This is a genomic window from Mangrovibacter phragmitis, from assembly GCF_001655675.1.
Lineage (GTDB): Bacteria > Pseudomonadota > Gammaproteobacteria > Enterobacterales > Enterobacteriaceae > Mangrovibacter > Mangrovibacter phragmitis.
Genome location: NZ_LYRP01000006.1, coordinates 1 through 57,671, shown reverse-complemented (window position 1 = coordinate 57,671; position 57,671 = coordinate 1). Strand labels below are relative to the sequence as shown.

At 48.2% G+C, this 57,671-nt stretch carries 45 protein-coding genes and 1 pseudogene (1 of these 46 running past the window's edge); 18 read left to right on the top strand and 28 right to left on the bottom strand.

Going from position 1 to position 57,671, the window contains the following annotated elements; all coding sequences use genetic code 11:
• The 3 genes in view from A9B99_RS08545 to A9B99_RS08535 are tightly spaced (at most 46 nt apart) and all read left to right on the top strand, a layout consistent with a single transcriptional unit that may run on beyond the window.
• Positions 1-913, top strand: partial view of a DUF6708 domain-containing protein gene (locus tag A9B99_RS08545; protein ID WP_064596622.1) — the 3' portion only. The gene continues 125 nt to the left of window position 1, outside the view; the window shows 913 of its 1,038 coding nt (coding positions 126-1,038); its start codon lies off the left edge, out of view; the stop codon is at positions 911-913.
• A 46-nt stretch (positions 914-959) separates the two neighbouring features.
• Positions 960-1,997 (top strand): DUF6708 domain-containing protein, encoded by a 1,038-nt coding sequence (locus A9B99_RS08540; protein ID WP_064596620.1) that lies wholly within the window; start codon positions 960-962, stop codon positions 1,995-1,997.
• Between the two features lie 46 nt (positions 1,998-2,043).
• Positions 2,044-3,084 carry a DUF6708 domain-containing protein gene (locus tag A9B99_RS08535; protein ID WP_064596618.1) on the top strand — a complete coding sequence of 347 codons (1,041 nt, stop codon included), beginning with the start codon at positions 2,044-2,046 and terminating at the stop codon, positions 3,082-3,084.
• Between the two features lie 14 nt (positions 3,085-3,098).
• On the opposite strand, the gene A9B99_RS08530 is transcribed toward A9B99_RS08535, so the two are convergent.
• Positions 3,099-4,016, bottom strand: coding sequence for a LysR family transcriptional regulator (locus A9B99_RS08530; protein WP_082917847.1), 918 nt, complete (start codon positions 4,014-4,016; stop codon positions 3,099-3,101).
• A 101-nt stretch (positions 4,017-4,117) separates the two neighbouring features.
• On the opposite strand from A9B99_RS08530, the gene A9B99_RS08525 reads away from it, so the two are divergent.
• Positions 4,118-4,594: a GNAT family N-acetyltransferase gene (locus A9B99_RS08525; RefSeq protein WP_064596614.1), complete on the top strand. Its 477-nt coding sequence runs from the start codon at positions 4,118-4,120 to the stop codon at positions 4,592-4,594.
• Positions 4,595-4,704: 110 nt separating this feature from the next.
• Here the strand turns inward: A9B99_RS08525 and A9B99_RS08520 are convergent, their stop codons facing one another.
• A complete protein-coding gene (locus tag A9B99_RS08520) occupies positions 4,705-5,862 on the bottom strand; it encodes a GGDEF domain-containing protein (RefSeq protein WP_064596612.1) in 1,158 nt (385 codons plus the stop codon).
• A gap of 979 nt (positions 5,863-6,841) precedes the next feature.
• Here A9B99_RS08520 and A9B99_RS08515 point away from each other — a divergent pair.
• Both A9B99_RS08515 and yghU read left to right on the top strand, forming a co-directional pair.
• Complete coding sequence (locus A9B99_RS08515; RefSeq protein WP_064596611.1) at positions 6,842-7,618, top strand: EAL domain-containing protein; 777 nt, start codon at positions 6,842-6,844, stop codon at positions 7,616-7,618.
• A 313-nt stretch (positions 7,619-7,931) separates the two neighbouring features.
• Complete coding sequence (gene yghU, locus A9B99_RS08510) at positions 7,932-8,783, top strand: glutathione-dependent disulfide-bond oxidoreductase (protein ID WP_064596609.1); 852 nt, start codon at positions 7,932-7,934, stop codon at positions 8,781-8,783.
• A 135-nt stretch (positions 8,784-8,918) separates the two neighbouring features.
• Here yghU and A9B99_RS08505 read toward each other — a convergent pair whose 3' ends face one another.
• The 9 genes from A9B99_RS08505 to A9B99_RS08465 all read right to left on the bottom strand — a co-directional run bounded on the left by A9B99_RS08505 (position 8,919) and on the right by A9B99_RS08465 (position 17,160).
• A complete protein-coding gene (locus A9B99_RS08505; protein WP_064596607.1) occupies positions 8,919-9,431 on the bottom strand; it encodes a DUF4823 domain-containing protein in 513 nt (170 codons plus the stop codon).
• Positions 9,432-9,722: 291 nt separating this feature from the next.
• The gene (citG, locus tag A9B99_RS08500) at positions 9,723-10,577 is read right to left on the bottom strand and encodes a triphosphoribosyl-dephospho-CoA synthase CitG (protein WP_064596604.1); all 855 of its coding nucleotides are present in this window, start codon (positions 10,575-10,577) and stop codon (positions 9,723-9,725) included.
• Positions 10,555-11,088 carry a citrate lyase holo-[acyl-carrier protein] synthase gene (citX, locus tag A9B99_RS08495; protein WP_369938095.1) on the bottom strand — a complete coding sequence of 178 codons (534 nt, stop codon included), beginning with the start codon at positions 11,086-11,088 and terminating at the stop codon, positions 10,555-10,557. The genes citG and citX overlap by 23 nt, the downstream gene beginning before the upstream one ends.
• A 2-nt stretch (positions 11,089-11,090) precedes the next feature.
• On the bottom strand, positions 11,091-12,620 hold the full coding sequence (citF, locus tag A9B99_RS08490) for a citrate lyase subunit alpha (protein ID WP_064596599.1): 1,530 nt from the start codon (positions 12,618-12,620) through the stop codon (positions 11,091-11,093).
• A gap of 23 nt (positions 12,621-12,643) precedes the next feature.
• Positions 12,644-13,519 carry a citrate (pro-3S)-lyase subunit beta gene (gene citE, locus A9B99_RS08485; RefSeq protein ID WP_064596597.1) on the bottom strand — a complete coding sequence of 292 codons (876 nt, stop codon included), beginning with the start codon at positions 13,517-13,519 and terminating at the stop codon, positions 12,644-12,646.
• Positions 13,516-13,809 (bottom strand): citrate lyase acyl carrier protein, encoded by a 294-nt coding sequence (gene citD / locus A9B99_RS08480; protein ID WP_064596595.1) that lies wholly within the window; start codon positions 13,807-13,809, stop codon positions 13,516-13,518. Before citD ends, citE begins: the two co-directional genes overlap by 4 nt.
• Before the next feature lie 25 nt (positions 13,810-13,834).
• On the bottom strand, positions 13,835-14,878 hold the full coding sequence (gene citC, locus A9B99_RS08475; RefSeq protein ID WP_064596593.1) for a [citrate (pro-3S)-lyase] ligase: 1,044 nt from the start codon (positions 14,876-14,878) through the stop codon (positions 13,835-13,837).
• 17 nt (positions 14,879-14,895) lie between these two features.
• Positions 14,896-15,780 carry a fumarylacetoacetate hydrolase family protein gene (locus tag A9B99_RS08470; protein ID WP_064596591.1) on the bottom strand — a complete coding sequence of 295 codons (885 nt, stop codon included), beginning with the start codon at positions 15,778-15,780 and terminating at the stop codon, positions 14,896-14,898.
• Positions 15,781-15,798: 18 nt separating this feature from the next.
• Complete coding sequence (locus A9B99_RS08465; RefSeq protein WP_064596589.1) at positions 15,799-17,160, bottom strand: 2-hydroxycarboxylate transporter family protein; 1,362 nt, start codon at positions 17,158-17,160, stop codon at positions 15,799-15,801.
• A 323-nt stretch (positions 17,161-17,483) separates the two neighbouring features.
• On the opposite strand from A9B99_RS08465, the gene A9B99_RS08460 reads away from it, so the two are divergent.
• Positions 17,484-19,121, top strand: coding sequence for an ATP-binding protein (locus A9B99_RS08460; protein WP_064596587.1), 1,638 nt, complete (start codon positions 17,484-17,486; stop codon positions 19,119-19,121).
• On the top strand, positions 19,102-19,803 hold the full coding sequence (locus A9B99_RS08455; protein ID WP_064596582.1) for a response regulator: 702 nt from the start codon (positions 19,102-19,104) through the stop codon (positions 19,801-19,803). The genes A9B99_RS08460 and A9B99_RS08455 overlap by 20 nt, the downstream gene beginning before the upstream one ends.
• A gap of 64 nt (positions 19,804-19,867) precedes the next feature.
• Here the strand turns inward: A9B99_RS08455 and A9B99_RS08450 are convergent, their stop codons facing one another.
• From A9B99_RS08450 to yieH, 4 genes are all read right to left on the bottom strand, one after another.
• Positions 19,868-21,463, bottom strand: a complete 1,596-nt coding sequence (locus tag A9B99_RS08450) for an ABC transporter substrate-binding protein (RefSeq protein WP_064596580.1) — start codon at positions 21,461-21,463, stop codon at positions 19,868-19,870.
• 159 nt (positions 21,464-21,622) lie between these two features.
• Positions 21,623-22,198: a hypothetical protein gene (locus A9B99_RS08445; protein ID WP_064596579.1), complete on the bottom strand. Its 576-nt coding sequence runs from the start codon at positions 22,196-22,198 to the stop codon at positions 21,623-21,625.
• A 96-nt stretch (positions 22,199-22,294) separates the two neighbouring features.
• Entirely contained in the window at positions 22,295-22,423 is a 129-nt protein-coding gene (locus A9B99_RS24370; RefSeq protein WP_269448062.1) for a hypothetical protein, read from the bottom strand.
• Between the two features lie 482 nt (positions 22,424-22,905).
• On the bottom strand, positions 22,906-23,571 hold the full coding sequence (gene yieH / locus A9B99_RS08435; RefSeq protein ID WP_064596577.1) for a 6-phosphogluconate phosphatase: 666 nt from the start codon (positions 23,569-23,571) through the stop codon (positions 22,906-22,908).
• 165 nt (positions 23,572-23,736) lie between these two features.
• Between yieH and A9B99_RS08430 the strand changes: the two genes are divergently transcribed.
• Entirely contained in the window at positions 23,737-25,074 is a 1,338-nt protein-coding gene (locus A9B99_RS08430) for an NCS2 family permease (protein WP_064596575.1), read from the top strand.
• 136 nt (positions 25,075-25,210) lie between these two features.
• On the opposite strand, the gene A9B99_RS08425 is transcribed toward A9B99_RS08430, so the two are convergent.
• Both A9B99_RS08425 and A9B99_RS23580 read right to left on the bottom strand, forming a co-directional pair.
• The gene (locus tag A9B99_RS08425; RefSeq protein WP_064596573.1) at positions 25,211-25,942 is read right to left on the bottom strand and encodes a 4'-phosphopantetheinyl transferase family protein; all 732 of its coding nucleotides are present in this window, start codon (positions 25,940-25,942) and stop codon (positions 25,211-25,213) included.
• Positions 25,943-26,140: 198 nt separating this feature from the next.
• On the bottom strand, positions 26,141-26,374 hold the full coding sequence (locus A9B99_RS23580) for an Rdx family protein (RefSeq protein ID WP_082917846.1): 234 nt from the start codon (positions 26,372-26,374) through the stop codon (positions 26,141-26,143).
• Positions 26,375-26,539: 165 nt separating this feature from the next.
• On the opposite strand from A9B99_RS23580, the gene A9B99_RS08415 reads away from it, so the two are divergent.
• Positions 26,540-27,568, top strand: a complete 1,029-nt coding sequence (locus A9B99_RS08415; RefSeq protein WP_064596569.1) for a hemin-degrading factor — start codon at positions 26,540-26,542, stop codon at positions 27,566-27,568.
• A 160-nt stretch (positions 27,569-27,728) separates the two neighbouring features.
• Here A9B99_RS08415 and A9B99_RS08410 read toward each other — a convergent pair whose 3' ends face one another.
• The 4 genes from A9B99_RS08410 to A9B99_RS08390 all read right to left on the bottom strand — a co-directional run bounded on the left by A9B99_RS08410 (position 27,729) and on the right by A9B99_RS08390 (position 35,005).
• Positions 27,729-28,574, bottom strand: a complete 846-nt coding sequence (locus A9B99_RS08410; protein ID WP_064596567.1) for a hypothetical protein — start codon at positions 28,572-28,574, stop codon at positions 27,729-27,731.
• A 570-nt stretch (positions 28,575-29,144) separates the two neighbouring features.
• Positions 29,145-31,229, bottom strand: coding sequence for a TonB-dependent receptor (locus A9B99_RS08400; RefSeq protein WP_231889169.1), 2,085 nt, complete (start codon positions 31,227-31,229; stop codon positions 29,145-29,147).
• A gap of 546 nt (positions 31,230-31,775) precedes the next feature.
• The gene (locus A9B99_RS08395) at positions 31,776-32,660 is read right to left on the bottom strand and encodes a diguanylate cyclase regulator RdcB family protein (RefSeq protein WP_064596563.1); all 885 of its coding nucleotides are present in this window, start codon (positions 32,658-32,660) and stop codon (positions 31,776-31,778) included.
• 2 nt (positions 32,661-32,662) lie between these two features.
• Positions 32,663-35,005 carry a dynamin family protein gene (locus tag A9B99_RS08390; protein WP_064596561.1) on the bottom strand — a complete coding sequence of 781 codons (2,343 nt, stop codon included), beginning with the start codon at positions 35,003-35,005 and terminating at the stop codon, positions 32,663-32,665.
• Between the two features lie 797 nt (positions 35,006-35,802).
• Between A9B99_RS08390 and A9B99_RS08385 the strand changes: the two genes are divergently transcribed.
• The 4 genes from A9B99_RS08385 to fdhF all read left to right on the top strand — a co-directional run bounded on the left by A9B99_RS08385 (position 35,803) and on the right by fdhF (position 40,947).
• Positions 35,803-36,138, top strand: coding sequence for a zinc ribbon domain-containing protein YjdM (locus A9B99_RS08385; protein ID WP_064596559.1), 336 nt, complete (start codon positions 35,803-35,805; stop codon positions 36,136-36,138).
• Between the two features lie 373 nt (positions 36,139-36,511).
• Positions 36,512-38,056, top strand: a complete 1,545-nt coding sequence (locus A9B99_RS08380; protein WP_064596557.1) for a methyl-accepting chemotaxis protein — start codon at positions 36,512-36,514, stop codon at positions 38,054-38,056.
• A 122-nt stretch (positions 38,057-38,178) separates the two neighbouring features.
• Positions 38,179-38,610, top strand: a complete 432-nt coding sequence (gene phnO / locus A9B99_RS08375) for an aminoalkylphosphonate N-acetyltransferase (protein WP_064596555.1) — start codon at positions 38,179-38,181, stop codon at positions 38,608-38,610.
• A 189-nt stretch (positions 38,611-38,799) separates the two neighbouring features.
• Positions 38,800-40,947, top strand: coding sequence for a formate dehydrogenase subunit alpha (fdhF, locus tag A9B99_RS08365; RefSeq protein ID WP_082917845.1), 2,148 nt, complete (start codon positions 38,800-38,802; stop codon positions 40,945-40,947).
• Between the two features lie 302 nt (positions 40,948-41,249).
• Here fdhF and A9B99_RS08360 read toward each other — a convergent pair whose 3' ends face one another.
• Genes A9B99_RS08360 through A9B99_RS08340 form a run of 5 tightly spaced genes read right to left on the bottom strand, consistent with a single transcriptional unit; the run spans position 41,250 to position 48,451 of the window.
• Positions 41,250-42,878, bottom strand: coding sequence for a type I restriction-modification system subunit M (locus A9B99_RS08360; RefSeq protein WP_064596548.1), 1,629 nt, complete (start codon positions 42,876-42,878; stop codon positions 41,250-41,252).
• A gap of 24 nt (positions 42,879-42,902) precedes the next feature.
• Positions 42,903-43,988, bottom strand: coding sequence for an AAA family ATPase (locus A9B99_RS08355; protein WP_064596545.1), 1,086 nt, complete (start codon positions 43,986-43,988; stop codon positions 42,903-42,905).
• Positions 43,988-45,229 carry a restriction endonuclease subunit S gene (locus tag A9B99_RS08350; protein WP_064596543.1) on the bottom strand — a complete coding sequence of 414 codons (1,242 nt, stop codon included), beginning with the start codon at positions 45,227-45,229 and terminating at the stop codon, positions 43,988-43,990. Before A9B99_RS08350 ends, A9B99_RS08355 begins: the two co-directional genes overlap by 1 nt.
• Positions 45,222-48,188 (bottom strand): type I restriction endonuclease subunit R, encoded by a 2,967-nt coding sequence (locus A9B99_RS08345; RefSeq protein WP_064596541.1) that lies wholly within the window; start codon positions 48,186-48,188, stop codon positions 45,222-45,224. The genes A9B99_RS08350 and A9B99_RS08345 overlap by 8 nt, the downstream gene beginning before the upstream one ends.
• Before the next feature lie 59 nt (positions 48,189-48,247).
• Complete coding sequence (locus A9B99_RS08340; RefSeq protein WP_064596539.1) at positions 48,248-48,451, bottom strand: helix-turn-helix domain-containing protein; 204 nt, start codon at positions 48,449-48,451, stop codon at positions 48,248-48,250.
• A gap of 515 nt (positions 48,452-48,966) precedes the next feature.
• On the opposite strand from A9B99_RS08340, the gene acs reads away from it, so the two are divergent.
• From acs to actP, 3 genes are all read left to right on the top strand, one after another.
• Positions 48,967-50,925 carry an acetate--CoA ligase gene (gene acs, locus A9B99_RS08335; protein ID WP_064596538.1) on the top strand — a complete coding sequence of 653 codons (1,959 nt, stop codon included), beginning with the start codon at positions 48,967-48,969 and terminating at the stop codon, positions 50,923-50,925.
• A 131-nt stretch (positions 50,926-51,056) separates the two neighbouring features.
• Positions 51,057-51,371 carry a DUF485 domain-containing protein gene (locus A9B99_RS08330; RefSeq protein WP_064596536.1) on the top strand — a complete coding sequence of 105 codons (315 nt, stop codon included), beginning with the start codon at positions 51,057-51,059 and terminating at the stop codon, positions 51,369-51,371.
• Positions 51,365-53,020 (top strand): cation/acetate symporter ActP, encoded by a 1,656-nt coding sequence (gene actP / locus A9B99_RS08325; RefSeq protein WP_197499266.1) that lies wholly within the window; start codon positions 51,365-51,367, stop codon positions 53,018-53,020. Before A9B99_RS08330 ends, actP begins: the two co-directional genes overlap by 7 nt.
• 110 nt (positions 53,021-53,130) lie before the next feature.
• Here the strand turns inward: actP and A9B99_RS24490 are convergent.
• A pseudogene (locus A9B99_RS24490) lies at positions 53,131-53,241 on the bottom strand (CidA/LrgA family protein); the annotation flags it as partial.
• A 164-nt stretch (positions 53,242-53,405) separates the two neighbouring features.
• Between A9B99_RS24490 and A9B99_RS08320 the strand changes: the two are divergent.
• Entirely contained in the window at positions 53,406-54,299 is an 894-nt protein-coding gene (locus A9B99_RS08320) for a LysR family transcriptional regulator (RefSeq protein WP_064596534.1), read from the top strand.
• A 2-nt stretch (positions 54,300-54,301) separates the two neighbouring features.
• Here the strand turns inward: A9B99_RS08320 and A9B99_RS08315 are convergent, their stop codons facing one another.
• A complete protein-coding gene (locus tag A9B99_RS08315; RefSeq protein WP_064596532.1) occupies positions 54,302-55,948 on the bottom strand; it encodes a Na+/H+ antiporter in 1,647 nt (548 codons plus the stop codon).
• Positions 55,949-57,671: the final 1,723 nt, after the last annotated feature.

The following is a 57,671-nucleotide window of genomic DNA, read 5'->3' as shown; positions in this document are numbered from 1 at the left end:
TATCCGCATTAATTCCACTTACCTGGAAACGGTGGATAAATTTCATAAAGGAGGGATCGACACTGGGTTTTTCGCCCTGTTATTTTTTATGTTGGTCTCTATCTATATTTATTTTTTATACCATTCCTTTTTCCTGCCTACCAAGGGAATAAAGGGTACCATTATTGATATTGTTATCCTCTCTGTGGTCACATCCCCATTTTATTTTTTCAGCGGTTATTTTTTACTGAAGCAGTGGTTTAAATGGACACACTACCCCATCCGCTTTAACCGAAAAAATAAGATGGTGTATGTTTTCCGGACCAATGGCAGCATATTAACCGTTCCCTGGCAGGATATCTATTTCACCCAGGATAAAGAACCCGGGATACTCAATGACTGGTCCATTCGCGGCCATATTCTGGATAGCGATGGCGAAACAGTCCTGGAAACCTTCAGCCTGGGCGTCTGTACCGATAAATCCACCACGCTGGAATACTGGGAGTTTATCCGCTGTTATATGGAAGAGGATGTGGTACCGGAGCTGGCCGAGCTGATTATGTTTTGCCCGCCAGCAGAGGACCGCAAAGAAGGATTTATCTTCTGCTTACAGAATTTACTGTATATGGGATCCCGGCTGGAGTGGCTGCTTCTCCCGCTGACACTACCATTAAGTCTGGAAGCATCAGTCTGGCGTTATATCACCTGCGTAACCGGTAAAATCCCCCGCTGGCCCCGGGAGGTACTGGACGCCTGCCGGCCAGACCCCGCAGACCCGGTCAGTATCAGTGCCGCCAATAACCCGGAAAAAATGTGGCGGCTGGTGTTTGCCAATGAGTCCCATGATGCCTGGCAGGAAAAATATGACCGCATGGATGCCGCCACGAATAAAATTCATGCCGTGCTGGCAAAGCGTTACGGGCACCACATATAACAATGCAGCACAACCTGCCCACCATTACCCCAAAGGATGACTGAAGATGTCTGTATACGGATTGTACCAGCCTTACAAGGTTAACCGCCCGCTGAACCGTTCAGAAAAACACCACCGGCTGCACCAGGGCAGGCCAGCCAAAGTCCGTTTTTTTAATAACGAGCAGTCGGTTATTCGTATTAATTCCACTTACCTGGAAACGGTGGATAAATTTCATAAAGGAGGGGGCGACACAGGGCTTTTCGCCCTGTTATTTTTTATGTTGGTTTCCATACATCTTTATGTTTTATACCATTGTTTTTTTGTGTCCGAAAAAGAAACAAAAGATAAGATTATCGACATTGTTATTAGTTCATTGGTCATGTCTTTTTTTTATTTTCTCAGCGGTTATTTTTTACTGAAGCAGTGGTTTAAATGGACACACTACCCCATCCGTTTTAACCGTAAAAGTAAGATGGTGTATGTTTTCCGGACCAATGGCAGCGTATTAACCGTTCCCTGGCAGGATATCTATTTCACTCAGGATAAAGAACCCGGGATACTCAATGACTGGTCCATTCGCGGCCATATTCTGGATAGCGATGGCGAAACGGTACTGGAAACCTTCAGCCTGGGCGTCTGTACCGATAAATCCACCACGCTGGAATACTGGGAGTTTATCCGCTGTTATATGGAAGAGGATGTGGTGCCGGAACTGGCCGAGCTGATTATGTTTTGCCCGCCAGCAGAAGACCGCAAAGAAGGATTTATCTTCTGCTGGCAGAATTTACTGTATATGGGATCCCGGCTGGAGTGGCTGCTTCTCCCGCTGACACTACCATTAAGTCTGGAAGCATCAGTCTGGCGTTATATCACCTGCGTAACCGGTAAAATCCCCCGCTGGCCCCGGGAGGTACTGGACGCCTGCCGGCCAGACCCCGCAGACCCGGTCAGTATCAGTGCCGCCAATAACCCGGAAAAAATGTGGCGGCTGGTGTTTGCCAATGAACCCCGTGATGTCTGGCAGGAAAGATATGACCGCATGGATGCCGCCACGAATAAAATTCATGCCGTGCTGGCAAAGCGTTACGGGCACCACATATAACAATGCAGCGCAACCTGCCCGCCATTACCCCAAAGGATGACTGAAGATGTCTGTATACGGATTGTACCAGCCTTACAAGGTTAACCGCCCGCTGAACCGTTCAGAAAAACACCACCGGCTGCACCAGGGCAGGCCAGCCAAAGTCCGTTATTTTAATAACGAGCAGTCGGTTATCCGCATTAATTCCACTTACCTGGAAACGGTGGATAAATTTCATAAGGAAGGAGGAACAGATACTCAATTCTTCGCCCTGTTATTTTTTATGTTGGTTTCTATCTATATTTATTTTTTATACCATTCCTTTTTCCTGCCCACCAAGGGAATAAAGGGTACCATTATTGATATTGTTATCCTCTCTGTGGTCACATCCCCATTTTATTTTTTCAGCGGCTATTTTTTACTGAAGCAGTGGTTCAAATGGACACACTACCCCATCCGCTTTAACCGAAAAAATAAGATGGTGTATGTTTTCCGGACCAATGGCAGCGTATTAACCGTTCCCTGGCAGGATATCTACTTCACTCAGGATAAAGAGCCCGTGATACTCAATGACTGGTCCATTCGCGGCCATATTCTGGATAGCGATGGCGAAACAGTCCTGGAAACCTTCAGCCTGGGCGTCTGTACCGATAAATCCACCACGCTGGAATACTGGGAGTTTATCCGCTGTTATATGGAAGAGGATGTGGTGCCGGAACTGGCCGAGCTGATTATGTTTTGCCCGCCAGCAGAAGACCGCAAAGAAGGATTTATCTTCTGCTTACAGAATTTACTGTATATGGGATCCCGGCTGGAGTGGATATTTTTACCGGTGATGCTGCCTTTCTACTTAGTATCAGCATTCAGCCGTTATATCACCAGCGTGACCGGTAAAATCCCCCGCTGGCCCCGGGAGGTACTGGACGCCTGCCGGCCAGACCCCGCAGACCCGGTCAGTATCAGTGCCGCCAATAACCCGGAAAAAATGTGGCGGCTGGTGTTTGCCAATGAGTCCCATGATGCCTGGCAGGAAAAATATGACCGCATGGATGCCGCCACGAATAAAATTCATGCCGTGCTGGCAAAGCGTTACGGGCACCACATATGAAAGTGCGTGCCACCTCACATCTTACCCGCAATAGCCTGCAGTTGTTGTTTGAGCCAGTGCGTTACACCGCGGTGACCACTGCGCTTATGCGAGTAAATCTTCACGTCAAAGGGTGGGGCATCAAAAGGTAGGGGGAAAATTTTCAGGTGGGCAGAGCGGGCCAGGCGTTCTGCAGCACTGCGGGGAATGGCCATCAGCATATCAGAGTGTTCAATAATAAAAGGGGCACTTAGCATAGACGGTGTTTTAATCGCCACCTGCCGTGTGTGGCCCATTCGTTCCAGCTCAATATCCAGCACGCCTTGTGTTTCATTCCAGGGCGTTACCACGACATGGCTGGCAGCCAGGTAATCTTCCAGAGTTAAACGCGCCCTGTTTACATTGCTGATAACTACATACTCGTCTCTTTGCCAGGTTATTTCGTCCAGGTCCGGGTGTTCAGTTTCATTCAGCACATTAAACCCCAGGGCCAAATCCACCTCGCCTGCCAGCAGTTCCGTTAATGCCGGGCTGTGGGGCAAATAGCGCAGTTCGAAACGGATCCCTGGCGCAAGGGGCTGCACTTTATGCATCAGCGCAGGAAAAACACAAAAGGCCGTGAAGTCTGTAATGGCAATTTGCAGGCAGTCTGTTGCCACTGCCGGGGAAAAATCAGGTTGTGGGATGAGTTGCTGGTTTAAAAAGGTTAAGGCAGAGGCAATTGCCGGAGCGAGCTGGGTGGCGTACACACTCGGGCACATGCGGTGGCCCTCGCGGAAAAAGAGCGGGTCATTTAACGCAGTACGCAAACGCGATAACGCATGGCTCAGAGCAGAAGTGCTCATAATCAACTCTTCTGCAGCTATACGCACAGAGCGATGGCGGTAAACAGCATCGAATACAGGTAACAGGTTCAGGTCAATACGTCGTAAGGCCGGATGCATAATATTCAACAACAGGTGATTTCATTGCACTTAATTCTTCCAACAATACTGATTATGCTTGCAGCCAGCAATCTCAACGACGACATGATGTCAACAAAACAGGAAAACTAATGAGCATAACGATTCGCCAGGCAACCCCGGAAGACGCAAACGCAATCTACGACATGATTTATGAACTGGCGGTATACGAAAAAGCCCCTGAGGAAGTGGTGACGACCCCCGAAGAAATCAGAGCATCACTGTTTGGCACGGGTAGCAAAATCGAAGCGTTAATCTGCGAAGTCGCCGGGAAAATAGCGGGTTACGCAGTGTTTTTTACCAGTTATTCCACCTGGCTTGGCCGTAATGGTATCTATATGGAAGACCTGTATGTCTCACCTGATTTTCGTGGTCTGGGTGCCGGAAAAGCGCTGCTGAAAACCATCGCGCAATATGCGGTTACCCGGCAATGCGGGCGTCTTGAGTGGAGTGTACTGGACTGGAACCAGCCTGCTATCGATTTCTACCTGAGTATTGGCGCACAGCCACAAGATGAGTGGGTTCGCTACCGCCTGTCAGGTGACGCGCTCACCAGGTTTGCCGAATAACTCTCATTAAGCCCCCTTTAACAGTGCCTGAACAGGTTAACGCCAGTGCCTGTTAAAGGGTTACCACCCCGGCAGTTAAGTTCACCGCTTCTTAGCCAGCCACACGGTGGTTACCCGGAAGCCGTTTCCGCACTCACCAGCGTATTACGCCCGGCGCGTTTTGCCTGGTAGAGTGCATCGTCTGCGCATTTTAATGCCTGTGAAACCGGGGTTCCTGGTAACACCTGGCACAGGCCGATACTGGTTGTGACTGCCACACTGCCGCGCGGTGTTTCAACGGCCAGGTCGCTCACTTTTTGGCGAATGTGCTCAAGAAAATGGCGCGCCAGAGGTTCATCGCTTTCAGGCAGGAAGCAGACAAACTCTTCCCCGCCATAACGAGCCACCAGAGCACCTGGCGGCAGAGATTCCTGAATTTCCCGGGCCACACGTTGCACAGCCAAATCTCCGGCATCATGCCCGAATGTATCATTCACTTTTTTGAAGTGGTCAATATCAAACAGTGCCAGACAACCTTTGCCGCTTCCCCGCACCAGCAGTCTGTCCAGTTGCTCATTGAAATAACGGCGGTTGTATAATCCGGTTAACTCATCACGGACAGAACGCCGGTAGTGCCAGTCAATCTGGTCAAATAAAAACAGTGACAACAACGCGCCCAGCACAAAATAGCAGCCCAAATTTTGAGTGATAGTCATGGATACCTGAAATAAGGCAGGCTCAGGACGTACAGACATCAGCAAGGATGGAATTAAGGATGCCAGCACGCAAACCAGCGCCCCAGCGCCAGCCAGCTTCTCCCCTTTGCCACATTGTGCCCGATGGTGCCAGCACACCACAAAGCACAGGAAAAACAAGGTGGCATTGTTTATTCCACCTATATAAACACGCGTAATGAAAGAGCGATAATGCAGATAGAAAAACAACATTGCAGTGATTATGACGGTTATATTAATCACCATAATCAGAATATGTATTCCCCTTACAGGAATACGAAACCAACTTAAAAAACCGAACAACATCATATAGGCAGTAGTAACATAGAGCCCATTGGCGGTGAAAATAGAAAAACTCACTGGTAGCCATACACGAATCATCATCAGGGTAAATGCGACCCCAAGAAAAAAGAAGCACAGGAAAAAGTACGTTGCGGCCTTTCTTTTATGGCCAGCCTGGTTTCGGCTTACCTGGAAAAGAAAGAAACAGCCAATCAGGCTGCAAATAATATTGTTAAAAATACTGGCTAAAGTTACCGCATCAAAAGCAGTCACATGAAGATCCTGGTGTTAAACATTCAGATTCAGGGGCCGGCCTGGCAGGCATAAAGGTTAAGTCTGTTTCAAACATGTAATCTGCAAAACAGGTATATATCTGGAAATACGTGACAAACTTTACCCTGAGCCAGAAAACAATTTAAAGAACGCAGTGAAGCGGTTTGTATGCTGCTTGTTTGGCATAAGATTAGCACTGCCGTTCAAGAGACGCTACCGCTGAACAGCGTTAAAGACTGGCCTCGACTTTTATTGATTATTGGGCGAATTCACTTCTCTGTGTAACATCCTTCAGTCTCTCTCAACCTTTTGTGTGATCATACTAATTATAGTGGTTGACAAGTGATGCTTTTTACGACTCATGAGAATTCTCTTAAAAAAACCTTAACCATATGAAAAACTTTAATTTATTTTCAATGAGATAAAGCTCTTTTACCCGTAACAAAAAGTGTTTTCCGTAAGAAGACAAGCTTCAGAACTAACTAATTTATATACATTTTTTCATATGGTTACCTTGATGAGCAATTGATTTTAGCGATCGTTACAAAAACTACAATAGTTGTTATCTATCAAATAATAATGAATGATCGGTTTAAACGATTTTAAAATAAGATTATGACATTTATAATCCCTTAACAATCCGTTAAGTCTTACTAATGGAAAATAGAGACATAAACAGGTGACTATTCTGTCCTGAATGGTATCTGTACGTTGGCGTTATGACATGAGATTTTTTGCATTTCAATGTCTGTGGTTACCCAGCCAGCTCCGCTATAAAGTGTCAGCAATATCATACTTTCCCGACCTACGGGATAGCCCTGGCAGAGGGCTGAAGACAAAATGTGCAGGTGTATGTTCAACCGGAAACCAAAGCTCGTGCATTTGGATGGCTTGCATTTGCTTTTTTTTGCCAGGTTCACGGGCATACATTCTGCGAATCATGGGGCACTGAATGCTGCACTGATAACAATGGGAAGGTATGGACATATCGAACGAGTTAACAATTGCGTTGGCAAAACCGGAGCATTTATCCGTACATTACCAACCGATTTACTGTGTGAAAAACAGTGAGATTCATTCGTTTGAATCACTGGTACGCTGGAATCACCAGACACATGGTTATATCTCGCCAGATTTGTTTATTCCTCAGTCAGAAAAGGATGGTTCTATTTATGCGCTTTCGCTTTTCGTGCTGCACGAAACCTGTGAGATGCTTAAACACCACTCCGATATAAAAGCATCTATCAATATTTCGCCATCATTATTCAAGACCGATGGTTTTTTTAGTGACTTTATTAATACGTTAAAATCTTATGCTATTCCAACGTCCAGAATTGAAGTAGAAATCACCGAAAACCTGACCATTGAGCATTTAAAATATGGTAAGCATCATCTCGACCATTTTAAAAATATCGGTATCACAGTCAGTATGGACGATTTTGGTGATGGACTTGCCAACTTCGTACAGTTGCTAAACTACCCCTTCGATAAAATCAAAGTGGACAAACAGTTAGTACAGGATGTTTCCCGTAATAGTTGCAAATACAGCATTTTGAAACACCTGATAAAATTAAGCCACGATATGGGCATGCAGGTTACTGCAGAAGGTGTTGAAACTATTGAAGATTTTAAAACATTAGTCGGTTTTAAGTGCGATTATATTCAGGGTTTTCTTATTTCAAAGGCTTTGCCAAAAAAACAGTTTTTTGATTTTTTGACTCACTTCAGCACCAGGGAAAATTTTTTTTATAATTAGTTAATTATGTTATTCAGCTTGTTTTACCTGAAACAGGAACGCAGGCATCGTTAGTATGTAATTTTCACGGATTACGTGGGCAACGGCCAGCCAGGTCCGCCAGCCACAACAACGAAGTGGAGACGACATTCACCCCAGGATAATCCTTGTTATCCTTCTGTTTTATCCCGTTACCTGTTGATCAGGTAACGGGATTTCTTTTCTCTGACTCACTTCGCAAAGTAAATGCTTTCACGCCTGATAGTGTTAAACCGAAAAAAACAGACCTGCTACACTCCCTGTAGATTTTCATTCAACAATGGGATATCACCTTATGACAGCGAATACATGGCAACCGCCAAAAGTCTGGACCCCACCGGCTAAAGACAGCAGCACATGGTCAGCCATTAACCGGCCGGTATCTGGTGCCACCCACGAAGCAACGCTACCTTGTGGGAAGCACCCCATTCAGCTTTATTCTCTGGGTACGCCGAATGGGCAGAAAGTGACCATCATGCTGGAAGAGTTGTTGGCTGCTGGTGTAACTGATGCAGAATATGATGCCCATTTAATTCGCATTGGCGAAGGAGACCAGTTTTCCAGTGGTTTTGTCGATCTGAACCCCAATTCTAAAATTCCGGCGTTGCTGGATCGCAGCGAAGACCCTTCGGTGCGCGTGTTCGAATCCGGCGCAATTTTGCTCTACCTTGCGGAGAAATTTGGCCACTTCCTGGCAAAAGACCTGGCAACCCGCACGGAAACATTGAACTGGTTATTCTGGCTACAAGGATCTGCGCCCTTTGCCGGAGGCGGGTTTGGCCATTTCTACGCGTATGCACCTGTCAAACTCGAGTATGCGGTGAACCGCTATGCCATGGAAACCAAGCGGCAACTGGATGTGTTGGATAAATTGCTGGCGACACGCGAATTTATTGCGGGAGCGGACTACTCTATTGCCGATATGGCTATTTGGCCCTGGTACGGTGGTCTGGTATTAGGGCGCCTGTATGACGCAGCGACATTCCTGGATGTAACCAGTTATACGCATGTGGTGCGCTGGGCAAAAGCCATTGATGCCCGTCCTGCGGTAAAACGCGGCCGTATTGTGAATAAACCCAATGGCGAGCCGGGCACGTTTCTGCCTGAACGCCATAGCGCAGCCGATTTTGATGGGCTGACGTTGTAATTAAAATAATATCAGGCGCAACATTGAAAAATATTGCGCCTGAATTTTTGAATTATTTTAGATAACAGCCACATTTACTATTCCACCCAGCTACACGGCACTTTCTAAATCAGCTTTATGCCCAATTATTAACAACTAATACAACCCAGCGACATAAGAATTAACAGGCTCAGCAAGTAAATCCTGAGGATGATCACCACCAAATGTAGCCCATTTGCTTTTACCACTAATCATTGTTGCGGCAACACGTCTATTTGACTCCGCGGAATAAATTACTATTTTTATTGTTATCCGGTCAGGTAAACCAGACCATTCTGTAGCCCTGTCTTCCCAATGCAATATTTGCGGAACAACATAATAACCATGATCAATCTTATGATTTGCATTCAGGCAAGACAAATCACCACAGTCATAAAAAATATTAACATTATCAGTGTAGTGTGAGAAAGCTTCTCGGATCGCCATTGCAGTAGCTTTACCTGAACCGGTGTATGTTTGATTACCATACATCCCGTTCGCAGGAACAGAAATACTAACTGGCGTATCTTTCATCAAAAGCTCAGTCTTCTCCTCAATATTGTTCACATTATATTTTGCAGAGCATCCCACAACAGACAGAGCCACAATGGCCAAAATAGAATTTTTCACTTTTATCACCCCTTATAATGATATTTTATTTATGTAGTCATATATTATTAATATTATGTTATCAACATCACATCATCAACTTTACATTGAATGATTCTCACCCGCACACACCATCATGACAGCATATTTTTGTACGAAGGGAATAGTGAATAATCACTTATTTTTCCATAGGGCACAAGGAATGTTTTGGTAATCCCAGCAATTACCATTGTCTGATTGAGTTAGCATGAATAAGACGCGAATAATTGCAGCTTCTCGCTATAAAATATATCTCCAACGTTAAATGAATACTTATACCTCCGGTAAATCTGCCAGTACCATTGCCACAGAAAGCAAATCGGCGCTGCCTCCCGGGCTCAAGTGGCGGGCAATTAACGCCTGATCCATTTGATGTAACTGCTCGTGGGTCCACTGTGTGCTCAGAACCTGCCGGGCAGAACGTTGAACATAACGTAGCCCTGAAAGCCCTCCACGGGAGACTAAATTGGTATCCGGGTTGACCGCCATCAGGCGTAACAGCGCCAGGTGAAGACGGCGTTCTTCACAGGCTTCGTCCTGCCAGCCCGGCAAAATATAGCGAGTGACAGTTTGAAAACCTGACTCTGCTTCTCCCCGCGCCCCCGCCAGACCAAACTGTTGAAACAACCGCTCACCCGTGGATGCCTGGCGATTGCGTTGAACCAGCTCACGCGCCACCAGACCGTGGCAAAACTGGCTGACTTGTTGGCACACCGCCTGGCGCGAAAGCCTGCAGCCCTGTGCTTCCAGTCGCCCGGCGGCACTGCACAATAACCCCAGCGAAAAAATACCGCCTTTATGGGTATTCACCCCACCTGTTGCCTGAAACATGGCCTGTTCACAGGCAATACCTGCCGGGCGCAATAAGCGCAGTTGCATCATTTCCGGCTGGTCTGCATGTGCTTTTCCCAGTTCATGGAAGACCACAAACCAGGGGGCAATCGCTTCAATACTGCAGATAAACAGTTCATGGTCCATGTCGTGATGAGCGCCACTGTTTGCCCGGTCAACCAGGCCAGGCTTCGGTGTCAGATGAATTTCATCGTACAGCGCGCGAACCACACGTTGCGGCATAGTGGTTGATGAAACGCGTATGGGTGCAGCATTAATCACGGGTAAACCAGCCATCGATGCGTTTCTCCACTTCAGCAACCACTAACTCAACCGGGTGGCGACGTGAGCGCGCACAGGCATGAGCCGGTTCGCCGCATATCAGGCAACGCCGGCCTGCACGGTCCAGGGAATGGCGGCCAATTTGCCCGGCTTCCGGGTCGAACACATCAAAATCCCACAGCCTGCCTAATGGGTGCTCCTGTTCCAGCGCCACACAACTGGCTTTCAATTCTGCTGCATTGTGGTCCACACTCCACAAGGCTTCTGCACCAGTATCCAGCCAGTTAACTTCCCGCGCTAATACCGGCCAACGGTGTTGCCAGAGCAACTGGTCGCACGCAACCAGCGCAACCCCCATCAGGTTACGGTACTGAATACTGTCTTTAACACTGCCCGGGGTGACCAGTGTCAGTGAAATCAGAGGAGTATGATAACGAGCCAGCCATGACTGCTGGCGGTGAGCACGTTGCTCTTTTGCCGCCAGCAGTGCTGAAAGACTGACCCCTGGTTGTTGAGGGGCCAGCATTCTCATTCCTGTTCCTCCTGCACCTGGCGTACGACATCAATGACGGAGCCATCGCGGTAACGAATAATACCCACAATGCGGTCAGTAAACGCAACCGGCCTGGGTTCACCGGTTAATGCCACCGCACGCTGGTAGAGCGTTTCTATATCAACAACTTTCAACCCGGCAGCCAGCAGGCGTTCACGTACTTCCGGGCGAGCCGGATTTACCGCAATGCCATGATCGGTAACCAGGACGTCAATGCTTTCACCAGGAGTGACACAGGTGGTGACACGCTTAACCACTGTAGGAATACGGGTACGTAACAGCGGAGCGACAACAATCGTCAGGTTGGCAGCGCTCGCCACATCACAGTGTCCACCTGACGCTCCGCGCATAACGCCGTCAGAACCCGTTATCACATTAACGTTAAAATCGAGATCTATCTCCAGTGCGCTGAGGATAACCACATCCAGTTGATCACAACTGGCGGCCCGGCTGTCCGGGCTGGCATACACTTCGGTAGAGATTTCAATATGACCAGGATTACGGGCCAGAGATGCCGCGGCCTGACTGTCAAAGCATTGCGTATCCAGCAGCTTTTCGATTAAGCCTTTTTCATGCAAATCCACCAGGCTACCGGTTATTCCTCCTAAAGCAAAGCGTGCCACCACACCATGGCGCGTCATTTTTTCTTCCATAAAGCGGGTACAGGCGGTTGCTGCAGCACCGGAGCCGGTTTGCATGGAGAAACCATTCTTGAAATAACCCGAGTGCTCAATAACCTGCGCGGCACTGCGGGCAATCATTAATTCACGCGGGTTACTGGTTACGCGTGCGGCCCCAACGCTTATCTTGCCAGGATCGCCCACTCGCTCTACCGGCACAACAAGATCAACCTGATCCTGGCGCAGACTGGCTGGCATATTCGGAAATGGCACCAGCTTTTCAGCCAGCAAGACCACTTTATCGGCGTAATGCGCATCCACCATGGCATAGCCCAGTGAACCACATGCTGACTGCCCTTGTGTGCCATTGGCATTCCCAAACGTATCGCTGCAGGGAACCCCCAGAAAAGCCACATCAATATGCAGCTCACCCGTTTCGAGCAAATGCACCCGCCCACCGTGGGAGTGAATCTGTACTGGCTCTGCCATCAATCCATGTGATATCGCGTCTGCCAGTTTGCCGCGCATCCCCGAGGTGTAAATGCGGGTAATCACCCCCTGGCGAATAAAGTCCACCAGCACGTCATTACAGGTCATCAGGGAACTGGATGCCAGCGTCAGGTTTTTAAACCCCATGCCCGCCAGTGTGGCTACCACGGTGTTAATCACCCGGTCGCCTTCGCGAAAAGCGTGGTGGAAAGAAATTGTCATGCCATCCTGCAGGCCCGCGCGCTTAACGGCTTCTTCCAGTGTCTGGCACAGCTTGCGGTTTAATTTTGCTTCGGCATCGTCAAGCCACGGTGTGGCAGCATGTTCCCCATCAAAACTGGTCAGGTGGCGCAGGTGAGGAAACGCGCCGTGTAGTGCTTCTGTCTGGTTATTCATTTTGTTGTCCTGATTGGGGAAATTTACTGGCGCACACCGGAAGCGGCAGCACGTTCCAGTACACGTTGCGCATGGTCGATAATCGGGGCATCCACCATCTTGCCATTAAGGGAAACCACCCCCAGGCCGTTGCGTTCACCTTCTTCGGCGGCTTCAATCACCCGTTTAGCATGGTCAACTTCCTGCTGAGTAGGTGCATAAGCGTTATGTAACAGGTCTATCTGGCGTGGGTTGACCAACGATTTGCCGTTAAAGCCCATTTTGCGAATCAGCTCGACCTCGCGCAGGAAACCGGCTTCGTCGTTTACGTCTGACCATACCACATCGAATGCGTCTATCCCTGCAGCACGGGCAGCATGAAGTACGGCGCAGCGGGCATAGAACAGTTCAGTACCATCGCCACGCTCAGTTTGCATGTCCATCACATAATCGAATGCCGCCAAAGCAATACCAATCAGCCGTGGGGAGCTGCGGGCAATGGCCACCGCATTGATGACGCCAATGGCAGATTCAATCGCCGCCATAATGCGGGTTGACCCGGGCTCGCGGCCACAGGCTTTTTCAATGCGCTCCAGGTGAGTTTCCAGCTCGGCTATATCTTCCGGCGAGTCTGTTTTTGGCAGGCGGATAACATCCACTCCCGCACGGACAACCGCTTCCAGGTCTGGCAGGCCAAACGGCGTGTTCAGTGGGTTGATGCGTACCACTTTTTCAATTTCCCGGTACATCGGGTGCTGCAAGGCATGAAAAACCAGCAGGCGGGCGCTGTCTTTTTCGCGCAGAGATACTGCGTCTTCAAGGTCGAACATAATGGAGTCAGGTTTATAGATAAACGCAGTGGACAACATGGCCGCACTGGCTCCCGGGAGGAACAACATGCTCCGGCGAAGTGTTTTCATACCAGCGCCTCCCAGTTAATATGCTGCGCATCGGCCGCACGTAACAACGCACTCTGTACCCGGGCGCGAATCACGCAGTCCAGCGCGCCTTTATCTTCAATAATGACAATGCCTTCATGAACAGCCATCTGTTCGAGGGTTTGCGCCACAACAGAACGGATTTGTTCGCCAAATTGTTTGTACACTTCACTATGAATCACGATTTCCAGTTCGCCGCTTGCGGGCGCGATTTTCACCATCAGGTCGCTGGATTCGACCGTACCGGCGATGGCTTCTTTGATTATCTGCATGACAGTTTTCCTGGTCAGTCCTGAATTAAGCTACTGCTGCACGGTATTGCTGCAACAGCAGTGAATAAGTGGTATGCGGCACGATGTCGCGAATACGGGCAAAGTGTTGGGTTTTCAGTAAGCGCCGCACTTCGGAAGCAGAAATAGCTTCCCCGCTTGCTTTGCGGCACATGCGCGGGATCTCCACCACAGTGATATTGGGTGTCTGGTCGGTATCAGTGGCTTCCAGCCAGCTGTGCATCGACTGGTTGTATTGCCTGGTGACCGGGCAGAAAGGTTCTGATCCCACAAAGCGGTGGGTGATCCCCAGTGCCGGGGCGATATAGTGGCGAAAAATAAGCAGATCCATGCCCCCCCAGGCTTGCTCAATTGCGCCTTTGTCTTTCAGAAAGTAGCCGGGAAAGGTCGCACGGGAGATAAGGTAGTGAGAGCCTTCGTGTACCGTCAGGTTGGGGATATCGGCCACACCAGAACGCACCATGGCTAAGCGTTCGTTGAACGGGAAAAACGAAGCGTCTTCACGTACTACAAACAGATGCAGCCAGTCACATGCCCGGGCGGCCTGCTCTGCCAAATAACGGTGCCCCAGGGTGAATGGGTTGGCATTCATCACAATGGAACCAATGCGTGCGCCGCTTTTCCGTAAGGTGCGTAATTGTTTGCAATAACGCTGAATGCCGATGGGGGTATTTTCCATCAATACCGCGCTGTCATCGCACTGAACAATGGGCCAAAAACCGCTTTGTGCGAATTTGTCGATGTTATACGGGCGTGTATAGAGAAACAGGTGGAAATACCCCTGAGCCAGGGCGTAACGCTCTACTTCCTGTAATAATCTGGCGCTGAGGTTTTGGCCGCGCCACTCTGGCGCGACCGCAACACATTTGATGATATTTTTCGCAAGGCCGGCGCACCCCACCAGCCGCTGGTTATCCAAAGCCAGCATGAAATAGCGTACATCGCTATCCATCCCGAGGCGGTTGGCCGCTAACAGCGTGCGAACGGCTTCGGCGCGCTGAGCATTGCGGCTGATATTGATAACATGAAAATCGACAGGGGCGTCGTCCATTTTTATCACCGGCCAGTTCAGTGAGACACTGCGGCCAGAGGCCGCTCCGAAAGCACTGCGGGAGCAGGGGCTTCAACAATGACATTGCTCAGATGACCGATGCCTTCGATTTCCACTTCAATGTGATCGCCTTCATGCATAAACAGTGGCGGATTACGTTTTTTGCCAACCCCCCCAGGTGACCCGGTAATAATGACATCTCCCGGATTCAGGCGGGTGAATGTACTGATGTATTCAATCAATTCCGCCACGCTGTGGATCATGCTGGCTGTATTGTCTTCCTGCACCATACGACCATTCAGCCAGGTGCGAATAGCCAGTTGGTGGGGGTCGGGAATCGCATCTGCCGTGGTCATCCAGGGGCCAAATGCACCGGTCTGCGGCCAGTTTTTACCCGCAGTAAACCAGGTGTGCTGCCAGTCCCTGGCGGAACCATCCATATAACAGCTATACCCGGCGACATGTTTCAGCGCCTGGTCACGCGTGATTTGCTCACCGCCCTGACCAATGATCACCGCCAGTTCCCCTTCGTAATCAAACTCGCTGGAGTAGTGCGGTTTCATCACCGGCTGGTTATGCCCGGTTTGTGAATCCGGGAAGCGGACAAACAAGGTTGGCGCAGGATCATGTTGATCAAATTCCCGGCGTTTTTCGGCATAATTCATGCCGACGCACAGGATCTTTTCCGGCTGGCTGATTACGGGCAGAAACACGACATCATCAAAACTCACGTCGGCGCTTAGCTGCGCCAGTGCCTGAGCATGAGGCAGAGCATTCCCTGCCAACAGTGCTTTGAGGCTCGGCCAACGGTCACCAAGGCGCATGCCCAGGTCAATAAAACCATCTGGTGTGACAATGCCATAACTATGGCGCCCAAGATGTTGGTAACTTGCAATTTTCATAGCGGTAAAACCTGTCAGTCAGACTAAAAAGTTGCCGAGGAACAGCAGAGCCAGGGAGACATTTATTGCTCCACCAATACGTGTGGCTATCTGTGCAAAAGGCATTAAGGACATCCGGTTACCCGCAGTAAGAATCGCGACATCGCCGGTACCACCCTGGCCACTCTGGCAACAGGAAACAATAGCCACATCAATGGGATGCATACCTATCTTTTTGCCAACAAAGAACCCGGTGGTAACCAGTGCGCTGACTGTGCTGACAATCACTAACAGGTTGGTGAACGTGAAAGCGTGAACCAGTTCTTCCCAGGGAGTAATGGCAACACCGACAGCAAAAAGAATTGGGTAAGTCACGGAAGTCTGGAAGAATTTATAAACCACCTGCGAGCCTTCCAGCAGGCGTGGGGAAACACCATGAACCAGTTTGATAAATACGGCGATAAACAACATACCGACGGGAGCTGGCAGGCCAATCAATTTATGACCAAGCATGCCCAGCATGTATAACAATACCGCCAGCAACGCACCGGAAGCGATAGTGGTGACATCGGTTTTACCACTAAACGCTGCGGTCAGAGGGCCTGCTGCCTGAGTATTTTTCCCCGGCATCAGTTCACCTTCCCCGGTTAAATGCGGGTAACGTTTACCCAACTGGTTCAGGCTGCCGGCAATAATAATGGCGGTCAGGCTGCCGAGCATCACAATCGGCAAAATACGCCCCAGCGCCACACCCTGGTCCATATGCAACAATGTGGCGTAGCCAATGGAAAGCGGTATCGCCCCTTCCCCCACACCACCCGCCATAATGGGCAGAATAAGAAAGAAGAAGATCTGGAACGGTTCCATGCCCAGCGCCAGGCCAACGCCCATCCCCACCACCATTCCCACCACTTCACCACACAGCATCGGGAAGAAAATACGCAGGAATCCCTGAATCAGCGTGGTACGGTTCATGCTCATAATGCTGCCCACGATAATGCAGCAAATATAGAGATAGAGGATGTTGGTGGATTTGTAGAATTTGGTGGTGGATTCCACAACGACATCCGGCAACAATCCGTAGTGCACCAGTGCAGAAGGAATGAATGTGGCACAAATCGCCGCAGCACCCATTTTGCCAATGACAGGCAGGCGTTTACCAAATTCGCCACACGCGAAGCCAAAAAAGGCCAGTGTCGCCACCATAACGACGATATCACTGGGTAATTTTCCCCCCAGGCAATCCACTGCAATCAGCAATCCGGCCAGCACAAACAGCGGCAGCGGGATAATGCCGATTTTCCAGGTATCGAGGATATGCCACCATTTTTCTTTCAACGAGACCTGGGTCAGATTATCCGGGTTCTGGGGTACAGAGTAAGAATCATCAGTCGTGCTCATTATTAAGCCCCTTAGTTATTGTTCCAGATCAGATTAAAAGAGCAAGAACCTATATAATGTGAGGGAATACATATTAAGCAGGAAGTTTTAATGGATTGTATGGTGTTAATGGTGTTTATTATAATATGTGACGTACTGCATATTTAATTGCGTGGTGTTTATGGAGTTTATTATTTTCAGTAACAAAATATCAAATTTCATTTATTAAATTAATTTTCTGTCAATTCAGGCTGTGTAGAGGATCACAAGTTTTTTATAGCAACAACGACGGGCACATAAAAAATGGTAAAATTATTCTTTTAATAAGCGCGTTATAGCAAATAATGAAACTCTCGTTCCAGGTAAAACTGTTCGTCTCCCTTGTGGTGTTTTTCATGGGGTTATTTGTGCTGCTTGGCGTCTATTACTATGTTGATATGAGCCGCCAGTTGTACCAGGAAATGAGTGTACGCGCCCGCATTCAGGCTCAGGAGATAGCGCTTATCCCTTCACTGAAAACGGCTGTCGCACACCATGATATAGCGCAAATTCACCAGTTCATGACGCTGGTAGCTAAACGCAGTGATGCCAGTTTTATTGTTATTGGTGATGAACATGCCAGGCATCTTTTTCACTCAGTATTTAACGACCGGGTTGGCACAAAACTAGTGGGTGGTGACAATCAGTCTGTTCTGAAAGGAAAAACAATTACTACTATTCGCAAAGGTGGTTTGGGTATTTCATTGCGCAGTAAATCGCCTATTTTTGATAATCAGGGTAAGGTTATTGGTATTGTTTCTGTTGGTTATTTAAAAAGTTACCTCGACAACATTACTGCACGAAAAGTGGTTAATATCGCGTTATCTGCTGCCTTTATCCTGATGTCGTTATTTGTTTTTTCGTGGTTTTTTACTCGTAGTATCAAAAAACAAATTTTCTCTCTGGAACCACGGGAGATCGGTTTATTAGTTCGCCAACAAAAAGCGCTGATGGAATCTATCTATGAAGGGGTGATTGCCATTGATGCTCAATCCCGTATTGCGGTGATCAACCAGGCCGCCAAACATTTACTCGGACTGACTCAATCCTCGCGCGAAGTTCGCGGCAAACCTTTATCAGAATTGATTGACCCGGTGCACTTTTTTCACCCTGACACCATGTTGCAGCAGGATACCCATGATGAGATTTGCTGTTTTAACCACCTGACGGTTATCGCCAGCCGGGTACGGATTATGCTGGAAGGAAAGTTACAGGGTTGGGTAATTACTTTCCGGGATCGTAACGATATTGATGCCATGGCAGCACAACTCAGCCAGGTTAAGCGGTATCTGGATAACCTGCGTATCATGCGGCACGAACAGCTAAACCATATGGCGACACTGGCGGGTTTACTGCATATGGGGCGCTATCAGGAAGCAACTGCGTATATTCAAAGCCAGTCAGAACATGACCAGGAGTGCCTGGACTTTATTTCTGACCGCTTTCAGTCGCCCACGCTGTGCGGGTTGCTATTAGGCAAAACAGCGCGAGCACGCGAGAAAGGTGTCACATTACGTTTTGATCCGGCGTGTGAAATGCGTGAACCTTTCCACGGGCTTACTGAATCCGGGCTTTTGTCCGTGATTGGCAACCTGCTGGATAACGCTATTGAGGCCACCCAACGTGCCAGCGGTGCACATCTTCCTGTTGAAGTGCTGATTCGCTTATCCAGCCGGGAGCTGATTATTGAAGTCGCAGACCACGGTGTTGGTTTGGATCCGGCAATCCGTGAGCATATTTTTGAACGCGGTGTCACCACCAAACAACATGGCGACCACGGTCTGGGGCTTTATCTTATCGCCAGCTATGTCAACCAGGCTGGCGGCAGCATTGAAGTGGCTGATAATATTCCTTCTGGCACGGTTTTTTCACTGTTTATACCCTGTGTGCCAGCCCTTGCTCCATCAGAAGAGGAAACTGTGTATGCAACTGGAACCCATTGATGTGTTGATTGTGGAAGATGAAGCACCACTGGCGGAGCTTCATGCTGAATTACTCCGTAACCACCCACAACTACGCTATGCAGGTACAGCCACCTCTCTTGCTGATGCCCGTCAGTTGCTACAGCATCTGCGTCCTGGTCTGGTCTTGCTGGACAATTACCTGCCAGATGGTAAAGGGATAAGTTTGATGAACAGCCCGTGGATTGCGGAACACAAATGCTCAGTGATTTTTATTACTGCCGCCAGTGATATGGACACCTGTAGCCAGGCGATTCGCAATGGAGCCTTCGACTACATTCTTAAACCTGTATCATGGAAAAGGCTGGATCAGTCTCTGGCGCGCTTTGTGCAATTTAATGAGCAGCAACGCACCTGGAAAATTGTCGATCAGCGTAATGTGGATTCGCTCTACCAGTTACAAGGCAAAAATTACCGCACAGAAAACGGTAATAAAGGGATTGAGGAACAAACCTTAAGCCGGGTGCAAAGCTTATTTGCCAGCCCTCATGACACGGTGTTATCCGTTGATGATGTGGTAAATCAGACCGGGCTCAGTAAAACGACCACCCGGCGTTACCTGGAGCACTGTGTGGACAACGGCTTTCTGGATGTTGAAATGCGTTATGGCAAACCAGGCCATCCACGGCGCATGTATCACCGCAAACAAGAGTTGGGTAACTAATCACCGCGCCATCCCTGGTGCGGTGGTGACGACACTGGCGTGTCACGCCCTGTGTTTTTCTGTATTAGTTCAGTTTCGCTTTCGAGAAATCACTTCCCATCAGGCTGACACTGTACCCGGTCACATTGCTGCGGGTAGCATAGAAAGTTTTCCCATTGGCTAACGTCAGCCAGGGCGCCTGCTGGTAAAAAATGGTTTGTGCCTGCTGGTATAGTTTTGCTCGTGCTGCCGGGTCACTGGTTTCTTTCGCTTTGGTGACCAGAGCATCGTAGTCTTTATTACACCAGTGGGCCGCGTTGGAACCACTTTTAATGCTGTCGCAACTGAGCAGTGTGTCGGCAAAATTATCCGAATCCCCGTTATCTGACATCCACCCGTACAGCGCGGTTGCATGCTCCCCCTTACGCAGGCCTGACAGATATTCGCCCCACTCCCAGGTAACGATTTTGGCCTTCACGCCCACTTTCGCCCAGTCGCTCTGGATCATTTCCGCAATACGCCGCGAGTTAGGGTTATACGGGCGCTGAACCGGCATAGACCATAAATTGGTTTCAAAGCCATTCGCATATCCCGCCTGTTTCAACAGAGCTTTGGCTTTTTCCGGGTTGTAATCGTAATCCGGCAAATCTTTTTTGTAGCCCATCATCGTTGGGGGAATGGGTGATTTCGCCACCGTTCCTGACCCCATAAATACGGCGTCCACAATCGCTTTTTTATCCACGGCATAATTCAGCGCCTGGCGCACCAGCACATTGTCGAAAGGCTTTTTCTCGGTATTAAATGCCAGGTAGCCAACGCTCAGCCCGTCAATCGAATGCAAGGTAAGATCCTTGTCTTTTTTGATAGCGCCAAACTGTACCGGGCTGGGTGCAGGAATAATCTGGCACTCGTTTTTCTCCAGTTTTGCCAGGCGGGTTTGTACGTCAGGGGTAATGGAGAAAATCAGGTGTTTGGTCGGCACTTCGCCATCCCAGTAATTCGGATTCGCAATGTAACGAATCAGGGAATCCACTTTATATTGCTGCAACGCATAAGGCCCGGTACCAATTGGCCAGGTATCCACATACTCTGGTGTGCCTTTTTTCAGCATAGCATTAGCGTATTCCGCAGATAAAATCGACGCGAAATCCATGCCCCAGTCAGCCAGAAATGCGGCGTCAGGCTTCGTCAGCACAAACTGAACATGGTAGTCATCCAGCTTTTTGACGTCTTTAATAAGGGATGACAGCCCCAGGTCATTAAAGTACTCATAGCTACCGTGTGACACATTATGGTAAGGGTTATTTGGGTCTTTCTGACGCATTACCGAGAAAATGACATCATCGGCGTTAAAATCCCGCGTGGGAGTAAAATATTTATTGCTGTTGAATTTAACGCCTTTGCGCAGAGTGAAGGTATAGGTTTTGCCATCGGGGCTGATGGTCCAGGAGGTTGCCAGAGAAGGAACTGGCGAGTTGTCTTTCGGGTCGAATGTCACCAGGCGGTTATACAGTGTTTGTGAACTGGCAACAAAAGTTGGGCCTGAGCTGGCTAATTGCGGGTTAAAAGACTCAGGGGATGCCACAGAACAATAAACCAGCGTACTTTCCGCTGCCAGTGCCGCACTGGCGGGAAAAAGAGCGGTAAGTAACAACCCGGTGAGAAATTTCCTTGTCAACATATCGTATAACCTGCCATTTTTTTAAAACATAATGACAGCACAGACCAACTGATTTCGCAAATAACGAAAAGTACTCAGGTTATGACTTTTTCAGATTTTATGCGTAAATTATCTCCATTTTCCCGCTACCGGCATGCGAAAATTCACACTTATTTTATTTCAGGAAACAAATTCAATTTGATTACGCCCCTGTAACCCAAGGAATACGGACTCAGCCAGAAAGACATTTCCTGGGTTTACTTTATCTATACCCAACTGTTTCAGTATGGTTTTTTTCATATAAAAAATATGCTTATAGGTGATTTCATTTTTTTCCGCCAAATAATTATAGTTATCCCCCTCCATAATAGACTGATAAATATCAAAATAAGACGCCTTAAGTGCCACCTTTCCCGCACCCTGCCTGCATAAGGGTTCACACATCAATAACCCACGCAATTCAGCTGGTGTTATCTTTAATGGTGTAAATAACCGGCGAAAATTACGAGCAAGGCGATGCCAGTGAGGTAACAATATTACCTTCTCTGTTCTGCAACGCATTAATCTTAAGCTCACTTTCCTGTATAGCATACGATTGTGAATATTCAGAACAATATAAAAGTATTGCTCAAGCTCACTGACTGGCAGTGTTAATGCTTTTTCAGGGCAATAATGCTGTACCATGCAAAATTTATCCATAGTTGCAGCAACACCTACAGAAAAATAACTGTCATCGGAAATAACGCAAATTTTCATACTGGTGAAATCCTTTAGGTCACCGGCAGGCTGGGAACTGCGGGTACTACTGTTATAATGCCTGTAAGAGTATTAATGGCTGGTGACTGATGCGTTTTATTCTTCTGATTTAATAGCCACTTCTGCACTCTGTTTCAGGTGTTCATTTACCAGACGCAAATGTGCAGATTCCTGTTCCGCCAGCCCCGAATCCACTAACAACTTTTCCATATTGACAAATTTCACGGGTTCAACTCCTGTTGTTTTCTCGTTACAGCCTGCGACAACCCCCACCAGCACTACAGAGGTAATCGTTTTATTCACCTGAAAAAGCGCACTTTATTCATTACATGCCTCTTTATGTTGAATTTATCAGGTAAGCGACACAACTCAGCCGCTGACATGAACCATAAGAGCCAGGCAGTTCACTACGCGTACCCGGATACTGAGTAAAACGACCGGCCCCGCCGGATTCTGAAACGAATGAGTGAAATTTTTCGTAGCGGCATGCTACATGAGCACAACGAAGGCAGGAATTTTATATCAGTAAAAAATGCATTTATAAGAAATAAAGGCGGTAATTAATAATTATAAGGAATATTATTCTGATTAATATTAAATTTCATTCGATAAATGAAGATAAAGGCAGTCATGCCTGCAGTTTTGACGACCGTACAGACAGCGCATGGCATAACACTGGCTGCACGAAGACAAGGACCGGGGGGGTGTTATTCCGTCACATCCCAGCCCCGGGCCTGCCACAATGCGGGCAATTGCGCTAAATCATAAAAAACAGTGACGCGTGGATGGTGTATCGGTTGGTTATGTTTGTCAGCGCAAAGATAAAATACATGCATTCCCGCAGCCACTCCCGCCTGAGCACCGGCCATCGAGTCATCAACTAAAATGCAATGTTCCGGGTTCACTTGCATGGCTGTTGCAGCGTGAAACATCAATGCCGGGTCTGGTTTCCAACAGTGAATATCGTAGCCACTGAACAGGCGCCCGGGGAAAAAGTGCAACATCCCCGTTTTACCCAGTGACTGTTGCATTTTAGACACGGGACCATTGGAGACAATGCATACAGGAACCGTCACAGATTCAACCAGCGCACGCGCCCCCGGGATCTCTACCAGTTCGCTCTCAAACAAACGTGCCACTTCAGCACGATATACAGGTTCCAGTTCAGCTTTGTCCAGTTGAACACCGTGCTCATCATTGATTGTATCGATGATTTCGTAAAGCTTGATGCCTTTAAAGCGCTGATACATGGTTTCCAGGCTCAGGGTAATACCAAACTCATGGAACATATGCACATACGCTTTGGAACAAATCACCTCGCTATCGACCAGCGTCCCGTCGCAGTCGAAAAAGATAGCTTCAATGGCTGACATGGGTTTTCCTGAATGTATAAGTTGAGCAGTTACTTTACGTGGTTTGTGCAATGCAATCGATCCCGTATGCGCTAATCAGTGAAAAAAATCCGGCGATTGCCACTCCCTTTATGCATTTTGGTATAGGATAGCGACGTTTTTTTCTTCCTTTACCGGAAATTGATAATGAATCAACTACACACCTCCCCGGCAGAGCGCCAGGGATTGCTGGAGCGCATCTTCAAATTACGCGCTCACGGGACAAGCGTACGCACGGAAGTAATTGCCGGTTTCACCACCTTCCTGACCATGGTGTATATCGTTTTTGTTAACCCACAAATTCTCGGCGTTGCGGGAATGGATACCAGTGCGGTATTTGTCACTACCTGCCTGATTGCAGCATTTGGCAGCATCCTGATGGGGATTTTTGCTAATTTGCCCGTTGCGCTGGCTCCGGCGATGGGGCTGAACGCCTTTTTTGCCTTTGTGGTGGTGGGCGCAATGGGCCTGCCGTGGCAGGTTGGGATGGGAGCCATTTTCTGGGGCGCCATTGGCCTGTTATTACTGACTATTTTCCAAATTCGCTACTGGATGATATCCAATATTCCCGTGAGTCTGCGCGTCGGGATCACCAGTGGTATTGGCCTGTTCATTGCGATGATGGGGCTGAAAAACGCAGGTGTCATCGTCGCAAATAAAGATACGCTGGTTTCTATTGGTAACCTGACCTCGCACTCGGTGTTGTTTGGTATTATTGGGTTCTTTATTATCGCCATTCTCGCGTCGCGTAATATTCACGCCGCAGTACTGATTTCCATTGTTATCACATCTCTGTTGGGCTGGATGATGGGTGATGTCCACTACACCGGTATCGTCTCTGCTCCACCAGATGTGCATACTGTTTTCGGCCATGTTGACCTGGCGGGTTCATTCAATATTGGTCTGGCCGGGGTTATTTTTTCTTTCATGTTGGTGAACCTGTTTGACTCCTCCGGCACGCTGATTGGTGTTACCGATAAAGCAGGCCTGGCCGACAAGAAAGGCAAGTTTCCGCGTATGAAACAGGCACTGTTTGTTGACAGTATTTCCTCTGTAACAGGCGCATTTATTGGCACCTCTTCAGTGACTGCTTATATTGAGTCTTCTTCCGGGGTATCTGTCGGTGGGCGTACCGGGTTAACAGCGGTAGTGGTAGGCTTGCTGTTCCTGCTGGTTATTTTTCTGTCACCACTGGCCGGAATGGTACCTGACTATGCCGCCGCAGGTGCGCTGATTTATGTGGGCGTGCTGATGACAGCCAGCCTGACTCGTGTTGACTGGAAAGACCTGACGGAAGCCGTCCCCGCGTTTATTACTGCAGTCATGATGCCGTTCAGCTTCTCAATTACAGAAGGTATCGCACTGGGCTTTATTTCATATTGTGTGATGAAAATCGGCACTGGCCGCCTGCGTGACCTGAGCCCATGTGTGGTGGTTGTCGCACTGTTGTTTGTGCTGAAAATTGTGTTTATTGACGCACACTGATACCCGCTTTTCATGTTAAAAAAATGGCTGCCAGAGGGAGTTAATCCAGGCAGCCATTTATTATTTATGCCGGGTATGCTTGATCTACCCGTCAGTTAACCCGTTGATGCACACCAGCATACTTGCAACTGATATATTACTTAATAATTAATGCCTTATCTGCCGGCATACTGGTAAAGCGCATTAACCGGGTATCCGGGTCATGTGCCCTTTCCTGCAAATCTCTTAACACTCGCCAGCCAGAAGCTGTATTAAACTCCCACAACTTCAGGCGTTCTGCTGCCGGAGCACCTGCCACAGACCACACCAGCAGATCTTCTGCATCACAAATCGTTTCAACCAGTGCCATAGGCGCAAAACGCAACCGTCCAACCCCCGGCAATAATTGCAGTTCATGGGTAATATTATTGGGTTGACCAATCAGTTTTCCCAGACTTTGCCGCACCGCCAGAATCTGGACCCAGGCTTCTTTCGGATCGGTTTGGTTATTAATCCAGATGACTTCATTACTGCTCAGGCCCTCACGCTCCGCAGGCGCGTTAATAATGGTGCGCTGAAGCTCCATATCCAGACCACATTTACCTTCAGTTGCCACCACCACACCAGCCCAGTTTCCCGCATAAGCCACCGAGAAATCGGGTAATTCCTCACTAATAAAACGTGGGCGCCCCTGCTCAAAAGTAATTTCTGGCAACACAGCAATGCCATACAACATAAACATCAGTTCAGCCAGCAAACTACGTGAAGCAAGAAAGCGGTTACGTTTATGGGGAGGAAGTTGCTGCGAATATTTCAGCGCCTGGGCTGAAAGGCGTGGCGACAAATTATGTGGGTAAGAGAGTATCCCCCGTGCAAAGTGCGTAGCCATCGTTCACTCCTTGATTAATGGGCAATTAACGGGCGTATACACGACCAGCCACCAAAATAAGAAACAGGTGTTGCCATGCAATACATTGAAAATCGAATTTTACGCATTTAAGAAGAAAAAAGCTCAATACAACACAACAATCACTGAACTTTACAATGTACAGATAAATCCGCCAGAAAACGCTTAAACACCGCCAGATTAAGAAAGCGGTGTGCAAGGCAAATCACCATGACCTGGGCTGCGTCCCGGCAAGCAAAGAACCCTGACCCGCTGCTTGATAATAGGTGCATCCGGAAATCCACCGTCACGCTTTCGTTCATAAATAACACGCTCATTCACCTGAATAATCAACTTTCCACCCGTTGCTGGCTTACGAGCCACACTCGCCAAATCATCTCTATGCGCTGAACGAACACGCCAAACATAGAACAATTCTCATTATCAGAGAATGCATTGCTTACACTGCGTGTTTATATTAGCTTTATTCCATATTGCTAACACTATTGTAACCTTAACACAGTGTCTGGCCTCCTGTGCTGTCCCCCTGCCCGTTGTCTTCTCTGGTTCTGCTTCGGGGTTATTTAGGAGAATGGATTTATGAATGGTCGTTATCAACATTACCTGTCACTCAAAACCACACACCCACAAAAACATACCAGTGAACTCGCAGCGCAAATGGCTATTAGTGAAGCAGAGTTGTTCTTTTGCCGACTGGGACAGGATGTAGTCCAGCTACGCCCTGATTTCACAGCCTTGCTGCACGGGCTTTCCCTGGTGGGTGAGATAAAAAATATTACCCGAAATCCTTACGCTATTCATAAGCTAGTTGGCCGTTATGACAACCTGCGGCTGGGGCAACATGGTATTGTCCTGAACCCACGCGCTCTGGATCTCCGCCTGTTTCCTGCTCAGTGGCATTGTGCCTTTGCCGTAGATGAACAAACCACACAGGGTCTACGCAGAAGTATTCAGATTTTTGATAACCAGGGCAGCGCCGTACTCAGCGTCTTCACAACTGAGCACACAGACCTTAACGCCTGGAGTGAACTGATTAGCGAATGCAGTTTACGCAAACACCGGGAACTGGATTTGCGCCCTTACCCGGTGCCATTACACTCTGGCGCTGTTAATGCACAGGCGCTTGAGCATGAATGGCGCGCAATGACCGATGTTCATCAATTCTTTAGTCTGCTGAAAAATCATGAAGTTTCACGCCAACAGGCATTCCGTGCGGTAGGAGCTGACCTTGCCTGCCTGGTTGATAATGATGCCGTACAACAAATCCTGGTCCAGGCTGAAAAAGCGCAAAATGAGATAATGATTTTTGTCGCCAGCCGGGGTTGCGTGCAAATTTTCACAGGGCCAGTTGACAAGGTGACAGCAGCAAACAAACAACTGCATGTGGCAAATCCGGCATTTTCGTTGCAATTAAATATGCATAACATTGCCGAAACCTGGGTCACACGTAAACCCACCCGGGAAGGATTTGTTACCAGCCTGGAACTGTTTGCTGCTGATGGTACTCAGATAGCACAGCTCTATGGTCAGCGTAGTGAAGGTATGCCAGAACAACTTATCTGGCGGGAACAAATCGATGCTGTGATGAACACGGGCGTTGCAGCGTAAGCAGGAAGAGGCCTGGCCGGATGGTATCCGGCACTCAGGGAAGCAGTGCAGTGCACCTCACCCGTCAGGCATAAAACAATACACTACGTAGCTCAACCAACACTGCCAGCATCGATTGTCAGTGATAATAAACTGAGCGACGAGTACAGTATGGCTGTAGCTATAATGCCTGCCATTGCTTGCTCAATGCCTGGACATGCATTTGCTCTTCATATTCCAGAGCACCTTTGCCATGTATAGCCGCAGAGAAAGTGCTAAACCAGTCGTCACTGTTCGTTGTATCACGAGTCAGTTCAAGAAATGCAGTGCGTAACTGCTGATGATGGCTGTTACCTGCCTGTAATACCGCCAGGTCTGATTCTGCCTGGGCCTGGCTGGCATCATCCCCGCGGGAAGCGGCCAGAGCAATGTCTTGTTTAGCCAGAGACTGCCACTCATTGTCCTGCATTGTTACCTTTGCCTGGATAAACTGCTGTACAGTCTGCCGTGCAAGCGGTTGCCAGTCTGCGGCAATATTCTCATCCACCAGCTTATTCAGTTTGGCCTGCGTCATCGCAAGATCCATTGAATCGGTTAACTGGGTCCCGCTACCCGGTACGCTACTCAGTGCAGTGTGCAGTTTTTCAGCCAGTTGATCCGCTGTTATGCCGTCTGCCGCTGCGTAATAAAACCCGGTGAAGCTCACCGCATCAGTTGCCGTAGCCTTATCGGTAAAGAGTGGGTTAGACGAGCTGGGGCTTTTTGCCAGGCGTTGAGATAAAGAAGCCAGGCCATCCAGTTGTTCTGGCGCAATGGCTTCCGCCGATTCAACAGAATAATTCAGCGAAACAGTCACGCCGCTATCCTGCTGCAGAGCTATATCAGCACTGCTACTTACATCTTGTGCACGTTCAGCATCTTTTGTTTTTGTTGAATATCCGGAAGTGGCGCGGCTGGAATTGTCAGACAACGACGACGTCACCGTTATTACGCTCCCGGCGAGTGACTTTGTGAAAAGAGTATTCATCCTTTTTCCCTGAGAATAGACATATACTCGTCTGTTATCGGCACAAAAGCGCAGATGTTTACACGATATTCAAGTAATACTAAAAAAACTGTTTAGCTGGGCATGAGATTTATTCGATTCAGCACGGTACTGAAGAAAAAAATGGTTTACCCTGGAAAACACTTTAGTATCAGAATGATGAATATAGAAACACATATTCCCCAGCCAGTTTTATTTATATTCAAGACCAGGGAAAACATAACAGCCGGGGATCGTGGTAAAAATACTCTGGCTGAAACTACCAAATATAGTAGGCATGAATGGCTGATGTGGAAGCAATAGCAGAAAATCAGGATTAATAATAATAGTTATTATTTACAATGAATGTCAATTTTACAGCACCTGAGATAGCCAGAGTCATATACATGATTTATGTTTCTCTTTAATAAAAACACTGCAGGTACTCTTATTAAAATAACATTATCTATACAGACCCCAAATGCAGATTTATTACCTGTTTTTTTAACAGAGGATAAATAAACCGGCTACATATTTAGGTAGCCGGAGGGATTAAATAAGGCACAGTTAACGTTAGAAATCGTAGGTCATCGATACTTTCAGGGTTCGAGGGTCGCCCTGGAAGATGTAATAACCATAGCTTTCTACAGAAGACCAGTATTTCTCATTGGTGACGTTTTCAACACCAACACGCCATACCATTTCATTTTTGTCTTCGTTAATACGCATCCGGTAGCGCACACCTAAATCCAGTGTGGTGTAGCTGTCCAGTTTTTTGGTGTTCGCGGCATCGGCATACTGTGAGCCAGTATGGTTGACACGCGCGGTTGCTGTCAGCCCTTCCACATGGGGGATGTCATATTCTGCGCCCAGCACCCCCACAAAACGCGGCACACCAATGGCATCGTTTCCATCGTTGGTGCCACTTTCTGTCTTAGACAGTTCCGGGTCTATCCAGGTGGTGCTGGCATTCAAACGCAGGCCAAGTACTGGCTCGCCAAACACATTCAGTTCAATACCACGGTTACGCTGCTCACCATCCAGGCGGGTGTAGTAACCTGAGCCGACATAGTCGTTAATCGCTGAAGGTTTTTTGATTTCAAATAATGCGAGGGAACCTCCCACGCGGCCAAAATCCATTTTTACACCCACTTCGTTTTGTTTGGAGTGAATGATGCCCAGGCTTTGGCCGTAATTCAGTGCGCCCACACCAATGGAATCACCTGGTTGTAAAGCTTCGGTATGGTTGGCATACAAAGAAACCGGCTTCCATGGCTTATAAACAACACCATAAGTCGGCATCCAGCGGTTGTCTTCGAAATGCGAGGTTTCCGCTCCGGAGTTATAGTCATAGTTGACCAGAACCACTTTTTGATAGCGAGCACCCAGGGTAAACAGTAATTTATCGTCCAGCACACCCAGCGTATCGCTTAACAGCCAGCCCTGAGTACGGCTACGAATGGTTGGAGCCGGGTCGGAATATTTGCCACCAGAATAGTCTGTGCCTGGCATAGAGACAGACTGCGGGTCGTAGATATTCGTTGTGGCGGTGGGTGACAGCGCCATTTTGTAAGCGGCACGCGTCTGGCTGGTAGATGCCGCATAACCCACGTTAACATTGTGTGACACAAAGCCAGTATCGAACTTACTTCGCAGACCTGCCATACCACTGAAAGTATTGATAATGGTATTGGTGTCCATGCGTGAAACTGTGGCATCACCCAGGGTATCCGTCAACGCTGGTGTGGTATATGTCCCGGTTTCATGAGCATGTTGCCCCCCCAATGCTGCATACGCTGTCAGGTGGCCTTCATCGAGCAAATCATACTCTGATTTCACCATACCGAATTCGTTTTCGATATCGCTGTAGCCCCATTTTTGACTGTAATTCGTGGTATGCCCGGGTACTGCCGGAATAAAATCGACACCACTGATATTCACACCATTACGGCTGCCATGGAAGGTTTTCTTCTGGTAACCAAAATCCAGCGAAGAACGCAGGCGGTCACCTTTATAATCCAGCCCAAGCGAAGCCAGAGTGGTACGGCGTTTATCGTTATCTACCGCACCTTCACCTTCACGGTGAACCAGGTTCACACGCGCACCGAACTGGTTGTTATCACCAAACCGGCGGCCCACATCCAGTGTTCCCCCTAATTGGGAATCCGAGGTGTAATCCACGCCAACGCGGGTAACTGGCGTATCTTCTGCACGTTTAGGTTCCAGGTTGATCATGCCGCCGACACCAGAACCGGCCGCACCATTTAATAGTGCGTTCGCGCCTTTGAAAATTTCAACGCGCTCCAGCATTTGGGTATCAACTACCTGGCGAGGAACCACACCAGGCAGGCCTCCCATTGTCATGTCATCGCCATCGAGCGTAAAACCACGAATACGATATGTTTCAGCGAAGTTGCCGTAACCCTGGCTGGACTGCACGCCAGCGTCATTTGCCACGACATCGGCAATGGTATGTGCCTGCTGGTCCTGGACTAACTTAGAGGTATATCCCACCACATTAAAAGGGACATCCATGGCACTTTGCTCACCTAACATTCCCAGACGGCCGCCATTTGCGACTTGCCCGTCCAGATAAGCGGGAACCAGTTCATCGCCACCTGGCTGGAAGGAAGTGTCGGGTGAAGCGGTCACCGTAATGGTGTCTACTTTCTGGGAGTGAGTAGCCCTGGGCTTTGAGGTATTTGTTGACTGGCTGTCCGTTGCTGTGCCCGCAGCAAGTGACGGGAAAATAGCGCTACTGATGAGCAACGCCAATATACAAGGCCCTTTGCCCACACAAGTTGACTGGCGGTTTGACACGGCTTTTCTCTCTTTTTATAAATGATAAGATTTATAATTTTGAGACCGATTATCATTTTTAGTTTGCTAAAATCAAGTCATTCTTTCCTTGCTAAGGATTGAGTATTTTACATAAATGAGAAGAATCAGTGTGTTAGCGGCGGCAAAAAAAGAAATCTGTTTTCCCGAAAAAAACACCCGGACAGATATTACATATCCGTAGCTTTAGATTGCTGTTGTCGGTTGGTCGTAATGAAAAACGTGAAGAGCCACAATCTAGTGTTCAAAACCGGGCAACACCTTAATGCCACCAGATACCATGGGTTGGGGAAATAAAAACCGGGGTTGTATTTGCCCATACAACAAGGGGCAAACCTGTTTTCCCCTTGTTGCCCACCAAAACTGTTAGTCGACATCTGCCAGGTCAAAGATTTCATCTACCATGCTACCTGCCAGACGGGAAGCAGAGCAAATACGTGGCATACCCAGCGCAATGTTTTGCCAACTTTGCGTCACTGACCATGTAACAGGTTGATACTCTCCATGGCTCCAGTCTCCCAACCAGCTCAGTAGTGCTTTCAGGTCCATCATGCCAGTGGCGGGAGGAAATGTAAGCCACTGATGATAGAAGTGCCGGGTTCGTGCTGATGCACCAATATCATAAGCCAGCTGCGCAACAGCCTGCTCCCGAACCGATTCCAACAGGGAGCGAGAATCTATGGCCTCATGCGCACGGCACACATCGCCAAACAATCCCCAACGCAATTCCTCCAGCGCAATATAACAGCGCGAAGCCGGAGAAAAGCGCTGATAATGCCCGGTACGCCAACGGGCAAACACTTGCTCACAATGAACCTGGGCCTGGTTAAGGCTGTCTGGCTTTTTCAGTTGAGCGTCCAGCCGCTGCTGACGCTGGCTTATCAGAGATTGCAGTTGCAGCAGATGATTTTCTCGCTCATGACCGGGAGGGCAACTGGCACGCAACACCTGGACCCGTGCAGCCAGCGAAGTCAGAGCAAACTGACTCAGTGCCATTTGACTGATAAACCACTGAAGCCAGGCCAGGTTAACATCGCCATGATCCATCGCCATTTCACTGGCATGCAAAACTTGACCGGCAGGGAGTTTCTGGCGAAATACCGCCTGCAGATGCATCCAAAACTGGTTGCTCTGTGGGTGGCGGTAGCGCTCCCGTCGCAGGTCAATATCGCTGGCAAGGTCGACAACAAACTTACCATTAATACACTCCAGCGTTTCTTCTGGTATTTCAATTAATGATGAATACGTCATTATTATTGTTCCGCTTTAAGCAGCGTCTGAATATCTTCCTGCAATAAACGTGTATCTTCCCGAATAAATGTGACTGTTGTGAGGCAGTGCTGTACGCGTTTACGTAACCCTTGTTGTTGTTCATGGCTTTGTTGGCGGGCCAGCATGCAGTGATTCAGGTTGCGCTGAATGGCCTCCAGCGCACCAGTCACCTCGGCAAAAAATGTTGCAAGACACTGGGTAACAGATACATCCAGTTGAGCGTATACCGCCCCCCGCATTTGTTCACAGGCCTGAGTAATATGCTGGATAAGTTTTGTCTGTAGTTCATTAAGGTTAATCACAAACTGGCGAGAATAATCCGTATTCCCCTCCAGTTGATCCGTTGCACCATTAAACCAACGTTGCATTGCGGAACGAATCCCGGTTTGCATTTGTGTATTGACGGTACGCTGTTCTGTCAACGCATCGGCAAAACAGGAAGCGACACTGGCATCCAGCAACATATTTTGAATGTCCGGCAAAGAGAGAGGCTCCTTGACACAAGTGTCAAGCCCGGCACTCAGGCGTTGTTCAATAGGCTCAAGTGTTTGCCGAAAAATCACTGTTAACGTTTGTTTCAGTGTTTCTGCTATTGCAGACAGCGTCGATGCCATATGGCCCTGAGCCCATGTCATGATCGCTTCACAGGAATGGCTTATCTTAAACAGACTGAGTCTTGCCAGATTTTCGGTACCAGAAACCAGCAGCCTTTCTCCCGGGGTAAAATCCGGTTCATGATACAGCAATGAGGGCACTTTTTTCGTTATCATTGCTGGCACAACACCGCGTTCAAAGTAGCTTTTCAGGGCTTCATGAACCCGCTGCTTGCACAGGTCAAGATGATTGCTTATCTGCCCAATCGCCTCTTCCATTTCCATTTGAATGCGTTGGGCAACCTGAGCCTGACACGAATATAAGGTGGAAATATCCAGCTCAAGGCTCTGAATATGCGCCTGCAGGCTGTCATTATCCATATTTAACCCTTGTGCACGCAGAAACAGAAACTCACTGGCAAGACGGGAATAACTATTTAATTTTTGTACTGCCGAGTGCAAGGCAAAAAGTGAGGCCTTCCCATGCGCCGCATCCAGGATGGTGCTAATGGGGCGTTCCAGTAAAGAATCCTCCCAGAGTAGCTGCGCCGCCTGCTCTACATGGGGAATGTTTGCGAGATCAGCCAGTTGCCAGCGACGCCCTAATGCCGCATCGGCAAAATCCTGCACCCAACGATGTTGGTCTGGATTAGGCAGGCAACCATGCTGTTCAATTTCATGTTTTGCCCGGTAAGCGAGGTAACCCCACATTGAAGACACCGGGAAAATATGTTCGGGCGAGATAACCCCACGCATCAAAGAACCCGCTATCAGAGCGCGAATTTGCTTTTCGTCATCGCTATTACGATCTTTTTGATCAAATTTGTTGACCAGCGCATATACAGGCACTTTATCCCCAACCTGTGCCACCACCCGACGCATTTCATCATCGGATATGGACTTAAGTTGAGTGTAATCCAGTACCACCATAACCGCCGAGGCGCGGCTTAATTGTTCTTTTAACATTTGCTGCAAATAAGGCTGGCCAGCTTCGTTAGGCCCCGGTGTATCCAGCAATGTCAACTGACCATAGGGCGTTTCCTGCTCAGACAGGTGAACAAACTCCACCTCAATCACAGGAATATGTTCAATCGCAGTATACGCAGCAAAAGGAAAATCAATATTGAGTACCTGAGACAACCGTACCAGGTCATTCAGGCTTTTCAGGCAGTAAAAGATAGGCTGGGCACCCAGATAGTGCCGTTCAAATCCCTGCTTATCAATAATGCGCTGAATCAGGGTTTCCATATCGTGGTCTATTTCCAGACGCTCTTCCAGCGCTTGCCGGTCTGAGTGTACCAGGCAGGTGTGCAAGTTCTCCATCAATGCTTCAATGGGCAAAACATGCGGGAAATAGAGACGGGGTTCCCGTTGGCCCGGAGTGTGGCGAATCAGTGTTGGCAATGCCGTCATAGGCCGGTTACGGTTGGGCAGTACTTCTGTACCAATAATGGCGTTAATCGTCGTAGACTTGCCTGCTTTCATGGTGCCGACAATTGCCAGTACCATTTCTTGATGTGTGAGCTTACGCAACTCACTTTGCAAGATTTCATGCTGCCTTTGTATGCCATTAAGACTGAAATGGTTTGCGTTTGCAGCAACAGTGCTGTCTGTCGCTGCAACAGGTGGACTTGAAGCAGGGAACTGTTGAATCGAGTCAAGCTGCGAAATAGCCAGTTGCAATAGCCGCTCCGCCTCCTGGCTTAATTCAAATACTGTCTGTGTGTGCATAGAACCTTTCCTTAATGCAAATCATCAGGCGTGATAATCACGTCCCTTATTTTTTAGTTATGAAATAGCCTGGAACTATTTATTTTTAATATAAAGAAAAACCATTACCCGCAGGTAAGGAAGCAAAAAGATTTCTTTTCTATTCAATCAGTCAGCATGACACAACACTGGCAACAACCCTCCCCAGGTAAATAAACCCAGGGTATCAATCAGCAAAAAGAGTGTTCCCACACCAGTGAGTGTTGCATTGCGGTGGCAGCCAATAAGAGAGTGAGCTACCTAAAACCGACAATGAAGAATAACACTATCTTATTAGCTTTCACGATATGTTGTTCGCATATTTAAAGCAACTTATTGATTGTGACAATGAAAAATCAGGCTTTCTCCCTCCCTGTTCACAGCATTAATTTGTGTTAAGTTAAGTTAATATTGAGAATCACTCTCATTAAAATAAGCACCAGGTGTCACGGGGATTCCGCTGTACCAGCAGAATTACGTCATCAAAAGCAACTGATACTTCTCAAGTATAAAAATGGCAAATTACTTACTCATCTTGTTGTTAATTAACATTTTTATAATTAACTAATTCATATCAATCTCAAAAAAACCACACAATAACCATAAGAAATAAGTTATAATCTCCCTGTTTTTACCATTTAATGATACTTATCTGCGGATTACCGGCTTTATCTCTGAAGAATTCGTCCGAAATGGCTCGCCACTACCATAGTTGGCTGATTTTTCGTTCCATATCTGGCAGAGAGTGCCTGTACCAGTAACACAAAAAAGGATACGCCATGCAATTGCCTCAATGCCCCAAATGCCAGTCTGAATATACATACCAGGATAATCTGATGTATGTCTGCCCGGAGTGTGCTCACGAATGGCGTGACGATGAACCCGCACACCAGGATGATACTCTGGTGGTGAGGGATGCCAACGGGAATACCCTCATTGATGGCGACACTGTCACCGTGATTAAGGATCTGAAAGTAAAAGGAAGCTCTTCCACGCTGAAAATTGGCACTCGGGTGAAGAATATTCGTCTGGTTGAAGGTGACCATAATATCGATTGCAAAATCGATGGTTTCGGGCCGATGAAACTTAAATCTGAGTTTGTTAAGAAGAACTGATTCGTTTCACCTCCCGCTAGTGGGAGGTTTTTATTATTACTTTCAAAAATAAATAATAGTTTTTCAGTACCCTTTATCATCTACGACACATTAGACAAAAGTCACGTTCTTTTTTACATCGGGTAATATCCTGGTAAAACACTAAACTATTAGTTTAGTAGTACAATTCACACATAAAGCAAATATTTAAAATCATATAGAATCAACACATTAAGTAAATAAAAAATAAATTTAATTGTTAGCCATAATTAAATCATTCCCGCTGATTATCTGGTGAAAATTTTTTAGATGCCCATCACTTTTTAATACTAAAGATATATTAAGAAATGCCGAAATCATCTGTTAATCCCACAATGACACCAGGTATAAACAAATGCGCCAACAGCCTTTTGTGACAGACACTGAATATGAGTTGACGGACAACACGACACTGATGTCTACCACTGATCTTCAGAGTTATATCACTTATGCGAATGACAGCTTTATTGAAGTCAGTGGCTTCTCAAGTGATGAGCTTATTGGTCAGCCACATAATCTGGTACGTCATCCGGATATGCCCCGCCAGGCATTTGCCGATATGTGGGCAACATTAAAACGCGGGGAACCCTGGACCGGGCTGGTAAAAAACCGCCGAAAGAATGGAGATTATTATTGGGTACGGGCGAATGCCGTACCTATTGTGCGTAATGGGCAACCAACAGGATATATGTCTATTCGCACCAAACCCTCACGCGAGGAAATTCGCGAAGCCGAAATACTCTACCGGGCCATGAATGAAGGGCGCGCAACCAGGCTGACATTACGTAATGGTCTGGTCGTCAAAAAAGGGTTCTCTTCACTATTCTCATTAACCAAAACACTCTCGCTGCGCTGGCGTATTCGCCTGCCATTACTGGTGGCACTGCTATTATCCTCAGCAGTAATGCATTTTGTAAGTATCTCACTGCATGAGTACCTGATTATGTTGGGGCTGAATACGGTTTTGTTTGTTTTGACAGGCCTGTTTCAGGAGCGCCAGATAGCTACGCCTGCAGAAAAATTGCATAAACAGGCGCTGATGGTAGCAACAGGTAATAACCATAATGTCGACCATATGCAACGCTCGGATGAAGTTGGTATTACTTTGCGCTCAATCAGCCAGTTGGGCCTGATGTTTCGCTGGTTAATTAATGATGTCAGTGGCCAGGTATGTAGTGTGCGCACAGGCAGTGATGCTCTGGCACAGGGAAATGAAGACCTTAATGAGCGCACCCGGCAAACAGCAGTGAACGTGCAGCAAACCCTGGCAACCATGACACAGTTATCCGATACCGTACGTGAAAATACCAATACCGCCGCCCAGGCGAATAAACTTTCCGGGCAGGCAAGCAATGCAGCCACCCATGGCGGGCAAGTGATGGAAACAGTCATTGCCACGATGAACCAAATAGCTGAAAGTACTAAACAAATTGACAGTATTACGTCTCTGATTGACAGCATTGCGTTTCAAACCAATATCCTGGCCCTGAACGCTGCAGTTGAAGCAGCCCGGGCCGGTGAGCAGGGTAAAGGCTTTGCTGTCGTGGCCGGTGAAGTTCGCAGCCTGGCTCAACGCAGTGCCAAAGCGGCCAGTGATATTCGTCACTTAATTGAGTCCAGCTCTTCGCGGGTAGAATCCGGAGCAGAAGAAGTGCAGAAAGCCGGAGAAACAATGCACGATATTGTTGAGCAGGTGAAAAATGTGACTCAGCTTATCGCTCAAATCAGCGATGCGACGGCAGACCAGGCGCACAGTCTTTCTGAGATAACCAAAGCCGTTGATCAACTTGATCATATTACTCACCAGAATGCCACGCTGGTTGACCAGGGTGCCCAGGCCTCAGCGTCTGTGCGACACCAGGCTTCCCGCCTGGAAGATGCCGTCAATGTGTTTCGTTAACAGATTGCCAGCAAACACTGGCAAATCTGCTGATTCAGCATTTCGGTGTACTTGAGGGATAGTAAAAATCACACTATGTTGATTAGCATATCCCTTACTCAACAGCTGTTCCAGGAGACGTCATGCCGATCGAACTCCGCCCTGCCCGGCTTAACGATGCCGACACGTTATACCAGCTCATTTGCGAACTGAAACAAACCACATTTGACCGGGACGCCTTTCTCAGTGGGCTGGCTCGTAACCTGGATGATCCGCAGCGTTTTTACCAGCTTGCACTCCAGGATAACCACCCGGTGGGTATGATTAGCCTGCAAATGCAATTTCACCTGCACCATGTACGTTGGATTGGTGAAGTCCAGGAACTGGTTGTAATGCCTGAATCGCGCGGGTACAACACAGGCCAACGCCTGCTGGCCTGGGCCGAAAGTAAAGCCCGTGAGTGGGATGCTGAGCTGCTTGAGTTATCCTGTGGTGCTCTGCGCAAAGACGCACACCGTTTTTATTTACGCGAAGGCTACGAACCTACACATATGCGCTTCACCAAACGCCTGTAACTTCCGCCATTCATCTCTACTTTCGACACGTCATATCTGACGAAGGCCTGTCTTTCGTCAGAGCTTTGTCAAAAAAAACACCGTAATATCCTGATTAGTTCCGGGCTTATTTAGCTGGCACAGAAAATGCATTGATGGGCGCGCGTGATGGCATGCCACACGCTTACTCTTATCACTGGAGCCAATCGGATGAAAAAAGTTGTCACGGTTTGCCCTTATTGCGCATCAGGTTGCAAAATCAACCTGGTGGTTAATAACGGCAAAATCGTCAAGGCCGAAGGCGCAAACGGGAAAACCAATGAAGGCGATTTGTGCCTGAAAGGGTATTACGGCTGGGATTTTATCAATGATACCCAGATCCTCACTCCCCGCCTGAAGTCCCCCATGATTCGTCGCCAACGCGGCGGCAAACTGGAAGCCGTTTCCTGGGATGTTGCGCTGGATTATGTCAGCGAACGCCTGAGTGCGATTAAACAGAAATATGGCCCGAATGCCATTATGACCACCGGGTCTTCCCGTGGTACGGGCAACGAAACCAATTATGTGATGCAAAAATTTGCGCGCGCCGTTATTGGCACCAATAACGTCGATTGCTGCGCACGCGTCTGACACGGCCCTTCGGTTGCAGGTCTGCACCAGTCGGTCGGTAATGGCGCAATGAGTAATGCCATCAACGAAATTGACGACACAGATTTACTGTTTATTTTCGGCTATAACCCTGCGGATTCGCATCCTATTGTTGCGAAGCATGTTCTGCGCGCAAAACAAAATGGCGCAAAAATCATTGTGTGTGACCCGCGCAAAATTGAAACCGCACGTATTGCCGACCAACACCTTGCTTTGCGTAATGGTTCTAATATTGCCCTGCTCAATGCTCTGGGCCATGTGATCATCGAAGAAAACCTGTACGACAAAGACTTCGTTGCCACACGCACAGAAGAATTCGGGGAATACCAGAAAATTGTTGCGGGCTATACCCCGGAATCCGTCGAAGACATTACAGGGCTGAGTGCACAACAAATCCGCCTCGCGGCCCGGACCTATGCTGGCGCTAAAACTGCGATGATCTTGTGGGGCATGGGCGTCACGCAATTCTACCAGGGCGTGGAAACTGTTCGTTCCCTGACAAGCCTTGCATTGCTGACCGGGAACCTGGGCAAACCCCATACTGGCGTTAACCCGGTACGTGGCCAGAACAATGTTCAGGGTGCCTGCGATATGGGCGCACTGCCGGATACTTTCCCAGGCTACCAGTACGTGAACAACCCTGAGCACCGCGCAAAATTTGCCAGTGCATGGGGCGTGGATTCACTGCCAGCAGAAACGGGATACCGCATCAGCGAGCTACCGCACCGCGTTGCCCACGGGGAAGTAAGAGCCGCTTACATTATGGGTGAAGACCCGTTGCAAACAGATGCTGAACTCTCTGCGGTACGCCAGGCGTTTAATGACCTGGAACTGGTTATTGTTCAGGACATCTTCATGACCAAAACCGCATCTGCAGCGGATGTCATCCTGCCATCCACTTCGTGGGGTGAGCATGAAGGGGTATACACAGCGGCAGATCGTGGCTTCCAGCGCTTCTTTAAAGCGGTGGAACCCCAGTGGGACCTGAAGACAGACTGGCAAATTATCAGTGAAATCGCCACGCGCATGGGTTACCCGATGCATTACAACAACACCCAGGAGATTTGGGATGAGTTGCGGCATCTGTGCCCGGATTTTTATGGGGCAACCTATGAAAAAATGGGCGAGCTGGGTTTTATTCAGTGGCCGTGCCGCGATACCGGGCCAGAAGACCAGGGCACTTCTTACCTGTATGCGAAACAGTTCGACCGCGCTAATGGTCTGGGGCAGTTCTACACCTGTGACTGGGTGGCTCCGCAGGACAGGCTTACAGAGGAATACCCCATGGTGTTGTCTACCGTGCGTGAAGTGGGCCACTACTCTTGTCGTTCCATGACCGGCAACTGTGCGGCACTGGCAGCACTGGCAGATGAACCCGGCTATGCGCAAATCAATACTCAGGATGCGATACAACTGGGTATTGAAGATGAAACGCTGGTATGGGTGCATTCCCGTAAAGGTAAAATTATCACCCGAGCCCAGGTCAGTGACCGGCCCAACAAAGGCGCTATCTACATGACATATCAATGGTGGATAGGTGCCTGTAATGAGCTGGTAACTGAAAACCTGAGCCCGATAACCAAAACGCCGGAGTATAAATACTGTGCTGTCCGGGTTGAGCCCATTGCGGACCAGAGTGCAGCGGAACAGTACGTTATAGAGAGTTATAACGCACTGAAAAACCGCCTGCGGGAAAGTGCGCAAGGGTAACAACATCAGTGTGCTATCTCACCAGCCGTACACCAACAGGTGTGCGGCTTTTTTATTCCTGACTTACTCCCACTCTTTGTTTTGATAGTTTTCTGGTAAACCTTACCCCTGGAGGTCTCAAAGGGTTTTCATGTTTGCCTAATTCATTAGCATAATTTGGGAATTTTGAACGCATTTTAAAAAACTTTTCCAGAAAAGTATTGTGACAACATTGTCTGACTGAAGGCTAAATTGATAAAAAAAGAGCCCGGATACTGATGATTTGGGCTCGATATTTCACCTAAAAGTTATATCACTACAGATTAATCTTTTTCGGCTAAAGGAAGTGGTGGTAGTCCTAGTTCTTTGAGGAACGTGTTATGAGTGAGCGTTGCTCTCTTAATACTTTCTTCCAATGAAATCAACTCACTGTGGACATCTTTTAGATCTATTCTTTTTTCAGCCTGTGCTGTACTGACATAACGAGAGATATTCAGGTTGAAGCCGTTTTTCTCAATCTCTTCCATAGAAACGCGACGGGAATATCGCTCTTCTTCTTTCCTGAATTGATAGCTCTCGACAATTTTGTTGATGTGTTCTGGCAGCAGATAATTCTGGCGTTTACCTTTCTCGGCTTGTTCTGCGGCGTTAATAAACAATACATCATCTGACTTCTTACAGCGTTTGAGGACGAGAATGCAAACAGGTATGCCCGTAGAGAAGAACAGATTGGCTGGAAGGCCAATGACGGTATCGATATGCCCATCTTTTAACAACTTGGTACGAATACGCTCTTCTGCACCACCACGGAATAAAACACCGTGCGGCAGAATAATCGCCATAACCCCGTCATCACTGAGAAAGTGGAAACCATGCAGCAGGAAGGCAAAGTCAGCGGCAGATTTGGGGGCAAGACCATAGTTTTTGAAGCGGAAATCTTCACCCAGTGCCTCAGTAGGCTCCCAGCGCAAGCTGAAAGGTGGGTTAGCGACGATAGCGTCGAATTGCATTTTCTTCGCAGGATTCATCTCATTGAGAATATCCCAGTCATTCTCTAACGTATCACCGTGATGAATTTCAAACTCGGTATCTTTTACCCCATGCAACAGCATGTTCATGCGTGCAAGGTTATAGGTAGTGATATTTTTCTCTTGGCCAAATATTTTACCTACAGAGCCTCCTTCAGCGCTTAACCTGTTTCGTACATTCAATAGTAACGAGCCTGAGCCACAAGCGAAGTCCATCACTTGTTTAATTTTTTTCTTTGAACCAGTCGTCGGGTCCTGGCTGTCTAATGTGACGATTGCTGACAAGATGGTAGAAACTTGTTGAGGTGTATAAAACTCACCCGCTTTTTTTCCTGAACCTGCTGCAAACTGGCCAATCAAGTATTCATAGGCATCGCCCAGATCGTCTCTGGCATTGCTAAAACCAGAAATACCTTCGGCAATTTTTTGAATAATGGCACAAAGCTTGGCATTACGATCGGCAGGCTTTTTGCCTAGCTTTTCAGAGTGCAGGTTGATTTCCGAGAACAAGCCCTGAAACGCGCTGTTGAAAGACTTATTTTCAATATACTTAAAGCCCTTCCATAAGGTATCCAGCAAATCGGCATGTTGAGTACGTGCCATTTCGGCCACACTACTCCACAGAAAAGCAGGCTCAATAACATAATGTGTTTTAAGCCGCATCTGCTTTTCAAAATCGGCAATATCAGCCTGGTTGTTCTGATACCAGATTGCTAACGGTGCGCGACGATCGTCATTGCCCGGTTCGGGGTAATCCCCGCCCAATTCCTTCTTAGCGGCCTGTTCGTAGTTATCGGACAGATAACGCAAGAATAGAAATGACAGCATGTAATCACGAAAGTCATCGGCATTCATCGCGCCGCGTAATTGATTAGCGATATCCCATAGGGTTTTACCAAGCTGATTAAGTTGTTCTTTGGTCATCGTTTATTCTTCACTTTAAAGAGATCAGGAAAAAATTCCCTGATTAAAACTATATGTTTTCAGAAAGTCATTCAGGATTTTTCGGAAATGTGACTTGTTTTCGGGAATCATTTCAATGGGTTCAAGTAACGAATAACCACCATGATTCAACACCTGAACCAACCTCGTTAATAATGTTTTCTCGTCATCATCATTTTCCACGCTTATAAAATGACTAAAGTCAGTATAGCCATGAAAAGTAGCAGTTTTTTCCATAAGATTACGTAGAATATTGAAGTGGTAAGTATATAGCTCTCCTGAGTCAGCAGCTTTTTTTAGATCCCTCAACATTGCCACATGATAGAACCTAGCCGTATCTCCATACATCGGTTTCAAGGTGTATCCATTGCCACCTTCGTTTTTACCCAGAAAATACTTAACTGCATTTCCCCATTCATTACACATTACATTAAAAAATAACGTGTGATGCGAAGATAAAGTCACTTTTATGTCTTTTCTCGATGTTTTAAATAATTGAGCCAAGTGATGAGCAACAGCCACAGCGTTGTTATCATCTAACGAGGATATAGGATCATCTATGTATATAAATTTAACCCACGAATAGACAGAGCCTTCCTCGCTATCTAATGCTAACCGCGCAACCACAAGGAAAAAACACCAGATAAATATATTTTCTTCACCTCGAGATACCTTGATATGGATAGGATCACCCTCACTATCTATATCACGATAAAATATCACTTCCCATTTAGCATAATCAATAAAAAACTTAAAGTCGGCATAACGGGATAGGATTGGGGATATTCTATTTTCCATTTCCAATTCCTGCAAACCTTCAAAAAAACGAGAGTCACGATTTAATCGTAACACTCGTTTAGAATCGCTTTCCAAGTCGTTATCCCAATAAAAAAGGTCCTCAGTAAAAGCATTAAAGTAAAGGGTATCCCGTTCATCGCCGATTTTTCCTTTCTCTTTGAACTCCATTGATAATCGGGTTTTTCCAGTGCCATTATAAGCAAATAGTAAGACATACTTTTTATCTTCAAGTTTTTCACGCAGATGATCTGCAACCTCACTTAGATCCTGAAAAATTACTAATTTATTTTCCATTACATCACCTCATCCACGACTGGAAAAAGCTTTTGAATGAGACCTTTTTTGTGCTGCTTTAAAGAGTCAACTTCTCTTTCTTGAAACGCAATCATCTCGTCAATTGACGAAAGACTGTTTGAAACCATTTGTTGTTCTCTGTAAGATTCTGGAACTAATATTCCTAGGCTCAGAATATCCCCCCGCGAAAGCCCTGGTATAAGATTTCCAGAAGCGAGAGCAATTAAAAGCTGTCGTTTCGTTGCAAGGAAATGAAATACAAATCCTTCATGTGTAGATGTTGATCTGATAGCCATGAGCTGACGGCCTAAAGCAACTTCATTTAACTCCAAACGTAGCAGCTCTCCAACTCCGCTTCCCTTAACGGTAATAACAGTGTCTCCACGCCGCCCAATATTTGCACTTCGCGTGGTCCATTTACTGACAGAATCTATATTATTTGTATAGTCTGATGGTCCCGTAAAATACGGAACTTCGCCCACTTCTGCGTACCCATCAGGTGGTAGATGAAGTCCTGATATGAGTTCCACTTTCGACGAAAGGGGGGTTTCTCTCCACTTATCTTGTCCCCGAAACTCTGGAAAACGCAGCTTAGGTGAGACTTCACCTTCTGCAGGAAAAAGTTGTTGCATCAACCCTTTCTTATGATCTTTGAGCGCTTCGAGCTTTTGAGTATGCAGCGTGATCAGCTTGTCGATGGAGGCAAGGCAATCGGCGATTTTTTGTTGTTCCAACTCACAAGGATTTGGAACAGGCATGGCCATAAAATCACTGCCAGTAATACTCATACGGTCATGACGAGCGCCACTATTCGATACAGTTTGCAAATAGGCATACCATTTAGACGACTTGAAAAACTGCTCGAAGAAATCATTGTTCTTGCTATTAAACCTAAAGACAGTGTAAAGCGGAGACATCACCCCTTTGCCAACTTTATTCTTCGAGATTGGCCCTACTGGTGCGGTGGATGATATCCTCGGGTTATAGACGTAATCGCCTTTATCAACAATGTAGTAGCTTTCAAGATTTCCTTTAACAGCAATATCCTTGTCGAAATAATCTCGCTGGTCTACGACTCCATCAACCGCAGAATTAGTCAGTACACGGGTGATTTTTTCTCCCTTGTTCTTACTTGTTGACCTTTTTGCTACGGCATTCAACCGCACACAAGGCCAGTTAGGCTCCTTCTCAAACTCAGGAAACCGTAGTTCAGGAACCAATCCTTTCTTTTGCTTATTCATATGCATCTAATCCTGAAATCTCACGCCCCTCGGCCTGTTTTTGCAGGTAAGGCACTAAATCTTCCATCAAGGCCAGTTCTGCCACGCGACGCGCTTTCCAACCGAGCTCCAAGGGAGCAAGTAAGTCTGTTAATTGTTCACCATCAAAAATCATGCGATCCAGAATCCCATCCACGAAAGCTTGCAGCGATTGGGTTTGCAGCCCATGTTTCTCAGCAACTTGCGCTAATACCTGCGCGGCTTTCTGCGCTTTAAAAGCTTGATAGCCTTCGCGGATTTGCTTTTCACTTAGCGCTTCGCCAGCCTTGAGGCTATTGATGTAGGCAATAATATCTTCACGTTCTTCCATCAAGTTAGCATTAGCGCTGATGAGCTCGATCAGCTCCTGGCGCGTCATCTTCTGCTTGCCAGTTTTTTGAGTGGATTTGGCAATCAGCCCCATGATGTAGTCATAGTCGATAATACTGGAGGCAAAAAGCACCAGATCAAATTCAAGTTGCTCCACCGATTCTTCGTTGTCATCATTTTTACCTTGCTTACGCTTTAGCTCCATAGCCATGTCGAGGTAAATGGCTTTAAAGCCCCGCAGAGTATCTGTTGGCAGTTTTTGTTCGATGGAGGCTTTGCTTTCTTCGTCCAGATCCGTGTATTGATCTAGCTGGGTTTTCAGCTTCTGCACTTCTTTAAAGTGGTTGATAAACTCGGCCTTGGTCGTATCGCCTTTCAGGTTGTACACCTCAGATGGCTCGCAGCTTAAGCCTTTGGACTCCATAAAGGTTTGCAATTCGTCCACCTTTTTCTGGAATGCCTCAACCACTTTGGGTGCCGGATCGACCAGCCAAATTTCTCTGGCTTTATCTTTAGCCCCGCCAGAAAACAACTCAATTGCTGCGTTTACCTCACTTTCCTGATAACGGAAGTCCAGAACGTTACCCCAAGGTTTGGTGTCATTCAGAACACGGTTGGTGCGCGAGAATGCCTGGATAAGGCCGTGATGTTTCAGGTTTTTATCTACATACAGAGTATTGAGATATTTTGAGTCAAAACCGGTTAACAGCATGTCCACCACAATGGTGATGTCGATTTTGTTTTTACGAGGGTAATCAACATTGCTGTACTTTTGGTCTTTAATGCGCTGCTGCACATCCTGATAGTAAAGGTCGAATTCGTTAATAGTGTGATTGGTGCCGTATTGTTCGTTGTAGTTAGCAATAATTGCCATCAGTGCAGCCTTTTTCTTTTCGGGCTCTACCTGGTTATCGGCACTTTCTTGGGGCAGGTCTTCTTGAAGCTGCTTGATATCTGCCGCATTCTTATTGCCGTTTACACTGCCAGCGCTGTTACCATCGTTCTCTTTAGCGGTCTGGGCCGGGGGTGAGAATACACAGGCGATATTCAATGGCTCGAAATTTTCGTCTTCAGACTGCTTTTGTGCCTGAAGCGTTTTAAATAGCTCAAAATACTCGATGGCATGATTGATCGATGCTGTTGCTAACACGGCATTAAAGCGGCGCTGATTAGTGGCGCTATCGTGTTTGTCGAGAATGGCTTTTATTACCGCTTCAGGTGGTGGCAGTTCTTTTTTCTTAGGCTTGGTTTGACCACCTTTACCATCGTCTTTCCCATAATAGTCAATGTGGAAACTCAGTACGTTTTTGTCTTCAATGGCGTGAGTGATGGTATAGGCGTGTAACTCTTTTTCGAAAATATCTTCCGTGGTTTTGAAAGAAGCCAGGTTGCCATCGACTTGCTGATAACTGGAATTTTCGTCAAAAATAGGTGTGCCGGTAAAACCAAACAACTGAGCTTTGGGGAAAAATTCTTTAATGGCTTTATGGTTCTCACCAAATTGAGAGCGGTGACATTCGTCGAAAATAAATACCACGCGCTTATCACGCAGCGGCTCCAAACGCTCTTTATAGGTCTGTTTGCCATTTTTCTGCTGAGCCTTGTTGCGTTTGCTATTTTCATCCAAGGCCAGACCAAGCTTTTGAATGGTAGTAACAATTACTTTATCGGCATAGTCTTCCGATAACATGCGGCGTACAAGCGTTTCGGTGTTGGTGTTTTGCTCTACACATCCTTCCTGGAATTTGTTGAATTCCTCCCGCGTTTGGCGATCGAGATCTTTGCGATCGACAACAAATAAACATTTTTCAATATCGGGATTATCTTTCAATAGCGTAGAGGCTTTGAATGACGTGAGTGTTTTACCAGAGCCTGTGGTATGCCAGATATAGCCATTACCACGGTTCTGGTGAATCGCATCCACAATAGCTTTAACGGCATAGATTTGATACGGACGCATGATGAGCATTTTTTGCTCGCTCTTCTTGTTGTTCTTATCTGCGTGCTGATAAATGGGCAGAAAACGCTCATCGGCATTAAAGCTGAAGTGCTCTTTGCGATTATTGGCGAAATAGCGCGTATCGTTACCATTGCTGACGATAAATAACTGCATAAAGCAGAGTAGAGTATTGGTATACCCGTTGCCAGTGTCGTTTTTATACTCAACAATTTGCTCCATCGCTCTGCGAGGACTGATCTGTAGCGACTTCAGCTCAATCTGTACCAGTGGTAAGCCATTGAGCAATAGAATCACGTCATAGCGATGATGACTGTTATCTGTGTTGATACGAAGCTGGCTAATTACTTCAAAGTCGTTTTTACACCAGTCTTTAAGATTAACCAGCATGTATTCCAACGGAGTGCCATCTTCACGGGTAAATTTCCCCTTTTCACGCAGCGCTTGAGCGGCCAAAAAGACATCCGCTGTAATGATCTCTTCACGGAAGCGGTTGAATTCTGCATCGGACAGGTTGACTCGGTTCAAAGCTTCGAACTTCTTACGGAAGTTCTGCTCCAGGCTAGACTTGTCGCGAATGTCGCTACGGTAGGTGTATTTGAGGTCTTGTAGCCTGGTGATTAAACCTTGCTCAATTTGTTGTTCTTTAGTCATGGGTTACGCCTAATGATTTTGACACGTCGTGGGCAGAGGTTGTCTTCACAGGTATCACACTATTCATCCGTGAATTCCAGTATATCCGCCACATCGCAAGCAAAGAGCTGGCAGAGCTTATCCAATGCCTCGATGTCTATCTTTTGAGCTGTTTCCTTGTACATCAGGGTCACTGTATTGCGTCTAAGCCCTGTCTCTCGTAAAACGTCGGAAATCTTCATTTTCCGCTCCCCCATCAGGCGGGCGAGATGGCAACGTATCATATCTATGCTCGGAGTTGGCCCTGTTTAAACTGATTTAAGCATTTTAAACTGTAAAAATTCAATTTAATATTAAATTTTTATTGTTCAGAATGATTTTTGGACAGAAACTTGCAGAGGGCAAACTTTTCATATGTGCAAGTACTATACGTAGCTGGCCTCTCAGTTTTTCTACAGCAGGAACGTGTGTAAGTGGGTTTTCTATGCTGCCCCCTCATAGTAAAACCGGTATTGTCCTGCTATTGTACAACCAGGATGAAACTCATATGACATCCTTCCGGTAGCAGACAAAATACTCAGTCAGAAACGCTATTCACCTGTTCTCTCTTCATTTTTCGGTAATGTTCGTTAATACATTTCGCACTATTTTCCGCTCTGCTTCAAAGAATGTTTGGTGTTTTATTAAACCACTTTAAACAATGCGTGATCTCTCGCCCAAAAAGTAAACAAAGCCATAAGGCCCACTTCAATTAACCTTTTCGCGACATATTATTAACATCAGGAAAGGAGAAAAAACTATGAGCCAAATTCACAAGCACCCAATTCCCGCAACTATTGCGGAACGCTGCCTGATAAATCCGGAACAATATGCGTCAATGTACCAACAATCATGCCAGGATCCTGACACATTCTGGGGTGAACAGGGCAAGATCCTTGACTGGATCAAGCCATATACCAAAGTAAAGAACACCTCGTTTGCACCGGGAAATGTGTCGATTAAGTGGTATGAGGATGGCACCCTTAACCTGGCGGCTAACTGTCTGGACCGCCATCTCGCGACCCGCGGCGACCAGGTGGCTATCATCTGGGAAGGCGATGATGCCAGCCAAAGTAGTACACTGACTTATCGTGAACTGCACCGTGACGTCTGCCGCTTTGCCAATGTGTTAACTCAGCAAGGTATTCGTAAAGGCGATGTGGTGGCGATTTATATGCCAATGGTACCGGAAGCCGCCGTTGCCATGCTGGCCTGCGCCCGTGTGGGTGCCGTTCACTCCGTTATTTTTGGTGGATTTTCCCCGGAGGCTGTTGCCGGGCGTATTGTGGATTCCAGCGCAAAAATGGTGATTACCGCCGATGAAGGCGTTCGCGCCGGGCGGGGAATTCCACTGAAAAAGAACGTCGATGAAGCCCTTGAGCATCCGGAAGTCACCACAATTGAGCATGTGATAACGCTAAAACGTACCGGCGGCGCTGTTCAATGGCATGAAGGCCGCGACCTGTGGTGGCACGATTGTATGGCTGGTGCCAGCGATGAACACCAGGCCGTTGAAATGAGTGCGGAAGACCCACTGTTCATCCTCTATACCTCCGGTTCAACCGGCAAGCCAAAAGGTGTGTTGCATACTACAGGTGGCTACCTGGTTTATGCCGCTACCACATTTAAATATGTTTTTGACTACCACGATGGTGACATTTACTGGTGCACTGCCGATGTGGGCTGGGTGACCGGGCACAGCTACCTGCTTTATGGGCCACTGGCCTGCGGCGCCACCACGCTGGTATTTGAAGGCGTGCCTAACTGGCCGAAGCCGAACCGTATGGCACAAGTGGTCGATAAGCATAAAGTTAATATTCTGTACACCGCACCGACCGCAATCCGGGCGCTTATGGCAGAAGGTGACAGTGCTATAGAGGGCACAGACCGCTCGTCATTACGTATTCTGGGCTCAGTGGGCGAACCGATTAATCCGGAAGCCTGGGAGTGGTACTGGAAAAAAATCGGCAACGAGAAATGCCCGGTTATGGATACCTGGTGGCAAACCGAAACCGGTGGTTTCATGATAACCCCGTTACCCGGCGCAACTGAACTGAAAGCAGGTTCGGCCACCAGGCCTTTCTTCGGTGTACAACCGGCACTGGTTGATAACGAAGGTAATCTGCTGGAAGGCGCGACAGAAGGTAACCTGGTTATCACTGATTCCTGGCCCGGGCAGGCCCGCACCCTGTTTGGCGATCATGCTCGTTTTGAACAGACCTACTTTTCGACCTTTAAAAACCGCTATTTCAGTGGAGATGGTGCGCGCCGCGATGAAGATGGTTATTACTGGATAACCGGGCGCGTAGACGATGTGCTGAATGTATCCGGCCACCGCCTGGGCACTGCCGAAATTGAATCAGCACTGGTCTCCCACCCACTGATTGCTGAAGCTGCCGTGGTCGGGATCCCCCATAACATTAAAGGCCAGGCTATTTATGCTTACGTCACCCTGATTCATGGCGAAGAACCCACACCGGCACTGTATACCGAAGTACGTAACTGGGTACGCAAAGAGATTGGGCCACTGGCAACACCTGATGTGTTGCACTGGACTGATGCCTTGCCGAAGACCCGTTCAGGGAAAATCATGCGCCGTATTCTGCGCAAAATCGCCGCCGGTGATACCAGCAACTTTGGCGATACTTCGACCCTGGCAGATCCCGGTGTTGTAGAAAAATTACTGGAGGAAAAACAGTCAATTAAAATGCCATCGTAATTCGGCACGATACACCGCCCTGCATACTGCGTGCAGGGCGCAATCTGTGATGAATACAGCTCGATACGCTAAATATTCTAACTATAACCCCCAACAACAACAAAACTGACCTTACCTCTGGAGATGCTGCGATGAATGATACCGTTTATCAGCAGGTACAAAACACCCCATATTTCAAGGAACTGGTACATAAAAGGCAACGGTTTGCCGCCTTCCTGACCACTATTATGTTGGTGGTTTATTTTGGTTTTATCATGCTTATCGCTTTTGCCCCCGAATGGTTGGGGACCCCGCTGGGGCCAGACACTAATGTCACCCGCGGCATACCCGTAGGTATTGGCATTATCGTACTGTCGTTTGTGCTGACAGGCGTGTATGTCTGGCGAGCAAATGGCGAATTTGACCGACTCACGAAGGCCATTATCAGCGAGGTAAAACCATCATGATGCGTTTGTTGACCACATTACTTATGATGGGATTGCCACTGGCCGGACAGTGTGCGGATGCCATCACCGGGGAAGTTAAACGCCAGCCAACTAACTGGCAGGCAATTATTATGTTTGTCATTTTTGTCGTGCTGACACTCGGGATAACCTGGTGGGCTTCCCGCCGGACCCGCTCCAGAAGCGACTACTACACCGCTGGCGGGAATATCACCGGCTTCCAGAACGGCCTGGCGATTGCCGGTGACTTTATGTCTGCGGCATCCTTTCTGGGGATTTCCGCGCTGGTATATACCTCTGGCTACGATGGCCTTATCTATTCCTTAGGCTTCCTGGTCGGCTGGCCGATTATTCTGTTTCTGATAGCCGAACGCCTGCGTAATCTCGGCCGCTATACCTTTGCAGACGTGGCATCTTATCGCCTGCAACAACGCCCGATTCGTACCTTGTCTGCCTGCGGTTCACTGGTGGTGGTAGCGTTGTACCTGATTGCACAGATGGTCGGCGCAGGTAAACTTATCCAGTTGTTATTTGGCCTGAACTACCATGTTGCGGTGGTGATGGTGGGTGTGTTGATGGTGATGTATGTGCTGTTTGGCGGCATGCTGGCCACCACCTGGGTGCAAATCATCAAGGCTGTACTGCTATTGTTTGGTGCCAGTTTTATGGCGATTATGGTCATGAAACATGCCGGATTCAGTTTTAATAACCTGTTTACCGAAGCGATGTCGGTGCACCCTAAAGGTGGCGCGATTATGCGGCCTGGCGGGTTAGTGAGTGACCCGATATCCGCCCTGTCTCTGGGGCTTGGGCTGATGTTTGGTACTGCCGGGTTACCACATATTCTGATGCGTTTCTTCACCGTCAACGACGCCCGTGAAGCACGCAAAAGTGTGTTCTATGCTACTGGGTTTATGGGGTATTTCTACTTCCTGACCTTCATTATCGGCTTTGGTGCCATTATGTTAGTGGGTGCAAACCCGACGTTTAAAGACGCTGCTGGAGCACTGATTGGCGGCAACAATATGGCGGCGGTTCACCTGGCGGATGCTGTAGGTGGCAATCTGTTCCTGGGCTTTATCTCTGCCGTGGCGTTCGCCACTATTCTGGCCGTTGTCGCCGGTCTGACGCTGGCCGGTGCGTCTGCGGTGTCCCACGATTTGTATGCCAACGTTATTCGCAAAGGTGCAACGGAACGCCAGGAGTTAAAAGTTTCCAAAATTACTGTTCTGGTGCTGGGTGTGGTGGCAATTCTGCTGGGGATTTTGTTCGAGAAACAGAATATTGCGTTTATGGTGGGCCTGGCCTTCTCCATTGCCGCCAGTTGTAACTTCCCGATTATTCTGCTGTCGATGTACTGGTCCAAACTGACCACACGCGGCGCAATGACTGGCGGCTGGTTAGGTTTGCTCACCGCAGTCGTGCTGATGGTGCTTGGCCCAACCATTTGGGTGAAAATCCTTGGACACGCCACTGCAATATTCCCTTACGAATACCCGGCGCTGTTCTCCATGCTTGCGGCCTTTATTGGTGTCTGGTTCTTCTCCGCTACCGATACCAGCGAAGCGGGTAAACATGAACGTTCGCTGTTCCAGGCGCAGTTTATTCGTTCGCAAACCGGCATCGGTATTGAGCAGGGGAAATCGCACTAACATCGTTTTCTCCCCCGGTTCGCCGGGGGATTATCAAAACATTTCCCAGTCCCCTGAGGCGGCCAGTACCATAATTATCCCCGACAACATCATCGCCAGGCGCAAAAACACAACAACATCCCCACCAGATTGGCAGGCAGCGGCGAACGCCACCACTGCACCAGGTATTCCGGTAGTACAAATAAATCCGCATACAGCACAACCTGAACCGGAGCCTGCAGGCGTTATAGCATGCCCTGTACCAGTATTCGTAATGCAATGGTCATAGCCAGGATATCCTGAAATTATCGGCAAAGAAGGCGCAGTATAAGAAAGCGATAAAATTCCAGAAATGAATTAACATTATCGAAATCATAGTTAAATGGCATAGTTTGGGAGGACAGGTATGGATATACGCATGTTGCGTTATTTTGTTGAGGTGGTGCGCCAGCAAAGCTTTACCCGTGCTGCCGAAAACTTATTTGTTACTCAGCCCACTATCAGTAAGATGCTGCGCAATCTCGAAGATGAATTAGGCACCACGCTGCTGATTCGCCAGGGGCGTAAATTGTCGCTCACTGATACCGGGCAAGCCGTGTATGACAAAGGCCGGGTGATTCTGGATAACGTTCAGCAACTCCAGTCAGAACTGAGCGATATTCGCCAGTTGAACCACGGTACTTTGCGCCTTGGGATCCCGCCAATGGTAGGGATGATTATGGCCTCCCCGATTGCCCACTTTCGCCAAAAATACCCGGGAATAGAGTTAAAAATTTCCGAATTTGGTGGGCTGAAAGTGCAACAGGCAGTACAAAATGGCGAACTGGATGTCGCTGTAACGGCACTACCTGTTGAAGACGAACAACATTTCACTACGCTGCATGTGGCACAACACCCTTTGTGCGTAGTGGTTCCCAAAGGTTCTAAATGGGCGGCTATGGTCACCATTTCCCCCACACAACTGGCCGATGTACCGTTACTGATTTATAACGAGGATTTTTCCCTCAGCCACCAGTTGATGCAGATGTTCACCGGGTCAGGGATTACCCCAAGAATTGCGGTGCGTAGTGGGCAGTGGGATTTTCTGGCTGCCATGGTGCAGGCCCAGGTAGGTCTGGCTATTTTGCCCGAACCCATTTGCAAAAAACTGGATTCAGGCTTGTTAAGCTGGCGGCCTCTGGACAGCGAACTGCACTGGGCTCTGGCGATGATTTGGCGTAACGAGGGCTATCTTTCCCACAGTGCCCAAGCCTGGATAACGTGTTGCAAGAACCACTGGCCGCCATCAGGCAGCCTGTAACATTAACTACGTTCAATAAGCAATGTTTCCAGCAGGTCCAGATCATGGACCATTTTTAGCAGGGTTTCATTACTGATCTGTTTAGTCGCCCGCAGGTGGTAAAGTTCCGCCCGCTCAGAACGCAATGCTGTCAGTCGCAAGCGCCGCTCAAGGTTTTCTTCTTGCGCTGTGCTTGTGTCATCACTGCGTCCCCCTGCTCTGCGCCGCAGGTTGCCGATAATCCTGGAGCTCACTTCCCGGATAACTTCGTCATCAATATTCTCTTTACTGTCTGCCGCCAACCTTTCCGCCATTTTCTGCACAGTCACAATAGCCACTTCAGCCGTTGCCGACCGGGCAACACGCTCTTCCCGGGAAATCAGCGTGTGGTCAGTCACCGTGATATGGCGCAGTAATAATGGCAGCATCACCACGCCAACAACCAGTGAGAAAAGAATCACACCCGCGGAAATAAACACCATTTCATAACGGGCAGGGAACAGTGAACCGTCTTTCAGAAACAAGGGGATAGCGAGCACACCAGCCAGTGTCAGCGCCCCACGAACTCCCGCAAAAGCAGCGATAGATAACTCACGAGTGCTCCAGTCAGAAAAAGACATAGGGTTGTTTTGCAAAAAACGCAAACTGAACCGTTTCATCACCCATAGCCAGGTAAAACGCACAGCTATCAGGGCGATATAAATCACCACAATATCAGCAAACAGCATCCACACTTCAACGTTCGGATCGGCACTGGCGGTTGCCAGTGAAGTTTCCATAATGCCCGGTAGCTGTAGCCCCAACAGCAAAAAAACCATGCCGTTAAACACAAACTCCAGCATAGCCCAGACACTGTTCGCCCGTAATCGCATAGCCAGTGGCGCAGTACGCATTACCCCTGAACGGGTTATTGTCATCCCGGCAGCTACCGCAGCGAGAATGCCAGAAACACCAAAATGCTCGGCAATGAGATACGAAGCAAACGGTAGCAGGAACAGCAGTAAGATTTGCGTGGCAGGTTCATCGCCACTCCAGCGGCTCATCAGGCGCAATGAACGGCCATACACCAGGCTGACAATAATACCGGCAACCAGCCCGCCAATAGCCACTTTGAGGAATTCAACAGTCGCACCGCCCACGGTGAATACCATGGTGCCCATGACAACCGCGACCGCGAATTTCAGTGAGACCAGGCCGGACGCGTCGTTCATCAGCGCTTCACCCTGCAGGATCCCCATAATTTTTTTCGGTATGCGCCCTTCACCAACAATTCCGGACAGCGCCACAGCGTCGGTAGGCGAAAGCACGGCAGCCAGCGCAAAAGCGGGCACTAATGGAATACCGGGCACCAGCCAGTAAATCAGGAAACCGATTCCCGCCACGGTGATGAGTACCAGCACCAGCGCAAGGCCAATAATCTCGCGACCATGTTGTAAGAACTCCGAGGTTGGCGTTTTCCAGCCATCGGCAAACAGCAATGGCGGGATAAACAGCACCAGGAACAGCTCCGGGTTGAAGTCCACATGCAGGCCAAACTGCGGCCAGGCGAACAATGCACCCAGCGCGATTTGCATTAAAGGTAATGGAACCCGAAATGGCAACATGCGTGTCACCATCCCGGAAAGGGAGACCAGTAAGGTCATAATCAGAATCGTGAAGAAAATTTCCATGTTTTCCTGCGATGTATAATTGCGGGTGATTGTTATGTCTGAAGAGTGGTACAACCTGATAGTAAAGTAATTTTTACCGAGTTGAAAATCAAAGCGCAGTCTTGCTTCTGCACAGAACGCAAAACTGCAGGCACAGTAAAATGCTCTGCCAGCACAGAGTCAGTTGCGCGTCGTGTCCATCACACTGCCTTTTCTCACTACCAGAGCCCGGCGCCCGCCTGTAATATCTCAGCAAAAATCAAAGAAAACAGACAACGCACAAATCCCACAGCCACACCAGACAACACAAAAAGCCCCGCCACTTGCAGCGAGGCCGGTTCGCGTAAGACCGGTGAACCGGAGAAAGGAAGACAAGGTTATTCCGCCCGGATGGCGGAATAAGGCGAACCGAGGCATGGATGCCGAGTCGAGCCGGCCGCAGGCTGACTGCCCGGAGGTGAACGCAGTGCGCAGCACCGGTCGCCCGCGAAAAACCGGATTGTTAAGGGGCGGGCCCCTTAACACGTTCACTGGCTGTGAAGCCACATTGAGCGCATCACTTCAGGTGAACGGAACTTCCACCACACTGGTAACAGGTTCAGTAAACAGTACTCAACCACAGTAAAATGATCTGCCAGCACAGAGCCAGTTGCGCGCCGTGGTAACCACACTGCTTTCTCTCACCTACTGCGCCCGGCGCCCGCAGGGGGCACTAGCCCCCTGCCCCCCCTTTTGTGGCCGGCAAAATCGCCGCTTCGCGGACATTCGGCTTACCCCGGCGGCCTGTTCGGGTACCGCTCCGGGTCGGCTTCCTGCCTCCCATCGCTCTGCCTGCGTCCTGCAGGCAGCCCCGGCCCGCCAGGCCCGCCTCAACGATTTAGAGGCCACCCAAACCCACCCGTTTGTAAGCCAGCAGCAAAAAATAAATAAAGACATACCGGGTACAAATCCTCCAGCCACACCAGACAACACAAAAAGCCCCGCCACTTGCAGCGAGGCCGGTTCGCGTAAGACCGGTGAACCGCAGAAAGGAAGACAAGGTTATTCCGCCCGGACGGCGGAATAAGGCGAAACGAGGCATGGATGCCGAGTCGAGCCGGCCGCAGGCTGACTGCCCGGAGGTGAACGCAGTGCGCAGCACCGGTCGCCCGCGAAAACGGGGATTGCAAAGGGGGCGAGCCCCCTTAGCCCGTTCACAGGCTGTGAAGTCACATTAACCACCCGACTTCAAGTGAACGGAACTTTCACATCAGTCCAGGTGAACGGAAACAGCCACACTGACACAGTGAACACAACAGTCACCACTGTAACAATAATCTGCCAGCACAGAGCCAGTTGCGCGCCGTGTCAGCCATACTGCTTCCTCTCCCCCCCTGCGCCCGGCGCCCGCAGGGGGCACTGGCCCCCTGCCCCCCCTTTTGTGGCCGGCAAAATCGCCGCTTCGCGGACATTCGGCTTACCCCGGCGGCCTGTTCGGGTACCGCTCCGAGTCGGCTTCCTGCCTCCCGTCGCTCTGCCTGCGTCCTGCAGGCAGCCCCGGCCCGCCAGGCACGCCTCAACGATTTAGAGGCCACACCCCACACCCGCCTGTCATATCTCAGCAAAAATCAAAGAAAACAGACAACGCATAAATCCAACAGCCACACCTGACAACACAAAAAACCCCGCTACTTGCAGCGAGGCCTGTATCGCGTAAGACCGGTGAACCGCAGAAAGGAAGACAAGGTTATTCCGCCCGGATGGC

What these genes read in the sequence shown, in the direction of transcription:
- yieH (WP_064596577.1), bottom strand. Translation starts at nt 23,571, where the DNA reads ATGTCAGCCATTGAAGCTATCTTTTTCGACTGCGACGGGACGCTGGTC.
- A9B99_RS08390 (WP_064596561.1), bottom strand. Translation starts at nt 35,005, where the DNA reads ATGCACACACAGACAGTATTTGAATTAAGCCAGGAGGCGGAGCGGCTA.
- A9B99_RS08470 (WP_064596591.1), bottom strand. Translation starts at nt 15,780, where the DNA reads ATGAAAATTGCAAGTTACCAACATCTTGGGCGCCATAGTTATGGCATT.
- A9B99_RS08540 (WP_064596620.1), top strand. Translation starts at nt 960, where the DNA reads ATGTCTGTATACGGATTGTACCAGCCTTACAAGGTTAACCGCCCGCTG.
- citD (WP_064596595.1), bottom strand. Translation starts at nt 13,809, where the DNA reads ATGCAGATAATCAAAGAAGCCATCGCCGGTACGGTCGAATCCAGCGAC.
- A9B99_RS08515 (WP_064596611.1), top strand. Translation starts at nt 6,842, where the DNA reads ATGGACATATCGAACGAGTTAACAATTGCGTTGGCAAAACCGGAGCAT.
- citF (WP_064596599.1), bottom strand. Translation starts at nt 12,620, where the DNA reads ATGAATAACCAGACAGAAGCACTACACGGCGCGTTTCCTCACCTGCGC.
- citC (WP_064596593.1), bottom strand. Translation starts at nt 14,878, where the DNA reads ATGGACGACGCCCCTGTCGATTTTCATGTTATCAATATCAGCCGCAAT.
- A9B99_RS08445 (WP_064596579.1), bottom strand. Translation starts at nt 22,198, where the DNA reads ATGAAAATTTGCGTTATTTCCGATGACAGTTATTTTTCTGTAGGTGTT.
- A9B99_RS08360 (WP_064596548.1), bottom strand. Translation starts at nt 42,878, where the DNA reads ATGACCAAAGAACAACTTAATCAGCTTGGTAAAACCCTATGGGATATC.
- A9B99_RS08535 (WP_064596618.1), top strand. Translation starts at nt 2,044, where the DNA reads ATGTCTGTATACGGATTGTACCAGCCTTACAAGGTTAACCGCCCGCTG.
- A9B99_RS08465 (WP_064596589.1), bottom strand. Translation starts at nt 17,160, where the DNA reads ATGAGCACGACTGATGATTCTTACTCTGTACCCCAGAACCCGGATAAT.
- A9B99_RS08450 (WP_064596580.1), bottom strand. Translation starts at nt 21,463, where the DNA reads ATGTTGACAAGGAAATTTCTCACCGGGTTGTTACTTACCGCTCTTTTT.
- A9B99_RS08525 (WP_064596614.1), top strand. Translation starts at nt 4,118, where the DNA reads ATGAGCATAACGATTCGCCAGGCAACCCCGGAAGACGCAAACGCAATC.
- citG (WP_064596604.1), bottom strand. Translation starts at nt 10,577, where the DNA reads ATGGCTGGTTTACCCGTGATTAATGCTGCACCCATACGCGTTTCATCA.
- yghU (WP_064596609.1), top strand. Translation starts at nt 7,932, where the DNA reads ATGACAGCGAATACATGGCAACCGCCAAAAGTCTGGACCCCACCGGCT.
- citX (WP_369938095.1), bottom strand. Translation starts at nt 11,088, where the DNA reads ATGCTGGCCCCTCAACAACCAGGGGTCAGTCTTTCAGCACTGCTGGCG.
- A9B99_RS08355 (WP_064596545.1), bottom strand. Translation starts at nt 43,988, where the DNA reads ATGGAAAATAAATTAGTAATTTTTCAGGATCTAAGTGAGGTTGCAGAT.
- A9B99_RS08315 (WP_064596532.1), bottom strand. Translation starts at nt 55,948, where the DNA reads ATGGAAATTTTCTTCACGATTCTGATTATGACCTTACTGGTCTCCCTT.
- A9B99_RS08385 (WP_064596559.1), top strand. Translation starts at nt 35,803, where the DNA reads ATGCAATTGCCTCAATGCCCCAAATGCCAGTCTGAATATACATACCAG.
- phnO (WP_064596555.1), top strand. Translation starts at nt 38,179, where the DNA reads ATGCCGATCGAACTCCGCCCTGCCCGGCTTAACGATGCCGACACGTTA.
- A9B99_RS08350 (WP_064596543.1), bottom strand. Translation starts at nt 45,229, where the DNA reads ATGAATAAGCAAAAGAAAGGATTGGTTCCTGAACTACGGTTTCCTGAG.
- A9B99_RS08330 (WP_064596536.1), top strand. Translation starts at nt 51,057, where the DNA reads ATGAATGATACCGTTTATCAGCAGGTACAAAACACCCCATATTTCAAG.
- A9B99_RS08460 (WP_064596587.1), top strand. Translation starts at nt 17,484, where the DNA reads ATGAAACTCTCGTTCCAGGTAAAACTGTTCGTCTCCCTTGTGGTGTTT.
- A9B99_RS08380 (WP_064596557.1), top strand. Translation starts at nt 36,512, where the DNA reads ATGCGCCAACAGCCTTTTGTGACAGACACTGAATATGAGTTGACGGAC.
- A9B99_RS08340 (WP_064596539.1), bottom strand. Translation starts at nt 48,451, where the DNA reads ATGATACGTTGCCATCTCGCCCGCCTGATGGGGGAGCGGAAAATGAAG.
- A9B99_RS08415 (WP_064596569.1), top strand. Translation starts at nt 26,540, where the DNA reads ATGAATGGTCGTTATCAACATTACCTGTCACTCAAAACCACACACCCA.
- A9B99_RS08320 (WP_064596534.1), top strand. Translation starts at nt 53,406, where the DNA reads ATGGATATACGCATGTTGCGTTATTTTGTTGAGGTGGTGCGCCAGCAA.
- A9B99_RS08425 (WP_064596573.1), bottom strand. Translation starts at nt 25,942, where the DNA reads ATGGCTACGCACTTTGCACGGGGGATACTCTCTTACCCACATAATTTG.
- A9B99_RS08395 (WP_064596563.1), bottom strand. Translation starts at nt 32,660, where the DNA reads ATGACGTATTCATCATTAATTGAAATACCAGAAGAAACGCTGGAGTGT.
- A9B99_RS08410 (WP_064596567.1), bottom strand. Translation starts at nt 28,574, where the DNA reads ATGAATACTCTTTTCACAAAGTCACTCGCCGGGAGCGTAATAACGGTG.
- A9B99_RS08455 (WP_064596582.1), top strand. Translation starts at nt 19,102, where the DNA reads ATGCAACTGGAACCCATTGATGTGTTGATTGTGGAAGATGAAGCACCA.
- acs (WP_064596538.1), top strand. Translation starts at nt 48,967, where the DNA reads ATGAGCCAAATTCACAAGCACCCAATTCCCGCAACTATTGCGGAACGC.
- A9B99_RS08345 (WP_064596541.1), bottom strand. Translation starts at nt 48,188, where the DNA reads ATGACTAAAGAACAACAAATTGAGCAAGGTTTAATCACCAGGCTACAA.
- citE (WP_064596597.1), bottom strand. Translation starts at nt 13,519, where the DNA reads ATGAAAACACTTCGCCGGAGCATGTTGTTCCTCCCGGGAGCCAGTGCG.
- A9B99_RS08430 (WP_064596575.1), top strand. Translation starts at nt 23,737, where the DNA reads ATGAATCAACTACACACCTCCCCGGCAGAGCGCCAGGGATTGCTGGAG.